Source organism: Bacillus sp. z60-11 (assembly GCF_046464135.1).
Lineage (GTDB): Bacteria > Bacillota > Bacilli > Bacillales > Bacillaceae > Bacillus > Bacillus sonorensis_A.
In genome coordinates this window covers 1-57,671 of record NZ_JBIYSN010000001.1, presented here as the reverse complement: position 1 = coordinate 57,671, position 57,671 = coordinate 1, and the positions used below count along the sequence as shown (strand labels likewise).

At 44.9% G+C, this 57,671-nt stretch carries 54 protein-coding genes, 17 tRNA genes, 2 rRNA genes, 1 pseudogene and 1 riboswitch (1 of these 75 running past the window's edge); of the genes and pseudogenes, 14 read left to right on the top strand and 60 right to left on the bottom strand.

Annotated elements, in window-relative coordinates:
- Both ACINLD_RS00370 and ACINLD_RS00365 read right to left on the bottom strand, forming a co-directional pair.
- Positions 1-263, bottom strand: partial view of a CBS domain-containing protein gene (locus tag ACINLD_RS00370; RefSeq protein WP_372709771.1) — the 5' portion only. It extends 142 nt beyond the left edge of the window; 263 of the gene's 405 nt are visible here — the first part of the coding sequence; its start codon is at positions 261-263; its stop codon lies beyond the left edge, outside the window.
- A gap of 157 nt (positions 264-420) precedes the next feature.
- Entirely contained in the window at positions 421-804 is a 384-nt protein-coding gene (locus ACINLD_RS00365; RefSeq protein WP_051290400.1) for a DUF5365 family protein, read from the bottom strand.
- Between the two features lie 107 nt (positions 805-911).
- On the opposite strand from ACINLD_RS00365, the gene ACINLD_RS00360 reads away from it, so the two are divergent.
- Entirely contained in the window at positions 912-1,823 is a 912-nt protein-coding gene (locus ACINLD_RS00360; protein WP_077737141.1) for an RluA family pseudouridine synthase, read from the top strand.
- A 12-nt stretch (positions 1,824-1,835) separates the two neighbouring features.
- Here the strand turns inward: ACINLD_RS00360 and ACINLD_RS00355 are convergent, their stop codons facing one another.
- From ACINLD_RS00355 to ACINLD_RS00345, 3 genes are all read right to left on the bottom strand, one after another.
- On the bottom strand, positions 1,836-2,432 hold the full coding sequence (locus ACINLD_RS00355; protein WP_077737142.1) for a class D sortase: 597 nt from the start codon (positions 2,430-2,432) through the stop codon (positions 1,836-1,838).
- Positions 2,429-5,962, bottom strand: coding sequence for a 5'-nucleotidase C-terminal domain-containing protein (locus ACINLD_RS00350; protein WP_409445042.1), 3,534 nt, complete (start codon positions 5,960-5,962; stop codon positions 2,429-2,431). The genes ACINLD_RS00355 and ACINLD_RS00350 overlap by 4 nt, the downstream gene beginning before the upstream one ends.
- Before the next feature lie 113 nt (positions 5,963-6,075).
- Positions 6,076-8,091, bottom strand: coding sequence for a PAS domain-containing protein (locus ACINLD_RS00345; RefSeq protein ID WP_026586161.1), 2,016 nt, complete (start codon positions 8,089-8,091; stop codon positions 6,076-6,078).
- Positions 8,092-8,724: 633 nt separating this feature from the next.
- On the opposite strand from ACINLD_RS00345, the gene ACINLD_RS00340 reads away from it, so the two are divergent.
- Positions 8,725-9,384 (top strand): spore coat protein, encoded by a 660-nt coding sequence (locus ACINLD_RS00340; RefSeq protein WP_077737144.1) that lies wholly within the window; start codon positions 8,725-8,727, stop codon positions 9,382-9,384.
- A 1,004-nt stretch (positions 9,385-10,388) separates the two neighbouring features.
- Here ACINLD_RS00340 and ACINLD_RS00335 read toward each other — a convergent pair.
- Positions 10,389-10,970 carry a YhcN/YlaJ family sporulation lipoprotein gene (locus ACINLD_RS00335; protein WP_026586160.1) on the bottom strand — a complete coding sequence of 194 codons (582 nt, stop codon included), beginning with the start codon at positions 10,968-10,970 and terminating at the stop codon, positions 10,389-10,391.
- Positions 10,971-11,112: 142 nt separating this feature from the next.
- On the opposite strand from ACINLD_RS00335, the gene ACINLD_RS00330 reads away from it, so the two are divergent.
- On the top strand, positions 11,113-12,903 hold the full coding sequence (locus tag ACINLD_RS00330) for a S9 family peptidase (protein WP_409445045.1): 1,791 nt from the start codon (positions 11,113-11,115) through the stop codon (positions 12,901-12,903).
- Positions 12,904-12,957: 54 nt separating this feature from the next.
- Entirely contained in the window at positions 12,958-13,317 is a 360-nt protein-coding gene (locus tag ACINLD_RS00325; RefSeq protein WP_026586158.1) for a hypothetical protein, read from the top strand.
- Positions 13,318-13,356: 39 nt separating this feature from the next.
- Here the strand turns inward: ACINLD_RS00325 and ACINLD_RS00320 are convergent, their stop codons facing one another.
- Positions 13,357-14,742, bottom strand: a complete 1,386-nt coding sequence (locus ACINLD_RS00320; protein ID WP_035427961.1) for an L-cystine transporter — start codon at positions 14,740-14,742, stop codon at positions 13,357-13,359.
- Positions 14,743-15,109: 367 nt separating this feature from the next.
- Here ACINLD_RS00320 and cspB point away from each other — a divergent pair, with 367 nt between their 5' ends.
- Positions 15,110-15,310, top strand: a complete 201-nt coding sequence (gene cspB / locus ACINLD_RS00315) for a cold shock-like protein CspB (protein ID WP_003155376.1) — start codon at positions 15,110-15,112, stop codon at positions 15,308-15,310.
- 115 nt (positions 15,311-15,425) lie between these two features.
- Here the strand turns inward: cspB and ACINLD_RS00310 are convergent, their stop codons facing one another.
- From ACINLD_RS00310 to queG, 17 genes are all read right to left on the bottom strand, one after another.
- A complete protein-coding gene (locus ACINLD_RS00310) occupies positions 15,426-16,367 on the bottom strand; it encodes an ABC transporter permease (RefSeq protein ID WP_409445056.1) in 942 nt (313 codons plus the stop codon).
- Positions 16,360-17,283 carry an ABC transporter ATP-binding protein gene (locus ACINLD_RS00305; RefSeq protein WP_409445058.1) on the bottom strand — a complete coding sequence of 308 codons (924 nt, stop codon included), beginning with the start codon at positions 17,281-17,283 and terminating at the stop codon, positions 16,360-16,362. The genes ACINLD_RS00310 and ACINLD_RS00305 overlap by 8 nt, the downstream gene beginning before the upstream one ends.
- 33 nt (positions 17,284-17,316) lie before the next feature.
- Entirely contained in the window at positions 17,317-18,021 is a 705-nt protein-coding gene (locus ACINLD_RS00300) for an ABC transporter ATP-binding protein (protein WP_077737146.1), read from the bottom strand.
- Positions 18,011-18,391, bottom strand: coding sequence for a GntR family transcriptional regulator (locus tag ACINLD_RS00295; RefSeq protein WP_026586153.1), 381 nt, complete (start codon positions 18,389-18,391; stop codon positions 18,011-18,013). Before ACINLD_RS00295 ends, ACINLD_RS00300 begins: the two co-directional genes overlap by 11 nt.
- A 3-nt stretch (positions 18,392-18,394) precedes the next feature.
- The gene (locus tag ACINLD_RS00290; protein WP_026586152.1) at positions 18,395-19,162 is read right to left on the bottom strand and encodes a hypothetical protein; all 768 of its coding nucleotides are present in this window, start codon (positions 19,160-19,162) and stop codon (positions 18,395-18,397) included.
- A 129-nt stretch (positions 19,163-19,291) separates the two neighbouring features.
- Positions 19,292-19,636, bottom strand: coding sequence for a hypothetical protein (locus tag ACINLD_RS00285; RefSeq protein WP_026586151.1), 345 nt, complete (start codon positions 19,634-19,636; stop codon positions 19,292-19,294).
- Between the two features lie 13 nt (positions 19,637-19,649).
- Positions 19,650-20,180, bottom strand: coding sequence for an NAD(P)H-dependent oxidoreductase (locus ACINLD_RS00280; protein ID WP_026586150.1), 531 nt, complete (start codon positions 20,178-20,180; stop codon positions 19,650-19,652).
- Between the two features lie 18 nt (positions 20,181-20,198).
- Complete coding sequence (locus ACINLD_RS00275; RefSeq protein WP_051290399.1) at positions 20,199-21,764, bottom strand: DHA2 family efflux MFS transporter permease subunit; 1,566 nt, start codon at positions 21,762-21,764, stop codon at positions 20,199-20,201.
- Between the two features lie 65 nt (positions 21,765-21,829).
- A complete protein-coding gene (locus ACINLD_RS00270) occupies positions 21,830-22,462 on the bottom strand; it encodes an HlyD family secretion protein (protein ID WP_026586148.1) in 633 nt (210 codons plus the stop codon).
- Between the two features lie 302 nt (positions 22,463-22,764).
- A complete protein-coding gene (yhbH, locus tag ACINLD_RS00265) occupies positions 22,765-23,934 on the bottom strand; it encodes a sporulation protein YhbH (protein WP_026586147.1) in 1,170 nt (389 codons plus the stop codon).
- A gap of 150 nt (positions 23,935-24,084) precedes the next feature.
- Positions 24,085-25,980, bottom strand: a complete 1,896-nt coding sequence (gene prkA, locus ACINLD_RS00260; protein ID WP_026586146.1) for a serine/threonine protein kinase PrkA — start codon at positions 25,978-25,980, stop codon at positions 24,085-24,087.
- Positions 25,981-26,385: 405 nt separating this feature from the next.
- Positions 26,386-27,084 carry a hypothetical protein gene (locus ACINLD_RS00255; RefSeq protein ID WP_026586145.1) on the bottom strand — a complete coding sequence of 233 codons (699 nt, stop codon included), beginning with the start codon at positions 27,082-27,084 and terminating at the stop codon, positions 26,386-26,388.
- A 13-nt stretch (positions 27,085-27,097) separates the two neighbouring features.
- Complete coding sequence (locus ACINLD_RS00250; protein ID WP_077737147.1) at positions 27,098-27,808, bottom strand: polymer-forming cytoskeletal protein; 711 nt, start codon at positions 27,806-27,808, stop codon at positions 27,098-27,100.
- Positions 27,809-27,822: 14 nt separating this feature from the next.
- Positions 27,823-28,437 carry a YhbD family protein gene (locus ACINLD_RS00245; RefSeq protein WP_077737149.1) on the bottom strand — a complete coding sequence of 205 codons (615 nt, stop codon included), beginning with the start codon at positions 28,435-28,437 and terminating at the stop codon, positions 27,823-27,825.
- 85 nt (positions 28,438-28,522) lie between these two features.
- Positions 28,523-29,005 (bottom strand): tRNA (uridine(34)/cytosine(34)/5-carboxymethylaminomethyluridine(34)-2'-O)-methyltransferase TrmL, encoded by a 483-nt coding sequence (gene trmL, locus ACINLD_RS00240; protein ID WP_142246136.1) that lies wholly within the window; start codon positions 29,003-29,005, stop codon positions 28,523-28,525.
- Positions 29,006-29,044: 39 nt separating this feature from the next.
- Positions 29,045-29,950 carry an amidase domain-containing protein gene (locus ACINLD_RS00235; RefSeq protein ID WP_026586141.1) on the bottom strand — a complete coding sequence of 302 codons (906 nt, stop codon included), beginning with the start codon at positions 29,948-29,950 and terminating at the stop codon, positions 29,045-29,047.
- Between the two features lie 61 nt (positions 29,951-30,011).
- Positions 30,012-31,160: a tRNA epoxyqueuosine(34) reductase QueG gene (gene queG / locus ACINLD_RS00230; RefSeq protein WP_026586140.1), complete on the bottom strand. Its 1,149-nt coding sequence runs from the start codon at positions 31,158-31,160 to the stop codon at positions 30,012-30,014.
- Positions 31,161-31,242: 82 nt separating this feature from the next.
- On the opposite strand from queG, the gene ACINLD_RS00225 reads away from it, so the two are divergent.
- A complete protein-coding gene (locus tag ACINLD_RS00225) occupies positions 31,243-31,872 on the top strand; it encodes a hypothetical protein (protein WP_026586139.1) in 630 nt (209 codons plus the stop codon).
- Between the two features lie 102 nt (positions 31,873-31,974).
- Here the strand turns inward: ACINLD_RS00225 and ACINLD_RS00220 are convergent.
- From ACINLD_RS00220 to ACINLD_RS00190, 7 genes are all read right to left on the bottom strand, one after another.
- Positions 31,975-32,048: transfer RNA gene (locus ACINLD_RS00220), tRNA-Gly, on the bottom strand.
- A gap of 135 nt (positions 32,049-32,183) precedes the next feature.
- Positions 32,184-32,453, bottom strand: coding sequence for a 30S ribosomal protein S14 (rpsN, locus tag ACINLD_RS00215; protein ID WP_026586138.1), 270 nt, complete (start codon positions 32,451-32,453; stop codon positions 32,184-32,186).
- A gap of 103 nt (positions 32,454-32,556) precedes the next feature.
- Entirely contained in the window at positions 32,557-32,841 is a 285-nt protein-coding gene (locus ACINLD_RS00210) for a hypothetical protein (RefSeq protein ID WP_026586137.1), read from the bottom strand.
- Complete coding sequence (locus ACINLD_RS00205) at positions 32,838-33,746, bottom strand: PqqD family protein (RefSeq protein WP_026586136.1); 909 nt, start codon at positions 33,744-33,746, stop codon at positions 32,838-32,840. The genes ACINLD_RS00210 and ACINLD_RS00205 overlap by 4 nt, the downstream gene beginning before the upstream one ends.
- On the bottom strand, positions 33,736-35,205 hold the full coding sequence (locus ACINLD_RS00200; RefSeq protein ID WP_026586135.1) for a hypothetical protein: 1,470 nt from the start codon (positions 35,203-35,205) through the stop codon (positions 33,736-33,738). The genes ACINLD_RS00205 and ACINLD_RS00200 overlap by 11 nt, the downstream gene beginning before the upstream one ends.
- On the bottom strand, positions 35,171-35,917 hold the full coding sequence (locus ACINLD_RS00195; RefSeq protein WP_409445062.1) for an ABC transporter ATP-binding protein: 747 nt from the start codon (positions 35,915-35,917) through the stop codon (positions 35,171-35,173). The genes ACINLD_RS00200 and ACINLD_RS00195 overlap by 35 nt, the downstream gene beginning before the upstream one ends.
- A 108-nt stretch (positions 35,918-36,025) precedes the next feature.
- Entirely contained in the window at positions 36,026-36,235 is a 210-nt protein-coding gene (locus tag ACINLD_RS00190; RefSeq protein WP_026586133.1) for a hypothetical protein, read from the bottom strand.
- 549 nt (positions 36,236-36,784) lie between these two features.
- Between ACINLD_RS00190 and ACINLD_RS00185 the strand changes: the two genes are divergently transcribed.
- A complete protein-coding gene (locus tag ACINLD_RS00185; protein ID WP_026586132.1) occupies positions 36,785-36,991 on the top strand; it encodes a helix-turn-helix transcriptional regulator in 207 nt (68 codons plus the stop codon).
- Positions 36,988-37,443 carry a hypothetical protein gene (locus tag ACINLD_RS00180; RefSeq protein ID WP_026586131.1) on the top strand — a complete coding sequence of 152 codons (456 nt, stop codon included), beginning with the start codon at positions 36,988-36,990 and terminating at the stop codon, positions 37,441-37,443. Before ACINLD_RS00185 ends, ACINLD_RS00180 begins: the two co-directional genes overlap by 4 nt.
- Before the next feature lie 45 nt (positions 37,444-37,488).
- Here ACINLD_RS00180 and ssuD read toward each other — a convergent pair whose 3' ends face one another.
- The 5 genes from ssuD to thiC all read right to left on the bottom strand — a co-directional run bounded on the left by ssuD (position 37,489) and on the right by thiC (position 43,215).
- The gene (gene ssuD / locus ACINLD_RS00175) at positions 37,489-38,607 is read right to left on the bottom strand and encodes an FMNH2-dependent alkanesulfonate monooxygenase (RefSeq protein WP_409445064.1); all 1,119 of its coding nucleotides are present in this window, start codon (positions 38,605-38,607) and stop codon (positions 37,489-37,491) included.
- A 13-nt stretch (positions 38,608-38,620) separates the two neighbouring features.
- On the bottom strand, positions 38,621-39,397 hold the full coding sequence (locus ACINLD_RS00170) for an ABC transporter permease (RefSeq protein ID WP_152520986.1): 777 nt from the start codon (positions 39,395-39,397) through the stop codon (positions 38,621-38,623).
- Between the two features lie 53 nt (positions 39,398-39,450).
- Positions 39,451-40,452, bottom strand: a complete 1,002-nt coding sequence (locus ACINLD_RS00165; RefSeq protein ID WP_409445066.1) for an aliphatic sulfonate ABC transporter substrate-binding protein — start codon at positions 40,450-40,452, stop codon at positions 39,451-39,453.
- 18 nt (positions 40,453-40,470) lie between these two features.
- Positions 40,471-41,238 (bottom strand): ABC transporter ATP-binding protein, encoded by a 768-nt coding sequence (locus tag ACINLD_RS00160; protein ID WP_026586127.1) that lies wholly within the window; start codon positions 41,236-41,238, stop codon positions 40,471-40,473.
- Positions 41,239-41,439: 201 nt separating this feature from the next.
- On the bottom strand, positions 41,440-43,215 hold the full coding sequence (gene thiC, locus ACINLD_RS00155) for a phosphomethylpyrimidine synthase ThiC (protein WP_026586126.1): 1,776 nt from the start codon (positions 43,213-43,215) through the stop codon (positions 41,440-41,442).
- 140 nt (positions 43,216-43,355) lie between these two features.
- Positions 43,356-43,465: riboswitch (TPP riboswitch) on the bottom strand.
- 215 nt (positions 43,466-43,680) lie between these two features.
- On the opposite strand from thiC, the gene ACINLD_RS00150 reads away from it, so the two are divergent.
- Entirely contained in the window at positions 43,681-44,457 is a 777-nt protein-coding gene (locus tag ACINLD_RS00150; protein ID WP_409445068.1) for a sporulation protein, read from the top strand.
- Between the two features lie 40 nt (positions 44,458-44,497).
- Here the strand turns inward: ACINLD_RS00150 and aroD are convergent, their stop codons facing one another.
- The gene (aroD, locus tag ACINLD_RS00145; protein WP_026586124.1) at positions 44,498-45,265 is read right to left on the bottom strand and encodes a type I 3-dehydroquinate dehydratase; all 768 of its coding nucleotides are present in this window, start codon (positions 45,263-45,265) and stop codon (positions 44,498-44,500) included.
- Positions 45,266-45,413: 148 nt separating this feature from the next.
- Between aroD and ACINLD_RS00140 the strand changes: the two genes are divergently transcribed.
- Positions 45,414-45,782, top strand: a complete 369-nt coding sequence (locus ACINLD_RS00140; RefSeq protein WP_409445070.1) for a four-helix bundle copper-binding protein — start codon at positions 45,414-45,416, stop codon at positions 45,780-45,782.
- 110 nt (positions 45,783-45,892) lie between these two features.
- Here the strand turns inward: ACINLD_RS00140 and ACINLD_RS00135 are convergent, their stop codons facing one another.
- The 5 genes from ACINLD_RS00135 to ACINLD_RS00115 form a co-directional block, all read right to left on the bottom strand.
- Entirely contained in the window at positions 45,893-46,987 is a 1,095-nt protein-coding gene (locus tag ACINLD_RS00135) for an aspartate phosphatase (RefSeq protein ID WP_077737156.1), read from the bottom strand.
- Between the two features lie 353 nt (positions 46,988-47,340).
- Positions 47,341-47,772 (bottom strand): DUF805 domain-containing protein, encoded by a 432-nt coding sequence (locus ACINLD_RS00130; RefSeq protein ID WP_026586121.1) that lies wholly within the window; start codon positions 47,770-47,772, stop codon positions 47,341-47,343.
- A gap of 300 nt (positions 47,773-48,072) precedes the next feature.
- Entirely contained in the window at positions 48,073-49,674 is a 1,602-nt protein-coding gene (locus ACINLD_RS00125) for an ABC transporter permease (protein WP_409445072.1), read from the bottom strand.
- Positions 49,674-50,582: an ABC transporter ATP-binding protein gene (locus ACINLD_RS00120; protein WP_077737161.1), complete on the bottom strand. Its 909-nt coding sequence runs from the start codon at positions 50,580-50,582 to the stop codon at positions 49,674-49,676. Before ACINLD_RS00120 ends, ACINLD_RS00125 begins: the two co-directional genes overlap by 1 nt.
- Positions 50,582-51,160, bottom strand: a complete 579-nt coding sequence (locus ACINLD_RS00115) for a TetR/AcrR family transcriptional regulator (protein ID WP_268884453.1) — start codon at positions 51,158-51,160, stop codon at positions 50,582-50,584. The genes ACINLD_RS00120 and ACINLD_RS00115 overlap by 1 nt, the downstream gene beginning before the upstream one ends.
- 477 nt (positions 51,161-51,637) lie before the next feature.
- Here ACINLD_RS00115 and ACINLD_RS00110 point away from each other — a divergent pair, with 477 nt between their 5' ends.
- The 4 genes and pseudogenes from ACINLD_RS00110 to ACINLD_RS00095 all read left to right on the top strand — a co-directional run bounded on the left by ACINLD_RS00110 (position 51,638) and on the right by ACINLD_RS00095 (position 55,563).
- Complete coding sequence (locus ACINLD_RS00110) at positions 51,638-52,411, top strand: hypothetical protein (RefSeq protein WP_256860467.1); 774 nt, start codon at positions 51,638-51,640, stop codon at positions 52,409-52,411.
- A 556-nt stretch (positions 52,412-52,967) separates the two neighbouring features.
- A pseudogene (locus ACINLD_RS00105) lies at positions 52,968-54,106 on the top strand (T7SS effector LXG polymorphic toxin); the annotation flags it as partial.
- 421 nt (positions 54,107-54,527) lie between these two features.
- Positions 54,528-54,944 carry a hypothetical protein gene (locus ACINLD_RS00100; protein ID WP_077737162.1) on the top strand — a complete coding sequence of 139 codons (417 nt, stop codon included), beginning with the start codon at positions 54,528-54,530 and terminating at the stop codon, positions 54,942-54,944.
- Between the two features lie 259 nt (positions 54,945-55,203).
- A complete protein-coding gene (locus ACINLD_RS00095; protein WP_026586114.1) occupies positions 55,204-55,563 on the top strand; it encodes a hypothetical protein in 360 nt (119 codons plus the stop codon).
- Between the two features lie 137 nt (positions 55,564-55,700).
- Here ACINLD_RS00095 and ACINLD_RS00090 read toward each other — a convergent pair.
- From ACINLD_RS00090 to ACINLD_RS00005, 18 genes are all read right to left on the bottom strand, one after another.
- Positions 55,701-55,782, bottom strand: a tRNA-Leu gene (locus ACINLD_RS00090).
- A 13-nt stretch (positions 55,783-55,795) separates the two neighbouring features.
- A tRNA-Leu gene (locus ACINLD_RS00085) sits at positions 55,796-55,884 on the bottom strand.
- A gap of 12 nt (positions 55,885-55,896) precedes the next feature.
- Positions 55,897-55,967, bottom strand: a tRNA-Cys gene (locus ACINLD_RS00080).
- 15 nt (positions 55,968-55,982) lie between these two features.
- Positions 55,983-56,057 (bottom strand) — tRNA-Gly (locus ACINLD_RS00075).
- 53 nt (positions 56,058-56,110) lie between these two features.
- A tRNA-Gln gene (locus tag ACINLD_RS00070) sits at positions 56,111-56,182 on the bottom strand.
- Between the two features lie 8 nt (positions 56,183-56,190).
- Positions 56,191-56,263: transfer RNA gene (locus ACINLD_RS00065), tRNA-His, on the bottom strand.
- Between the two features lie 20 nt (positions 56,264-56,283).
- Positions 56,284-56,357 (bottom strand) — tRNA-Trp (locus ACINLD_RS00060).
- Between the two features lie 7 nt (positions 56,358-56,364).
- Positions 56,365-56,449, bottom strand: a tRNA-Tyr gene (locus tag ACINLD_RS00055).
- 7 nt (positions 56,450-56,456) lie between these two features.
- Positions 56,457-56,529: transfer RNA gene (locus ACINLD_RS00050), tRNA-Thr, on the bottom strand.
- A 3-nt stretch (positions 56,530-56,532) separates the two neighbouring features.
- Positions 56,533-56,608 (bottom strand) — tRNA-Phe (locus ACINLD_RS00045).
- A 9-nt stretch (positions 56,609-56,617) separates the two neighbouring features.
- Positions 56,618-56,694: transfer RNA gene (locus ACINLD_RS00040), tRNA-Asp, on the bottom strand.
- A gap of 22 nt (positions 56,695-56,716) precedes the next feature.
- Positions 56,717-56,793: transfer RNA gene (locus tag ACINLD_RS00035), tRNA-Met, on the bottom strand.
- A 21-nt stretch (positions 56,794-56,814) separates the two neighbouring features.
- Positions 56,815-56,890 (bottom strand) — tRNA-Val (locus ACINLD_RS00030).
- Between the two features lie 115 nt (positions 56,891-57,005).
- A tRNA-Glu gene (locus ACINLD_RS00025) sits at positions 57,006-57,080 on the bottom strand.
- Between the two features lie 15 nt (positions 57,081-57,095).
- A tRNA-Ser gene (locus tag ACINLD_RS00020) sits at positions 57,096-57,187 on the bottom strand.
- A 7-nt stretch (positions 57,188-57,194) separates the two neighbouring features.
- A tRNA-Asn gene (locus tag ACINLD_RS00015) sits at positions 57,195-57,269 on the bottom strand.
- Between the two features lie 8 nt (positions 57,270-57,277).
- Positions 57,278-57,393, bottom strand: a 5S ribosomal RNA gene (gene rrf / locus ACINLD_RS00010).
- Positions 57,394-57,504: 111 nt separating this feature from the next.
- Positions 57,505-57,671, bottom strand: a 23S ribosomal RNA gene (locus ACINLD_RS00005); the annotation flags it as partial.

Here is a 57,671-nt window from a genome sequence, read left to right as displayed (position 1 = left end):
CTCTGAGCCATAAGTTGTGACGCTTCCTGCAGGCTCATGTTCGGATTTCCCGTTACAATGTTTGATGTCATGACCGCTGAAACCGGCGTCTGTCCATCTTGCCCTGCCGCCGTCGTTCTAAGTGTGATATCGCGGTCTGTGATCATTCCCTTTAATACACCTTGATCAACGACAGGGATCGCTCCAACATTGTGGCGGCTCATAAGCTCTGCTGCTTCCTGAACCGACTGATTGGATGAAATCGTAGCTACTTGTCTTGACATGGCATTGCTGATTGTGCTCAAAAGTTTGCCCCCTTTCGATAGATAGTATGTGCAATCAGCCAAATGCTAAAAAGGAAGTTGACACCATACATTGTGTTTTTCGCTTTTTTCCTTTATAGTCATCTCATGAAAAAAGAGCTATCCAAAGGATGAGCTCTTACATCAGGATTTGAATGCCCTGCTTGTCAGTTTCTGTATTCAATATATTAAAGTCGGATGAGCTGAGGGGAAAATACAGACCGCAGTCATTCAGCTTTTTGCAGTTTTTATCGAATAGATCACGGTCTTTGAGCACCCATTGCCTTTTTGATTTCGTGAGCAGTGTGTGAATCAGCTGCAGGCTCGTAATGATCTGAAAAGCATCATCCAGCGTCCCTTTGTAATCATATTCTTTAAAATCAAGTGTTCCCTGCTCTTTCAGGTCTTTCATTTTTTGTTCGCTGAAATACATCGGAAACACTTGATACAGCTCATTTGCAAGCTCCTCAATGAAGATTTCCTGTTCTTCGGTAGCAGCTTTTACAATACGCACATTGATCAGTCCCTTGTTCAAGTCTCTTCAAACAGAATAGCACACAAAAACACGGGGCTGTGAAGGTAAGTGTTTCCTAATGTCTTCAGCGCTTTTTATAGAAAGGAGCAGTAAAAATGAACCAAAAAAACAGCTTGACGTTTCGCGTCGCCAAGCAAGATGACAATGAACATTTATTTACATTTTTAAAACGGGAAACAAAAGCTTCTAAGCCCGTCTTGCAATATTGGGCCGCACAGCAAAAAATAAAGGTCAATCAGAAAGATACGTCTCAAAACATCCGGCTGAAAACCGGCGACAGAATTATGATCGATCTTCATGAACAGGAAGAAAGCGGCATCATCCCCGAATACGGCGAGCTTTCCGTTTTGTTCGAGGATGACCACATGCTCATCGTCAATAAGCCTCCCGGAATCGCAACCCATCCGAACGAAGAGGGACAGACCGGCACGCTCAGCAATCTTGTCGCGTTTTATTTTCAAGCAAGCGGTGACGAACGAAAAATCCGGCACGTTCACCGCCTGGACAAGGATACAAGCGGTGCTGTCGTTTTTGCAAAACACCGTCTCGCCCACGCCCGTTTAGACGAACAGCTGCAAAGAAAAGAATTGGTAAGAACATATCTCGCCATTGCCGAGGGAAGGATTAAAAAGAGGCAAGGGACCATTTCAAGCCCGATCGGCAGAGACAGGTACCATCCGGTCAGAAGAAGAGTCTCCCCGACCGGACAGGCGGCGGTCACTCATTATACCGTCAAAGGATATCACAATGCAGCCAATCTTACATTGTGCGAGCTCCAGCTTGAAACGGGCAGAACCCATCAAATCCGCGTCCACCTTTCAAGCCTCGGCCATCCTTTGGCAGGTGATACGATATACGGCGGTTCGCCGGCTCTTTTCAGCAGACAGGCGCTTCACGCCAAGGAAATCAAGGTGACCCATCCGGTCACAAATGAACGATTAACCATTGCTGCACCTCTGCCTGACGACTTAAAACAAGAAGCAAAACGATTGTTTGGAATCATATAGAAATAGCGCTTATCATTGAAGCGGCTTCGCATAAATAATATAGCGCTTGGGCGCATCCCCGATGTAAGAAAACGGGTAGCATGTCGTCAGCAGCAATTCTTCTTTTTCGTGCTGCAGGGTGATAATCGATGTATCTTCTTTGTCAACGATTTTCATGTTTGTAATCCGGTAATCAAAGCTGCCGTACGGCAGCTCAATATTCAGTCTATCGCCTATTTCGAGCTCGCCTGTTCGCCGAAAAACCGTATCCCTGTGTCCCGAAAGGACAATTTGCCCGTTTTGCTTCGGATAGTAGCTGTCCTTATAATGGCCGACTCCTTTTTCCAAATCATCCGGGCTCGTTCCTTCGACAATCGGCAGCTCGGCTTTCAGCCGGGGAATATTTAAAATGCCCACTGCCTCGCCCGTTGCGGTTTGCAAGGAATCCGGCCCCGTCTCCGCTGAAGAGCTTGCATCGGAATCCCTCGGCTTTCCCGCTGCAACCGCTTCTTTTGCTTCTGATAGAGAAATACCTGTCTGTCTGTTCATATCAAATATCTTCCATCCGCCATAGCCGACAATCATCAGGCCGGCAGCGATCAGAAAGAGCGAAAAAAACTTGATTTTCATCGTTTTGCCAATCTCCTTTTCCATCCATAAAGAATCATGCCAATCAAAATGAGCAGGAAACCGTACAGCAATGTGTTGTAAAGGCTTGTTGCCGTTTGCGGCAGTAAATGTTCCTCTCCCGTTTTTTCAAGCGCTGGCCGAAACGGTCCGCCTGTTTTTGATCCGTCACGATCCGGCTTATCAGCATGATCGCGAGCGCTTCCCCCATCTCCCGGAACCGCAGGCTGTCCGCCGCCGGCCGAATCCTCACCGCTTCCCGGCGTTTCTCCGTTATCAGGGTCCGCTCCATTTCCAGGCGTTTCTCCGGGATGTGAGGCGTCTTCGACCATTTTGATCCGCCCTTCTTCTTCATAGGCGATCGGCTCCTTAAAGCTTTTGACAAATGCAACGGTGGCTTCGATATCTTCCGGCCCTGTCACCGGATTTTTTCCCAGCTTGGAAATCGGCAGATATTTGCTTCCGGAAGCAGAGGCCATAAAATCGTTGACCGTCACTGTATAAGTCCGGTCTTTTTCAATTGGCGAGCCATCCTCAAGAAAAATGTCGACCGCTTTGTTCGTTGCAGGATCCCATGTATATGTAAAACCGCTGATGCTGTAGTCCGGACCGTATTGCGGTGAAATCTGTGCATCGATGATGTCATACAAGTCCCGGCCCTTGATTTCAAGCCGAACGAGAACATTTCCGAACGGCTGGATATTGAATAAATCGCCCCATGTAATCGGCCCTTTTTTTAAATCTTGGCGGATGCCGCCGCCATTCATCAAAGCGAAATCGGAGTTCATCGCACGTCTCATCCCGTCGGCGATTAAGTTCCCGAGCGGTGTGTCGCCGTCATTCGAGTATCCGCCGGCCATATCATGCGCCGCTACACCGACTTTTTCACTGATGATCGGCTCAACCATTCGTTCGTATTTTTCTAAAATCTGACCCACGGCGGGATCGGGGCTCAAGCTTTCCTGGCTGACATATTCGATATCGGCCTTCTTTTTGACAATATCTTTTGTCTTCCGATCGATTTCAAGATCGATGACACCGATCGCTTTTCCGTATTCATATGCTTGCACAATTAAAATATCATTGACTTCGCCGTTGACGACTTCATGGTTGTGACCGGCGAAAATGATATCCACCTCAGGATCTGCCTGTTTGGCCAGTTGCGCTGATTCTCCTGTGATGGTTGTACCGCTCTGGGCAGCTGTCATATGGGCGAGCACAGCGATTGAGCGGATACCTTTCGCTTTCAGTTCTGCAGCGGTTTGATTGACCGCCTTTACCTCATCGGTGAATTCAATCGTCTTAATGCCATCCGGCATGACCATATCGGCGGCAGATCTGGTCACAACTCCGATAAAAGCGACCGGAATCCCTTCCACTTCAGCAATCTCATACGGGGGCAAAAAATTCTCTCCGCTGCCTTTCATTTTACAGTTGGCACAGACAAGCGGAAAATCCTGGCCGTCATAGCCTTTCGTCCCTTTGCCCTCAGGATGTTCACCGCCGTTTAACATCCGCAAAAGCTCATTCGTCCCTTCATCAAATTCATGATTTCCGACAGTCCCTATATCAAAGCCGATTTCCTCCATGATCTCAACGGTCGGCTCATCCTGAAGCAGGGAAGACACCGGAGAGCTTCCGCCGATCATATCTCCCGCATGAACGAGCAGCGTGTTTTTCTTTTCCGCTTTTTTTTGTTTAAGAAGAGCAGCCGTATAATCCATTCGCCCAAAGGTTCCGTCAAGGAGGCCGTCGCCATTGATATCGAGCTGATACTGCTGGTCGATTTTGCCGTGTAGATCATTCATGCTTAACAGGCGCAGGGAAAGGTTTCCGCTTTGCTCTTTTGTCCGATAGCCGGCCGCTTCAGCTTCCTCTGAAGAAGCAAAGAAAATTCGTCTCTCCACAGGAACGTCGCGCCATTTGTCAGGTGTGACGAATGTTTTCTCTGCGGAGTCTCCGACATACCTCGTCAGCCCTTTTCCCTGCTCTCTTGCACGGAATTCAAACGGTAATTCTAAAAGGGGATCATCAAGGTTCCATATGCCGAGGTGCTCCGCTTTTGCCTGCTTGACAGCGCTTTGAAACAATTCGTAATCTTTTTCATTGCCGATTGGCCAAATAAAATAGGTCGAAGCCAGCCCTTTTTTGACCATTTCTAAATTCGTGTTTAATCCGTCGGCTGTGATGACTTGGGCAAGCAGCCGACCGTAGTCGTCTTTCGCTTCTTTGCCTACTTTAATCGTCACTTTGTCACCCGGTGACAAAAGCGACTTCAAATATTCTTTTGCCACGGTTCCGTGTCTCAGCTGATTTTCATCCAAGTCGTTTTTCGGCGTATGATATGTTTCAGGGGTGTCTATATTGACATAGCGGACCTTTGTCGACCCCAATACCGGCTCTTTTAAATGGATGGTATCACCGTCGATCACGCGGTCCACAACGCTTTCATATTCCCCTTCAGAGACGGGAGGAGGATGGCCGGCATCGTCAAGCCTTTTGATGTCTTCCGGTTTTCTCGGCAAGAGCTGCAGCGTATCATAACGGCTTAAAATGCCGGTTATGTCATACCATTGCCCTTGTTCGAGTTGTTTGACCGCATTTGTTTCTTCCATCACCCGCAGTGTGAGCGGATGATAGTGTTCATCAATCATCGTCATGTTGTAGCCGCCGCCGGCAGGCGTTTCAGGTTTTGACTCTATATATCCTTTCAGTTTGACGAGGCGCCCTTCGTTTTCATCTGCTTTTGCATCATTCTGCAATTCTTCAATCGTCAGCTGAATAGGCTCGGGAAGCGCCGCTCCTTCACCTGTTACCACGAGGCCTGACGGTTCGGGAATGATCTCCGTCAAGCCTCGATAGGCTGTGATTTTCCCCGTAACCGAGACGATCATCCCTTCTTTCAGTTCGGGAAAATCGCTTTGTGATGCAGAAAAAATATTGATTCCAGCTGTTTCATCCTGGATGAAGGTTGACAGCTTTCCGCCGCCGATCGCAGCCTGATCAGCGGTGACGACCCCGCTGATTGTAACGGTTTCATTCATTCGCTTGCGGGCGTCCGCTATCGTTTTTACAACGGGCTGGGTTGGAGGCTGGTCAACATCTGCAAGCTGAATGGATTGAACGGACTTTAAACCCGGGGAGTTAAAGTATGAAGAAAGTTCACCTTCTATCGTTAGTTTTTTTCCAAGGAGATTTGGATTGGTTTTCAGCCCGAATTGGTTTCTGAAAGATGCGGGAATTTGCACGGGGAGTATATTGGCCGGCGATGTTTCTTCTTTTCGGTCGGCGATCGCCAAATTGTAATCATTCGCAAAATTCCCTGTGAAATTGTATTTTCCTTTAGAGACCGTGTGGCCGACGACATAGCCTTCAACACGTGCATGCCCTTCATTATGTTTGATGGCATCTTCAACCGATATCGGTGCCTCCGCCCCATGAGCTGTGCCGGCAAATGGTGCCAAAAAAGACGAAACCAGAAAAATCGCAATGACAACACAGGATATCAAACGGCCTTTCAGAAAATGAACCATTAATTCGCCTCCTTATTTTGCTTTTCATCAAATGTATCTAATATTTATAAAGCTGACATCAAGTTTTTGTAAAAATTTCAAAAAAGAATGAGAATCGAGGTGGCCTCAGGTTCTCATTCTTTAATCGGAAGCTTCAATTTCACTTTTGTCCCTTTGCCTTCTTCACTTTCAAAACGGATGCTTCCTCCGTGATTTTCAATGATTTTAAAGGTGACCATTAGACCGAGTCCCGTTCCTTTTTCTTTCGTCGTGTAAAATGGCTCTCCCAGCTTTTCGAGAACTTCTTTGGAAATCCCCTTGCCCTGATCTTCAAAAATGATGAATACGCTGTCTTTCTCCCGGTAGGAACGGATGGAAATGACACCTTGGACATCTTCCATTGCTTCGATCGCATTCTTTAAGATGTTTAGAAATACTTGTTTCAGTTCGTTTGTGACCGCGAGAATCTCAGGAAGATCACCGCTCAGTTCCTTCTCGATCCGCACGCTGTTCAAGACCGCCTGGGACTCTAAAATCATGCAGACATCTTCGACGATCGTATTGACCTGCACCGGATCATATGTAGCAGATTTCGTTTTCGCCAAGACGAGAAACTCGTTGATGATCGATTCAAGTCTGATAAATTCGGACATCATGACTTCCGCATAATCTTTTTGATATTTTTTGCTCTGGATCATCAGCTGGAGAAACCCTTTCAGGGATGTAAGCGGATTGCGGATTTCATGGGCTATCCCTGCTGCCAGCTGTCCCACGGCTGAAAGCATCTCCGATTTCATCAGCATTTTTTCAGACTGCTTCTGATTTGTGATATCCTCCGAAATCACCATCACTTGCTGAACGTCGCCCTCGTGGTCTTCAACAGGAACGAGCGAGACTTGCTCCCACCTGTCTTTTCCGTTATTATCACGGCAGTGCAGTTCACCTGACCATGGATTTTTTTCTAAAACCTGCTCCCAGAAGCCGGCCAGATCGGAGCAATCAAAATGTTCATGATACAGGTTAAACACATTTTTGCCGCTGATTTCTGCCTGCTCTTTTCCGATCAGCTGACAGAACCGTTTATTTGCATATTGCACAGTTCCCTCAACAGAAGCCATTAATATGTTCGCAGGACTTTGGTCGATCGCCTGTGAGCTGATATGGAGAGCCTCGTTCGTCATTTTCAGCTCCGTGATATTGGCAAATGTAATGACAACCCCCTCCACTCTGTTTACCGCCTTACGATAAGGTATGATTTTGACAGCATACCATTCGCCGGCAGATGTGTTCCATTCTTTTTGAATCGTCCTGTTTTCTTCAAGCGCCGCCTTCACACCTTCTGCATATGCTTCGTATTTGAGCCGGTTTCCCAAAACTTTCGCGGAACTCCCGATATCCCGCTTGTCCAGCTCAAACATATGAGCCGCTTTCGGAGTGAACAATTTCAATTGAAGGTGCTGATCGAGAAAAACCGCGGCCGTATCTGTATGGATCAGCAGATTGTCCATCTCTTTTTTGATGGTGTTCAGCTCGCGGATTTTATTTTCATACGCCTTGTTGACCTTCATTAATTTCCTGTTTTTATTTTGTAAGTTCTGATTTGCGGCTATCAATGCCTCATTGGACGCTTCAAGCTCTTTTATCGTTCGCTGAAGCTGCTGATCGCATTCTGATGTTTGTCCGCTGTCTCCTGCGCGTCTCTCCTCGTGTGCTTTTTCGATTAAAAGTACGTACAGCTTGTGGTATTGACGAAAGTAACTTTTTAATGTCAGATGAACAAAGGAAAGCTTTCCGCTTAAATAAATCGGAACGTTTTTGAGTGCCGTCTCCCTCTTTTCTTTTTTCACCCGCTTCAAAGCCGCATTGATCTGCTGTGCCAAACTGGCGGGAAACGCTTGGTCGATGCTTCCTTTTGGACATGTTAAATATGTTTGCGCGCGATTTGAAGATGCTACAATTTCTCCCCTGTCGTTTAGAATCGTACAAGGACATGCATACTGGTCGATTAGTGACAGGTAAATATCATCCATTCTGTAGAAATCACTCAGTTCGTTGATTTTTTTATATGCTTCCAATTGCACCTTTGGATACAAAGCTTCATCATCACTTAAGCCTGACATTTTTCCAACCGTCTCGCTTGAGCCCAGCATAAACATCCTCCTTTTCTAAGTGCAAAATAAAAAAGGGAAATCTTTTTTTTTGCATTTTCATGGTGATAATAAAAACCTTGGCAGCTGAAATCATTTACGGAGGGAGAATCCTTTACAGAACACGCAGGGGCAATAAAAGAGCCTTTTTGGAATGAAGTTTCCCAGCAAAACAATCGTTAAAAAAGCCGGACGCTGTTTCCTTTTGGTCCAAGTTCCGTCCCTTTCTTTAAAGACCTTGAGCTACAGCTTTTTCCGCCATACATCCGGCAGCCGTTTTCGACTTTCAATACGACATTGTTTTTTCGGGCTGTGCCGTGATTTGCTTTAACAAGCAGCGTCTTACTCATACAAGTGATTCCAAAACCGGCCTGAAGTCGGGCAAGAACTTAAGTTTTATGCCAAGTGAATTTGATTACCGCCACATCAACCTTTGAATGACTCATGTTCCCGGATTTTTAATCGCCAGCAATGTCTTATGGAAAAGACCCTATAATATTTTCTTCTGACATATCCTATTCGACGGTTAGAATAAAATCCCTTTAAATCCAATTTGTCGAATATGCTTTTTTGAATAAAAACATTGTCAAAAACAAAAGATAACGTTTGAACTAAGTTTAAGGAGGATACCAAAGAATGGAACAACCAAACCAACAGCAGCAAATGCAAATCAATCAGGGCAATGAAGGAATGCAGCACATGAATCACGGAGGCCACGAGGTTTTTGATATGCACGAAGTGCTGTCAGGAATGATCGGTACTCTGGAGCAGTACATGATGTTCAGACAGCAAGTGAAGGATCCCGAGCTGCTCGATATTTTAGATAGACAGCATCAATTTATTACGTCGCAGTACAATCTGACAGTAGAGTGCTTCCGGACGGGGCAAAAACCGAGCCAGGAAACGGCGACTTATATGATGAAGCAGGATCGCCAGTTTGTTTACGGCTTGAAGAACACCCAGCCTAAAACGCCGAAGCAGTCTCCTCAACAAATCGATGACGCCTGCATCAGCAGCTTTATGCTCAGCTTAATGAAGACATGTTGTTCCTCTCTTGCCATGGCAGCTCCCGAGGTGACGAACCCTGTCTGCAGAAGGGTGCTTGCGGACCAAATTCCTCACTATATCGAGATGGCTTATGAAATCTTTCTTTACCAAAACAAACACGGCTATTACCAGGTGCCTCAACTTGCTTCTCAGGATATGCAAAAAATGCTTTCGGCTTACGCGCCTGCTCAAGGTCAGATGCAGATGCCTCCAAACAACGGCCAAACGCAGCAGAGACCGATTCATTAATCACAAAAACGGCATTGATATAATGATTCAATGCCGTTTTTCCGTATTTTTGTGTAAAGTCGTTTTCGAACTCGCTTAACTCCTGATCCACAGCAGCCTTAAACCCGCTTTCAAAATTGTTTCGCTCCGCTGTTTTCTCCATGATTTTGAGAATGATTCCCTCCCCTTTTCGGGCCACAAGTTCTTCAATAATATAAAAGCTCTGCAAATAAATATCCGTCTCATCATCATCGCGCGCTTGTTGCCACTGCCGATCCGACTTTAATTTTCTAAAAGGAACGACTGTCGCCAGGTTCCGGGCATAAGCCTCATCATGGGCTGCGGCCCATTCTGCGACCCCTTCGTGGAACCAGAGGGGAAATTGTTTAGGGCTTGCGTTCAGTTCCCGAAGCTTTTCGTGGAATGTAAAATGGGTATATTCGTGAATCAGCACCCGCTTATAAAGAAAGACGGCGAACCCCTTTCCATTCAAAAGCTGCTTTTTTTCCTCCGGGAGCAGCCCGATCATCCGCAAGTTTTCTGAATAAAACCCGGTAATATCCTTTAACTGTGAAAATGACTCCATTTCTTCTCTGCTTGAAAAAAAGATCAGGTCCACTTTGTCTGAACGGAGATTGCCAAAAAGTGTTCTGCTCACGGCTTCTGCATCATCAAGCGTCTCTTTTGTAAGATGCAAAATCGATTTTTCCGCCTCTGAATGATAAATGCTGACATTTCTATGGACGGTCATCTGCAACGATGCTTTCAGTTTTTCTTTCTCTTCAGAAACAAGCGCTCCCTTCTGGAAGCCTTGATTTGAGATGATAAACATGATGAATAACAGAGCGGATAGAGCCCCCGCTGCGATGAAAACAAAGGCTGCTTTCAACTCTCCCGTCACCGTTTCTCCCTCCATCCGCAAAAAAGGTTCTCTTTATAACACTATGCCGTGATGGATGAAAAGTAACCCGGGATGAAAACAGCCGACAAAAAAAGCCGCACATTAACGTTGCGGCCTTTCGTTTTTATCTTTGCTGAGGAAAAATTCTGTTGATCGTCTCGCCAAACTCGTCAAAAATGCCTTCAATCGGTTCACCGTTGTTGATCCTGTCTCCATAATTTCTCATGCGGTCAACAAAATCCGGATTGGCTGAAACAAATACATTGTCGATGCTTTTGTCTGTTTCTTTCACTTTCTTGGAGATTTTCTCCTTCAAATCGCCGGTGACGTCGCCTTTCGGATTGCCTTTCAAGACAACTGCCACATAAGCGTTGTTGTCTGTCACAATCACATTGGCGCTGCTGACTTCTTTCAGTTTTGCTACTTTATCTGCTACATCATCGGCAGATTCCATGTTATTTCCATTATTATTGTTCCGATTGTCCCGGTTGAGATCGCGGTTGTCCGTGACATTCATCCGGTTATTTCGATCATTGACATCATTTACGTTTGTTCCATCATTCAGATTATCTCTGTTGGTCACATTTTGAAGCGCATTATCTTGATTGCGGCGGGCATTTTCGCCTTGGTTCGCCATTCCGCATCCCGCAGCAAACAACAGCGGAAGAAGAAAAGCGATGATTGCGCCCTTTTTCAGGTTGAACATTTTAATTGCCTCCTTTTTTGATTTATGTTTAGGTTTATCTTTTCCATCTGATTTATTCGTCCTAGGACGTATTTTTTATACCCATATTTTGTTATGATCAAAGAGTATCGATCTATACTAAACTGAGGAAGGTGTTTGAAAAATGCAAGGTGCCAAAGAATTATTTCATGTTTTTCGAATTGCAGACTTTGCCGTTCACCCAGAGGAGACGCAGCTTATCTTTGACACAAACATCAATGGAAAATCAAACTTGTGGGCGATGGATCTTCCCCACGCATATCCATATCAGCTTTCATTTTTGAATCAGAACACACAAGGTATCGCCTACAGCAAAGACGCATCTGTCATTGTTGCTGGGTTTGACAATGATGGAGACGAACGAAGCGGGCTTTACAAGCTATCGGCAAAAGGCGGTGAGCCCGTGCCGCTAAACGGAAACAAAACGGACCGCCATTTTGAACCGATACCGGCAAACCACGCAGTGTACTACACGTCAACGAAAGATAACCCTACATTTTTAAATACATACAAATGCGACCTTTTGACAGGCAAGGAAGAGCTTGTTTTTGAAGGAAAAGGCGGGCCATCCATGCTTAGCGATGTCAGCCCCGGTGAAAAGGCGGTCAGCATCCTTGTCTCCTATGTCAACAGCCATTGCGTCTGTATGGTCCAGACTGAAAAGGGAGATATCACAACGATTGTTCCCGACAAAGAGAAGCCCCACATGGTCTATTCATCCTTTTTCACATCAGATGACGAGCTGTACGTCACTCTCAACTACGATTCCGAATTTTCATATCTTGCGTCATACACCATTTCGTCCGATACATTCACCCCGGTTCTTTCAATTGACAAAACGGAGCTGACATCGATTCACCCCGATCCGAACGGGAAATATCTCTACCTCATTGGAAAAAAAGGTGTGAAAGATGTGCTGTATGAATATGAGACAGCGACCGGAGAAGCAAGAGAGATCGCGTCTCCATGCACATCCATCGCCAAAGTATGCTGTGTGAAATCGGGATCGCTCTACTTGTTGGGATCTACCCCGACCCGGCCGGCGAACATTTATGTGAAAAGCCGGAACGAAGCAAACTGGCGGCAATTGACTAAGCACATTGTTCCGGGTTTTAGTGAAGACGAGCTGTCATATCCGGAAGTCGTCACATATCCGTCGTTTGACGGCTTGCCGATCGAGGCGATGCTGTTTAAGCCGGCGGCAAGAGAAGCAAACGGCTGGACGATCATTTGGCCGCACGGCGGACCGCAGCACGCGGAACAATTCATGTTCTATGATATTTTTCAGATCGCAGCGAAAATGGGATATCAAGTATTTATGCCGAATTTCCGCGGGTCTGCAAATTATGGCTATTCATTTTACAAAATGGTGGAACAGGATTGGGGAGGCGGGCCGCGGCTCGATATGGTGAACGGCATCGACTGGCTCATCGAAAAAAACCTTGCCGACCCTGACAAACTGTATTTAATGGGCGGCAGCTATGGCGGTTATATGGCTCTTTTACTGCATGGAAGGCATCCTGAATATTTTCGCGCCGTCGTTGATATATGCGGAGTCAGCAACCTGTTTTCCTTCGCCAAATCCGTTCCTGATTTCTGGAAGCCTTTTATGGAAAAATGGGTCGGCGATCCGGAACATGATGATGAAAAGATGAAAGCCGACTCCCCGATCACTTATTTGCAAACGATGACGCGGCCGATGCTGATTGTTCAAGGAGCAAACGATCCGCGCGTCGTCAAAGAGGAGTCAGACCAGGTCGTCGACCAGCTGAAAGCCTGGGGAAGGGACATTGAATATATCGTCATGGAAAATGAAGGACACGGTTTTTCCAAAAAAGAAAACAAAATCAAGGTGCTCACCGCGATTTTCAGCTTTTTTGAAAAACACCGGCAAACTCAGACGTCCAAAGCATGAAGTATAAAACATGGGAATCCCGGGGATGGTAAACGTAAAAAGGAGGTTGATCCTTTGTTCAGACGAAGAGCAGGAATCCATCCCGCTGTATTGGTTTTGGGATCTGCTGCATTAACCGCGGCATTCTCCCCTGAAATCCGCAAAAGAGTCACAAACATGTTTTCCAATTGGATGGGCGGACAACAGCGTGGAAGCGATCAAAAGAACGCGATGTTGAATCCGGCTGACTTGATCAAACAAGCATTCAATCCGGGAGGACAATCACAGACGCAGCAGAGCGACAGCCAGTCAGGCCAAACAGAGAGTCAGAATCACCAGCAGGCTTACGGCCATATGACGTCAGCTCCGGTCAATGTCATGAGTGACGAACCGGCAGGTCAGACCATGTACAATACAGATCAGACGTATTCATGAAAAAAACCCGCACAGCGCCATAAACTGTGCGGGTTTTTGCTACATTTCAGCTTCAATAATATTTGTTCGGTCATGGTACGTATCGGTTTCAAGCTCTTTTGTCACCTTGCTTGTCACAAGACCGGAAGTCATGCTGCCGCTGACATTGAGAGCCGTCCGGCCCATGTCGATCAGCGGTTCTACTGAAATCAACAGTCCTGCAAGGGCAACCGGCATATTTAAAGCCGATAGGACGAGAAGCGCCGCAAATGTCGCCCCGCCTCCGACGCCGGCCACACCGAACGAGCTGACAGCAACGACGGCGATCAATGTGAAAAGAAATGACGGATCAAGCGGATTTTGACCGATCGTCGGCGCGATCATAACCGCAAGCATGGCCGGATAAATACCGGCGCAGCCGTTTTGACCGATCGATAAACCGAAGGAACCGGCAAAGTTGGCGATTCCTTCTGGAATGCCCAGGCTTCTTTGCGTTTTGATGTTCAATGGCAAAGCACCGGCACTGGATCTAGACGTGAAGGCAAAGACAAGCACCGGAAATGCCTTTTTCACGTATGTGACCGGGTTTAATCCGCTGATTGTAATCAGCAGCAAATGAATAATGAACATCACAATCAGCGCCGCATATGACGCAATCACAAATTTGCCGAGTTTAGCGATACTGTCGAGGTCGCTTGTCGCAATCGTTTTTGTCATAATCGCTAAGACACCGTAAGGCGTCAGTCTTAAAATGAGCGTCACAACACGCATCACAATCGCATATATCGCATCAACGATTTTTTTGAAAAGTTCGGCCTGTTCAGGCTGTTTTCTCTTCACGCCAAGATATGCGATACCGAGAAAGGCCGCAAAAATGACAACAGCGATTGTTGATGTCGGTCTTGCTCCGGTAAAATCTAAAAACGGATTTCCCGGAAGGAGCTCAACAATTTGCTGGGGCAGTGTTTTGGCCTCCATGGCTTGGGATTTCTGCTCAAGCTCGGCACCTCTTGTCGCTTCAGCCGCCCCTTGGTCAACATGGACGGCCTGAAGGTCGAAGGAAAGCGCGGACGCAATACCTACAGCGGCAGCGACAGCCGTCGTCGCAATCAAAATTCCGATGATCAGCCCGCTGATTTTTCCGATATTATTGGTCAGTTTAAGCTTTGTAAACGCCCCTAAAATCGAAATGAAAACAAGCGGCATGACGATCATCTGCAAAAACTTGACATAACCGCCGCCCGCAATATTGAACCAGTCAGACGTTTGTGTAATCGTTTCTGAAGACGAACCATATATAAAATGCAAAGCGAATCCATAAACAATTCCGAGTCCAAGAGCGGAAAATACCCGCTTAGAAAACGAAACATGCTTTTTTTGCATCATATAAAGGAGCGCCATCAGAAAAAGCATGACGAGAATATTAATAATCACAAAGAATGTCATAATAGCAAAAAGCACCCCCAGAATTTTTTTACATTAAAAAACTATAGTACAACAAACCTGATTGGTCAAGTAGGAATTACTCAACCAACCGGAAATGGGCCCGTTTTTATTGAAACGTGAATTCTCATATAAAATTCTCCATTTAAAGACCATGTCATGCCGAGTGTTTCAAATTCTCAAGCTAAATTCACTTTTTCAAAAAAATTTTTGAGAATCAGTTGTAATTTCGCTTAAACACTGGTAAAGTAAAGGTAATTATTTTTGTTCGAACTATCTTTAAGAAGAAAGTTTTGTAAGAGTTTTCGTCTTGGAAGTTTTTAGAGCAAGAATAGTGAATTTAAGCGTTATCGCTTTAGGAGGAAATTTCATGCTAGAAGGTAAAGTAAAATGGTTTAACTCTGAAAAAGGTTTCGGATTCATCGAAGTAGAAGGACAAGACGATGTATTCGTTCATTTCTCTGCTATTCAAGGCGAAGGCTTCAAAACTTTGGAAGAAGGCCAATCTGTTTCTTTCGAAATCGTTGAAGGAAACCGCGGACCACAAGCTGCTAACGTAACAAAAGCATAATAAAGAGCACGGCTCTTTATTCAAGACTGCTGACATTGTCAGCAGTCTTTTTATTTCTCACAAAAAAAGCACAACGCCTAAAAAATCGCGTTATGCTCCTTGAAGCAACACCGGTTTATGAGGCGATGTCTCTTTTCGTAAACACGCCAAAAGCCAGCACTTGAAAAATGATGTAATACACCGCCAGCACCGTCACCGAGAAGCCGAGCGTCATGCCGGAAACAAGCGGCTCCCCGGCAAAGTATTGGCTTAGGTCTGTGTTTGCAAATAAGATGTATTTCACCCAGTCGAATTTCAGCGAGAGAAGATTGGTTGCCGTACCGCCAACGGCCAAAAGGAAAATGGAAATACCTACTGCAAGCGAACTGTTTCTAAAAACCGCTGAAATCATAAAGGCCATCGTCGCCATCATCAACAGCGAGATTGATTTCATCAGGTAGCCCACGCCCAGATGCAACAACAGGTTCTTTTCTTCAACACTTCCGTCGACATACGCCAAGTGAACCTGGCTGCCGTCACCCGCTCCGAATAAAGCAAGACCTGTTATCCCTGCGCTTGCATACAAAATGACAAGCAGTGCCAAGCCAAAAAGCAGGACCGTTATATATTTCGCCAGCAAAATTTTAAAGCGGCTGATCGGCCGAATCACCAGGAGCTTCACCGTCCCCCAGCTGAACTCGTTGGCGACGATTCCAGCCGCCACCGTAATCACAAACAGACCGGTCAGGGAGATCACATCTCCGGCATCATTGATAAACGACATCGCCGAATACTTTCCGTCTTCCGGCATATCGTGCTTGATCCGATACTCATTAATCGCGATCGACCTTTCATAGTTTTTTTCAAGTGTCGGATTGTTGACCCCTTTCAGCTGTTCCTTCATATTCGCATTTTCCTGCGCCAGTTCCTTTTTCCAGTCTGTGTTTGGATCTGCCACTCCGCTCGTTTTCGCGAGAATGCCCAATCCGATGACCGATAACAGCAATATCCCGATCATGACGTATGTTCCTTTTCGGCTGAAAATCTTGATCCATTCATTCACGATAAGCTTAAACATGCTGAGCCTCCCCTTTTTCCGAGGTAATTTCCAAGAATCGGTCTTCCAATGATTTGTTGATCGCCTTCACTTCATATAAACGGATGCCGCTGTCGGTCAAGTGTTTGATGAAATCAGGGACTTCATCTTTGGACAGGCTGAGTTCGATCCCGTGTTCGACTTTTTCAATGCGGCTGTCTTTAAACCCGCCAGCTTCGCGGTAAAGGGCGTCTCTGTCATCAGCCTGGATGAAATAACGCTTTTTCTCATCAGCCGCAGGACCCTTCACAGATTGAATGTTGCGGAGCTTTCCGTTTTGAATGATGGCAATCCTGTCACACATCAGTTCCATCTCCGACAGCAGATGGCTTGATACGATGACGGCCAGACCTCTTTCTTTCGTCAGCCTTCTTAAATAGTCACGGATTTCCCTGATGCCGGCCGGATCAAGTCCGTTTGTCGGCTCATCGAGAATCAGGAGCTTTGGATCGTGCAAAAGGCTTTGTGCGAGTCCGAGCCGCTGCCTCATCCCCAAAGAATACGTTTTGACCTTATCATTAATTCGATGTTTCAAGCCGACGAGCTCAACGATTTCATCAATTTTCTTTTTCGTCACCCCTTTTGTCATCCGCGCGTATTGCTGAAGGTTTTGATAGCCCGTTAAAAACTTGTAAAGCTCGGGATTTTCGACGATCGCCCCGATATGTGCAGCCGCCTTTTCAAAATTGTCTTTTACACTGACACCGCACACCGCGATCTCGCCGGCGGAGATCTTCATATGGCCGACAATCATCCTGATCGTTGTCGTTTTACCGGCGCCGTTCGGTCCGAGAAAGCCGAAAATCTCGCCGGCGTGCACATCAAAGCTCAAACCGTCGATAATTTTCCTGCCTCTGATCGTTTTTGAGACGTTTTTTAATTGCAAAAGTGTTTCCACTGTGTTTTCCCCCCGTCTTTTTCATATGCAAACCTAGTGCGCCTTTTCTAAAATGAGCTCCTTAAACCATGTTAAAAGCGACATCCCTGATTCTTCCCGAAGCTCTTCGACATCCTTTTTCTCTTCAATCCGCCCATTTAAGACAACGATCACCTCATCCAAAATCTGTTCGATTTCCTTAATCTCATGCGTAGCGATGATGACCGTTTGCTTTTCCAGGTCAAGATATGTGAGAAGGCTCTTCACAATCGACTCTCTGACTAACGGATCAAGCCCTGACAGAGGTTCGTCAAGCAGCACGACCGAAGCATCGCGCGCCAATGTCAACACGAGCTTCAGTCTGCCGCGGTTCCCTTTGGAAAGCCTGCTGATCTTTTTATCAGGGTCAAGTTTCATTTCTTTTAAAAGTTCAAAGGCCTTATCAGCTTGAAAATCGGCGAACTGGCTTGCGTAAAAATGGATCATATCCTTTACTCGGAAAGGATCATAAAACATGTCAAGCTCGGTTAAATAGGCGATATGTTTCGTCATATTCCGGGCTGCCGGCTGCCCGTCGATATACACGGCACCCGAATTCGGAAACGAAAGCCCGGTGATCAGTTTCAAAAGCGTTGATTTACCGCTGCCGTTCGGTCCGGCCAAGCCGTAAATTTTCCCGGGTGTAAGCGATAGATTGGCGTCTTTGAGCGCATAATCTCTGCCGTACTTTTTCGTGACATTTTTCAGCTCAATGTTCATTTGGATCCCCTTTCTGAAGATAATGGTTCAGTTCTGACAACATGTCTTGTTTAGACAAGCCGAGCTCTTCCATGCTCTCCACAAATTGACCGATGACCTCCAACCTCATCTCACGCTTTAAATCATCGATGACTTCCGTATTTTCCACAACAAAGGTTCCCTGCCCCCTTCTGCTCTCCACGACACCCATCCTCTCCATCTCATTGTAGGTTCTTTGAATCGTATTCGGATTGACCTGAGTCTGAACGGCCAGCTCGCGAACGGAAGGCAGCTTTTCTCCCGGTTTGATCTCTCCGCGGACCATTTGTTTAAACAGCTGTTCGGCGATTTGCCTGTAGATCGGCTTAGAGGCAGAAAAATCATTGGCCATTCTCTACACCTCGACTCTTCTATCAAGTAATTTGCCCGCAAAGTAGAAAAGACTAAGAGCTAAAACTGTGTAATACACCAGGAGAACACCCGGTAGATCAATTTGAGAAAATGTAACCGTCCAGCGCGAGTCTTGATAGTGCAAATTGAAATTCGCTTTTATAGGAATCGTCCAAAACCCCTGTACGAACTGGAAAAGACCGCTTTTTGCTATCATCCACTCCAACCATCCATAAGCATTGTAGATCAACACCGGAACAAGCCAGCGAACTTTCTTGATGGCCGGAAATTTTCTAAGCGATTCATAGATCGTCCACAGGAACATCACCCACGCTGACAAAAACAATGAGCTTAAAAAGACGACAATGTTGACCAAAAGCAAATCCGAAACGGAAAACAAACGGTCAGCAAGAGATTGCAGGACGCCTCTGACAATCAATCCGAAGATCACGAGAATCACCTGCGAAATCAATTGGTAAACGGCGGCTGCCGCCAGCTTTGACAGCAATAGAACCGCTCCATTGTTCGGATTGTAAAGCCATAGCTGTGTTTTCCCCTCCAAACGAAGCTGAGTGATCATCATAAGCGGACAAAACAGACTATGAAACAATAAAATGGTTGCAAATGCCCCAAACAGCGCCATCGGTTCGTCTATATAACGGGCAAACACAAAGCTTGCAATAATCGCACAAATCAGAATGAATATCCAAGTCACAGACCAGAATCGTGAGATGCGCAAATCTTTTTTTAATAAACCGCTGAAAGATTTCAAAAGCAATAGCCTCCTCTAACCATCATGTGTACTACATGAATAGTACACTAATACAAAATGAAAAACAACCAAAAAAGCAAAATTCCGCATAAAAAAAAGCAAATCCGCTGTTATCCAGCGAATTTGCCGTTAATCTTGATCCCTTTTCTGCATGGATTTCAAAGCATTGCGATAATCCATGTCATTCATATCGTTTTTCGGAGCCCTAGTTTGTTCCGCCCTTGGTTTTTGCAATTTTTGCAGGATCTCACGGTATGTTTGATCATTCATGACATCCCGATCATCTTCTTCGGAAGTGCTTGGCGGCATCTCCTGCTCCCGATCTTCCTCAACCGGGGATGCGTCCAATGCGGCGGTGCGCTCCTCTCCAATCTTCTGAGGCTCTTCTTTTCCGGAGGATACGGAGCGCACATTAAACACCACAAGACCGATAATAACGATGACTGCAGCTATAATGGTCAATATAATGGTCATGGTAAACCGCTCCTTACTGTCCTGAGGCAACGCGTTCAGTCACTTGTGCGACTCGTCTGCCCAGCGCCCGGCCCAGCTCAAGCCCTTCTTCTGCAATCAATTCATCGCTGTCGACAGGGCATGTAATACCCGCGCCGTAATAAGATCCGTACAAAGCATTTTCAGGCACATTTCCCGGCAAGCCGACAATCATCATGCCTTGATGAAGCATCGGTGTGATGAGGTTGAGCATCGTCGCTTCAAGTCCGCCGTGAGTCGTCGCTGTTGTACAGAAAACCGCGCCGATTTTGTTGATCAGCTTTCCTTCCGCCCAGAGATAACCAAGCTTATCAATCCATGCTTTTAAACCGGAACTGATCGTGCCGAAATGTCCCGGACACCCCCAGATGATGGCATCCATGTCTTCGAGCTTTCTGACATCAGCCTGGCTGACATGATCGATCAGCACTTCCGCCGCTTCATGTTCCCCGGCGCCTTCTGCAATGGCTTCAGCTAATTTTTTTGTATGATCGCCTTCACTGTCATACACAACATAGATTTTCATATGAGAACCTCCTCATCCTTAAGATTCTTTTGCTTCCTTCGGAGCCGGCAGCAGTGTCAGCTCTTCTTTATTCCGTTTCTTGCGGTCCTTGTCTTTTCTGACATCCCGCAGGAACAGGCTGAGTACAAGACCGACGACACAGAAACCCGCTGCCCACATAAATGCATCGTTGATACCCATGACATTGGAATTGAGCTGGGCCTGTCCGGTCAAGTATTTCACAACATATTGTTGTGCCTGTTCGAGCGATATATGCATCGATTGCGCTGTGGACTGAATCGTCGATTGCAGCGTATGCATGAATGACGGATCAGCCGTATTGGTTTGATCAGCGAGCGCAGCATAGTGGAATGTCGTGCGCGTTGTATAAATTGTCGTGATCAAGCTGGTTCCGATCGAACCGCTGATTTGCCGAAGCGTATTCGACATAGCCGTTCCATGGCTGTTCAGATGCTTCGGAAGCTGGTTCATACCGGCTGTCATAATCGGCATCATCAGCATTGACATTCCGAAGGCGCGAATCGCATAAATCACGACGATATGGATATAAGGCGTATCAATGGTAAGGGTCGTAAATTCATAAGTCGTCACGACGGTAATCAATAAACCGACGATCGCAAGCGGTCTCGGACCGACTTTGTCAAACAGGATACCTGATACAGGTGACATTAAAAGCATAACGATCGCGCCTGGAAGCATTAATAATCCCGACTGCAGTGCGGTAAATCCGACAAGGTTCTGCAAATAAATCGGAATCAGGAACATCCCGGCGTATAAAGCGACCGTAATGATGGCATTGATGACGCTTGACAATGAAAACATGTCATATTTAAACACCCTGAAATCAAGCATCGGCTCTTTTGCTTTCAATTGCTGGATGATAAAGGCGATAATGCCGATCACACCGATGACAACTGTAGAAAGAACAACCGGATCATCCCAGCCGTCGGTTCCCGCTTCACTGACTCCGTACAGCAATGAGGCAAAACCGATGATTGAAAGAAGCGCACCGGCGATATCAAGCTTGATTTTTTTCGGCTCTGTCATATTTTTAAATAAGAAGAAGCCGAGAATGATGACGATAAGTCCAATCGGTACGAGAACGTCAAACATCACCCGCCAGCTGTAGTTTTCAATAACCCAGCCGGATAAAGTCGGGCCGACAGCCGGGGCAAACATCATCGCCAGCCCGAAGATGCCCATCCCTTTCCCGCGGCTTTCCGGAGGGAAAATGAAGAGAATCGTCGTCATGACCAGCGGCTGCAGAATGCCTCCGCCAGCTGCCTGAATGAGGCGGCCGATCAGCATCGTTGAAAAGTTTGGCGCCAATCCGCAAATGAGCGTCCCGACCGTAAACAAGAACATCGCGCTTAAAAATAAGCTGCGGCCGCCAAAGCGCATAATCAAGAAGGCTGACAAAGGAATCAAAACACCGTTGACCAGCATATATCCGGTTGTCAGCCATTGAATCGTTGTGGCGCTCACATTAAATTCGGTCATTAAGTGCGGCATCGCCACATTCAGCAGCGTCTGGTTTAAAATGGCCAGAAACAAACCGGCCATTAAGATAACAAGCAGTGACATGTTTCCTTGTTTGTTTTGAGAAGCCACTTATGACATCCTCCTTTCGTTCGTTTTTTTCCCCCTGGCTATTTGGAAATTTTCACAGATGCGTTCATTCCCGGCAGAACTTTATCAGACGGGTTTTTGATGGAAATTTTCACAGGCACTTTCTGCGTTACTTTTGTGTAGTTTCCGCTTGAATTGCTTTGGGAAAGCAGATCGAATGTTGAATTTGTCGCATAGCCGATTTCTTCCACATTTCCTTCAAATGTCGTGTCTGAATCACCGTCAACGACGATATCCACTTTGTCGCCTTTTTCAATATCTTTCAGGTCGTTTTCTTTAATGTTTGCTGTAATGTACAGGTGGTTCATGTCGATCGTTTTAGCAAGCGTTTGTCCGGCTTGTACGCTCTGGCCTTCTTTTGCTTCATTTTTGACAATCGTTCCGTCCATAATGGACTTCACATCAACTGTTTGTTCACCTTTGATTTTTGCTGTTTTTTCATCTTTGGAAACCTCTGTTCCTTCTTTGATGTCCCAATCCGTCAGCTTACCTGATGCGGGCGCTGTAATATCAGCCATATCCCCTGTGACATGGGCTTCATCTGTTTTCACATAGCTGATGCTGTCATAATAGAAATACGCGCCTCCTGCAATGATGGCAAGCACGATGATGAGTCCGATAATATTCGTGGCAATTAAACGTCCTTTGCTCATGTTTGATTTCTCCTTCCGAATTCTTATATTTTCGGCGAAACCGGCAAGCGGCCCGCACACAGTTTGCTTTGTTCCTCTTTCCCGCCCAGCCTGAAAATGCGGACGTGTACTATACTTGGTTGTTCATAACTGAGCAAGGAAAAACGGAATTCTGAAAAGCGATTACACCTTTACAAAACAACAAAATTAATAGTTAACAAGATTAAATATTAGTTAAAGTAAACAAAAATGTCAACAGCCTTGCATCAAAAATTTTTAATTAAATATTTTCCACATCAAAAAACCTCCGGAACCGGAGGCGTTTACGTATATTGATGCCGTTCTTCATTGCTGAAAAAGCTTTTCAGCGCCTGAAATACATCGGCTTTTTGCTTGAGAACATAATATTTGAATTTTTCATTTTTAATATTTTTATAGGCTGACATTAAAGTTGAATGCCTGTTGTACTGATTGACTTCCCCGTAGCAGAATAGATTGGCCTTCTCCATAATGTCGCCGACGAGCTTAACACATCTCGGATTGTCAGATGTTAAATTATCGCCGTCGGAAAAATGGAACGGATAAATATTGTAGCGAGTCGGATGGTATTTGTCGGCGATCAGCTCGAGCGCTTTTCGGTATACGGATGAACAGATCGTCCCGCCGCTTTCCCCTTTTGAAAAAAAATCTTCTTCAGATACGACCTTCGCTTCTGTATGGTGGGCGATAAATTCGATCTCAACCGTTTCATACTTTGTCCGTAAAAAGCGTGTCATCCAAAAGAAGAAGCTTCGCGCCATATATTTTTCCCAGACGCCCATACTGCCGCTCGTATCCATCATCGCCAATACAACAGCCTTTGATTCCGGTTTGACGGAATCGTTCCACGTCTTAAATTTCAAGTCTTCAGGAAAAATCGGATAAAACGACGGTTTTCCGGTCATTGCGTTTCGCTTAAACGCGGAGAGCATCGTTCTTTTTTTATCGATGTTGCCGATCAGACCCGTTTTGCGAATGTCATTGAACTCGATATCCTGGACGACGATGTCGTCGCGTTCTTTCTGCTCCAAATTCGGCAGCTCCATTTCGCTGAAAAGCGCTTCTTCCAGGTCCATGAGGGAAACCTCAGCTTCATAATAATCCTCGCCGGCCTGATCACCCGCTCCCTGGCCTTTTCCGGCGCCGCTTCGTCTGTCTGAGCCGTCCCTTGCGACGATGTCACCGACCTGGCTGTCTCCGTCTCCCTGTCCAGCGTGCTTGTTTTTATCATAATTATAGCGGATTTTGTATTCATCCAATGAACGAATCGGTATTTTCACGACATCTTTGCCGTTTGACATGATGATGCTTTCTTCTGTGATAAGATCAGGCAAATTGTTTTTTATCGCATCCTGCACCTTTTTCTGATGGCGCTGTTGGTCATCATACCCTTTTCGATGGAGGGACCAGTTTTCCTGAGAAATAATAAAATGGCCGTTGTCTTTATGGGACATGAATTCCCCTCCTTATTGATAAATCCCTGCTTGATGAAACCAGCCTTAAAAAATGTTTATTTTTATCTTATGCGGATGGCGGACGACTTTTGACAAACAATTGTGAAAATGGGACAGAAGAACCCGCCCTTCTTCCGGACGGGTCTTGATCTACCGGTTTAATAAGCTTCCTACATATTTTAATAGCTCGTTTGCGCTTGTTGAATTATAGCCGTGTTCATCGATGAGACGGGCGACGACTTCGTTGATTTTTTTCAGCTGCTGTTCATCAGGCGTTTTGGTTGATGTCGTGATTTTGACCACGTCTTTTAAATCGGCAAACAGCTTTTTCTGAATGGCTTCTCTGAGCCGTTCGTGCGAATTGTAGTCGAAACGCTTCCCTTTTCTCGCATAAGCCGAGATCCGGATAAGAATTTCTTCACGGAATGCTTTCTTGGCGTTTTCAGAAATGCCGATCTGCTCCTCTATCGACCTCATCAGCTTTTCGTCAGGATTCATTTCTTCGCCTGTCAGCGGATCGCGCAGTTTGATTTTATTGCAGTACGCCTCGACATTGTCGAGGTAATTGTCCATTAATGTTTTGGCTGATTCTTCGTAAGAATAGACGAAGGCTTTTTGAACTTCTTTTTTCGCCATCTCATCATATTCTTTTCTCGCGGCGGAGATAAAGTTCAAATAGCGTTCACGATCTTCGGCGGAAATCGAAGGATGCTGATCAAGCCCTTCTTTTAAAGAGCGAAGGACATCGAGCGCATTGATCGACTCCATGTTTTTGCGAATGATCGTCGAGGAGATTCTGTTGATGACATAACGCGGATCAATCCCGCTCATCCCCTCATCAGTGTATTCCTTTTTCAAATCCTCGACATCGACCGAATTGAAACCTTCAACACTTTCCCCGTCATAAAGCCTCATCTTTTTGACAAGATCAATATCGGAGCGCTTCGGCTCCTTCAGTCTGGTGAGAATCGAAAACATTGCGGCGACTTTCAGCGTGTGCGGGGCGATATGGACATCTGACACATCGCTTTCAGCAATCATCTTCTCGTAGATTCGCTCCTCTTCCGACACTTTCAAATTATATGGAATCGGCATGACGATAATCCGCGAATGGAGCGCTTCATTTTTCTTATTGGAAATAAATGAGCGGTATTCGGTTTCATTCGTATGGGCTACGATCAGTTCATCCGCCGAGATGAGGGCGAACCGTCCCGCCTTAAAATTGCCTTCCTGTGTGAGGGACAAGAGATGCCAGAGGAACTTCTCATCACACTTCAGCATCTCCTGAAACTCCATCATGCCTCTGTTGGCCTTGTTTAATTCGCCGTCAAACCGGTATGCCCGCGGATCGGATTCCGATCCGTATTCAGCAATTGTTGAAAAGTCAATGCTCCCCGTCAGATCGGCAATATCCTGTGATTTCGGATCGGATGGACTGAACGTGCCAATCCCTGTCCGTTTATCCTCGGAAAAAAAGATTCTCTCAACCTTCACTTCTTCAATTCTTCCGCCATACTCTTGTTCGAGCCGCATCATATTCAGCGGGGACAGGTTGCCTTGAATACGGATCCCGTATTCTTTATAAAAATCCTCGCGCAGATGTTGAGGGATTAGATGAAGCGGGTCTTCATGCATCGGACATCCTTTAATCGCGTAGACTGCGCCTTCATCGGTCAAGGAGTAAGCTTCAAGTCCTCTTTTCAGCATTGTGACAAGCGTTGACTTTCCGCCGCTGACAGGCCCCATCAAAAGCAAAATTCTTTTTCTGACATCAAGGCGTTTGGCGGCCGGATGAAAATATTCTTCCACAAGGCGCTCCAAAGGCTCTTCAAGCCCAAACAGCTCCTTGTCAAAAAAGCTGTATACCTTTTTTCCGTCCTTTTCTTCAATACCGCTGTCTTTTATCATATTGTAAACGCGGGAATGAGCAGATTGTGCGACAGCCGGATTTTCTTTCACGATTTCCAAATAATCAGCGAAGGTTCCTTCCCATTTCAGACGCTGTTCTTCCTCTCTATACTGTTCAATCTTTTTTAATATATCCATAAGAACCTCCTATATGATGATTAATGCAAGGTGCCAAGTGACTCACTGTTACATTCACTGTATGCGGAGATGTCCTTTTGCATGCTTTTCATCTTCAAATTGAAAGTACTTCCTCGAATTGACAAGTGCGGTGCAAACCAGTCATAATAAAGGCAGATAAGCTCGGCGCGCACAAGACAAATCCGCGGGACCGGCTAAAACGCAACACGTGCTTGATCGACAGCAAGGGAAAAAGGATGGAAAGGGGGATTTTGTTGAAGACATTGATCATGATGGGGGTCATCCTCACATTTCTCGTGTCTATTTTCACCGCCGGGTATGAAAGTAAGCCCGGAAAGAAAAATTAGTAAATGAAAAGGATGGCGAATTCACGCCATCCTTTTTCTATAACATAACACTGTTCCATTAACTTTGTTTATTATCCTTTACTTCCGATTTGGGTGAAACCTGATAATCGCTTTTGTATTCAACGGTTTCGATTTCACAGCCAGGGCCGATATGGACGCGGTTTCCCCTGACGATCCGAGCGGCCGTATTTTCAAGATAGATGTCGTCTCCTTCTATTACTCCGGCGTTCAGAAAACCGCCGTTCCGCTTAAATATCCCGCGTTTATTGACGACTTTTATATTCGTCCCGCCGATATCTCCAATGCTGCTGCTTCCAAACCTTAATCCGATGTCAATTACACCGGCGTTCAAGAGACCCTTCAATTCAACACTCCCCTGTAAAGTAAACTGCTCCGCTTCACAGTCGCCTTTCACAATCAGCGTGCCTTTGACATCACATCTGTCACAAGCCATCTGTCCGCCGACGGTAAGGACGCCCTTCACAGTTGCTTCACTGATTTCGGCGTCGCCTTCAACATCAGCCGTACCGTAGATTTTCGCCTCTTTTGCTTCCAGGGCGCCGGCGACCTCAGCCTCTCCATGGACGCCGAATTTTTCGATTTTTGCCCCTCCAGACACAGTGCTTGTGCCGTATGTGCGAAATTTGGAGCAGACAAGATCCCCGCCGATCGTTCCTTCTCCTCTGATGACGACATGCTGATAATCACCGCCCGCTGCACAGCCGGATCCGCTAATTTTCAAGCTGTTTTTTTCCATTTTTATACCTCCGCTATATTTTCTGGCTCTCTCCGACTTTTGCCGATTTTGCCTGTTTGAGGTCTTCCCTGTATTCGATCAGACCGATCTCGCAATTGTCACCGATGATCACGGTATTTCCCCGAACGATTTTCGCCGTCGTGTTGGCAAGTTCAATATGATCGCCTTCAATCAGTTCGGCAGACAATCTCGGCGGAGAAATCAGCGGTGTCAAAAATGACAGCAGTTTTGACTGGTGGGCTGTACAGATGATGCGGCGGCCGCCGATTTCTTTGACTTTGCTTTCCCCTCCGTGAACCTTGATCTCAATTTGTTCGGCATTTAACAGTCCGTCGATTGTAAAGCAGCCTTCGGCTGAAAAATGTTCGACCTCACAGTCCTTGCCGATTGACGCTTTTCCCATGACGATCAGTTCGTCTCCTTTGATATGTCCGCCTAAGCCCGCATATCCGGCGATTTCAACTTTTTCCGCACTGATGTCCTGTTCGACCTTTGCCGAGCCGTCAATGCGCACCGACGACGCCGTTATGCCGCCGTTCAGTTTGGCATGACCGCTGATTTTGACCGTATCGGCTTTTACATTTCCGTTGACGGTCCCGGTGCCGTTGCAGATCAGCCGCTTGCAGTCAATATCACCGTTAACGGTTCCTTTTCCATTTAATTCAACCGATTGAAACGTTCCTCCGCCAGAGCTTCCAAAACCGTTTATGATCAAATTTTCCATTTTCCGCTCCTCCATTACACTAATTTTGTCTTTAATTCTTCGCCCGCAGCTGCCAGATCGATGTCAGCAGCGATTTTCGCAGCCTGTTCAAACACGATGTCGCCTCCGGTGATGAAACATGCAGCAACGCCGAGCTTCCGCAGGACGATCAGTCTGCCCTGATGTTTCGAAGCTTTCGACAAAAGAACATCCAAAACCATTTTTCCTTCCTCAAGGCTGATCTCCCCTGATTGAAGCAAACCTTCCAATACATACACCGCAAGCGCTTCTTTCAGCTCAAAGACTTCAGTTCGTTTATCGGTATTTTCCGTAAAAAATGACATGACCGCATCTGTCACCAGCCCTTTTTCAAGCAATTCACTCTTGGTGACACTTAATTGATCAAGCTTTGGTGAAAACATTTCCGCCAATTCATCAAGCGAAAGGTTTTCTTTCATGCTTTGAATTTTTTCGATTCTCTTCAGAATGTCCTCTTTAGGAAAAAACGTTTCTTGTCCGGTAAACGTCGATTTTCGAATAAACCATTCTTCAGGTATTAAATTTTTCCGTTTCCACCTGTAAAGCTGTCCGTATGATATCGACGTCAAATCAAGCAGTTCTTTTTTTGAAATTAAATCCTCCTGCGCCATTGTCTTCACTCCTTCCGAAACATTGTAACATAACACTGTTACATTATAAAGTAAAAAAAGTGCCCCTTTTCAAAGGGGCATCATCTTATGTTAAATGTCTGTAATTCTGCTGGCGAAGCGCCTCATAGACGAGAATCGCCGCTGTATTTGACAAATTCAGCGATCTGACATGCTCTGTCATCGGCAGACGCAGGCAGCGCTCCATGTTTTGTTCGATTAAATCCTTTGGAAGCCCGTTCGTTTCCCTGCCGAATACGAAAAAATAATCTTCATTTTGGTCTGAATAGTCAAATGATGTGTGCGGTTTACGGCCGAACTTCGTAATATAGAAAAATTGCCCTTCGGGATGGGCTGCAAATAATTCCTCCAATGAGTCATGGTAGACGACATTGACGAATTCCCAGTAATCAAGGCCTGCGCGCTTCAGCATTTTGTCATCGGTTGAAAAGCCGAGCGGCCTGATTAAATGAAGCGTTGTATCTGTTGCTGCACAAGTTCGTGCGATATTCCCCGTATTGGCAGGGATTTCCGGTTGATATAATACGACATGCAATGCCAAAATGTTCACCTCTGTTTTTCTCTAATCCGCTGTTTATTATACCACTCTTTACGCTTTTGGCGTATCATCTGCAATGTGAAAAAACGCGTACCGAATCGATGCGGTATATGCGGGCGAATCTTCGTAAGACCAGTACCTCATCCGGCAGTCATGGGTCTGGGCGTTGACAAGCGGCATATTGCTTTTATCCTTTGCCGTGACAATCACCGAATGATCAAACCTTCCGTCACCGTTAAAATCGTAGAAAATCACATCGCCTTCCGTAAGCTCTGCGGCATTTTTCACTTGAACGGAGCGGAGGCCGGCTTTAGAGCGGCTTAAAAACGACCTGAGCGAATTGGCGACGGTCCAGCTGTAGCTCCAGGAATGATTTTGCATCCACCAGCCTGTGCCCCTGTTCGGATAGCCGCGCATCGGCGCACCCCCAGCTCTGAGGCATTGAGAAATAAAATTAGTGCAATTGTCTTCAAAATTTTTATACGCCGGATTTCGTTTGTTCCAAAATGTTTCCGCATACCGGACCGCCGCCAGCCGGTCATATCGGAACGCCCGCCCCAATAATTCGTCCGGCTCTGCACCGGAGCTCCTTTCGCCATCAGGGATAGGCTCAACAGCCGGGCGCGGGACTCCGCAGTCTTTGACCACCATTTGCTCATCCAACAGAGCGCTCCGGTTTTCAACTTGTTCTTCCATATACATATCATCCCCATCTTTGCACAAGTATGCAGTTTGGGTTTGATAGTTTACATGGGCTGCGCCGTCTTCATCAAGCCAATGGTCTTTTATAGCTGCCCGTGTATTCGCTTTAACGATTTGCACCCCGCGCTTTTCGAAAAGCTTCCGCTTGCGTTCGAGAACGTCAAAATCGCCTGTCTCCCGCAAGCTCTCCTCTTCCTTGCCGTTGATGAGATAATTCAGCCTGGCCGTCAGCAATTGTTCGATTGTTTGCTTCAAGGGCTGCACCCCCACATGTTTGTTAAACATTTCTCTTCACAAACATATGTCAGGACAGCCCTTAATTAGTCGCACTCGTTTCCTTTAATAACCCGATGCCTTTTTCGATTTCCGCTTTCGCTTCTTCATCCTGTTCGCGGTTCAGCGCTTTTTCCAGCTCTTCTTTGACATCCACTCCGCCGATTTTTCCGACCGCCCAGGCGGCTGTTCCCCTGATGACCGGGCGCGGATCATTGTGCATGAGGGAGATCAATTCAGGCAGTGCGTCCGTTTCTTTAAAGTGCGCCAGCGCGATGATCGCATTTCGCTGAATCGGCTTTTTCCCTCTCCACGATCCTGCGACATGGCCGAATTTCTCTTTAAATTCGCGATTTGAGATCGTCAAAAGCGGCTTTAAAAGCGGCTTGGCGATCTCAGGATCAGGCTCCATCTCCGGATGAAGGTGAAAATCGACGCCTTTATTTTTCGGACATACCATCTGGCATGTGTCACAGCCGTAGATCCTGTTGCCGATTTTCGTGCGGAACTCATCGGGCAGAAAACCTTTCGTCTGCGTCTGGAAAGAAATGCAGCGCTGCGAGTTGAGCTGCCCGGGATTGACGAGCGCACCAGTCGGGCATGCCTCAATGCACTTGTTGCATGAACCGCATTGGTCTTCTATTCTCTCATCCGGTTCAAACGGGATGTTCGTAATCATTTCCGCCAAATAGACATAGGAGCCGAATTCAGGTGTAATGATCATGCAGTTTTTTCCGCTCCAGCCGATACCGGCGCGCTCGGCGACGGCACGGTCGGACAGCTCTCCCGTATCAACCATTGATTTTGTTCTCACATCGCTGCGCTGCGATTTCAAAAACGCTTCCAGCTGATCGAGCTTTTCCCGCAATACATGGTGGTAGTCTTTTCCCCAGGAAGCTCTGCAAAAGATGCCTCTGCGTTCCCCTTTCGTGCTCCTTGGCGCGTTTTTCATTTTTGAAGGGTATGCAAGCGCAATCGCGATGATCGATTTCGCCTTTGGCAGCAATAGATCGGGATTGGTCCGTTTGTCGAGATCGGGCTCTTCAAAGCCTGATTCATAGCCGAGCGCACGGTTTTCGATTAAACGCTCTTTTAAAGTCGCAAATGTATCGGCGCTTGCAAAACGGATTTTGTCGATTCCGATTTGCTGTGCGAATTGAATGACATCCTGCTTCAGCTTTTTGACATCCATGGGCAGAGCCTCCTTTCTTTGTTTTGGTATTCGCTCACTGTATAATATAAGTGTAACATGATCAGTGGGAGTTGAATTTGAATTGAAGCTAAATGTGCAAATAGATTCCGGCGTTTTAAAGCGCGTTCCTTCATTTAAGGTCGGCGCTGTTTTATATAAAGGAATCCAGATCGCGGACTCTCCGCAAATGTTAAAGGGCCGCCTGCGCCTTTTTCAGGAAGCACTGTTTTTTGATTACGCTGACAGGAGCCTCGAAGATGAACCGGTCAATCAGGAATGGCGGGATACACTGGCCAACCTGAACCCGTCATTTACCGGACGGCAGACAAGCCACACACGGATGCTCACGGATATCCAGCAAAATCGCTATCTTGAACCGGCCGATTCAGCCACCGATTTGAGCCGCTTTTTCTCCTTGAAATATGCGATGCCCGTCCATATTCATGACGCCCGCAATCTAAAGGGGCCGATTCACATCGCCCTCGGCGACAGCAAAACCCTCATAACGGTTTCAGCCGGGGATGAGACTTTCGGGTCGCTTTCGCAATATATCCATCATCACCCTGTCAGCGCGGATACAAAAGACGCCTTGCAGCTCGTCTTCTTCAGACCCTCGGTTTCAAAGAATGAGGCGCACCGGCTCCTAGAAGCTTTGACAAAAATGTTTGAACAAATTCACGGCGGAGAACACGTCTCAGCGGTCTCTCCGTAAAAGCTTGCTTTCTTAGAGGGCAAGTCTTTTTTGTCATACATGAAAAAACGCAATGCTTCGTTTAATCTAAGAAACGAAACACTGCGTTATAAACAGTATGTATGGAGCGGGTGATGGGAATCGAACCCACGACATCAGCTTGGAAGGCTGAGGTTTTACCACTAAACTACACCCGCATCAGATCTTCAATAAACAGATCATCGTTTTGACTTTTATAATGTTACATGTTTATTAAATTTTCGTCAAGGGGATATTAAAAATTTGTCGAAAAAAAACGCCGAAAACAATCGGCGGTTTTTTTCCTCTTATTTTTACCAGCTTGACTTTTTCACACCTGGAAGGTGTCCCTTATAGGCCAATTCTCGAAACGCAATCCTCGACATGTTGAACTTCCTCATATATCCTCTCGGCCTGCCGGTGATCTCACAGCGGTTATGCAGCCTTGACGGGGCAGAATCGCGAGGAAGTTTGGCGAGCGCCCTGTAATCGCCTTTTGCTTTTAGCTCTTTCCTGATGGCCGCATATTGCTCAACCAGCTTTTGCCGCTTTTTTTCCTTAGCAATCTTTGATTTTTTAGCCACTTTTGCACCCACCTTTCGTAAATCGTAATTATTTCGATTTAAATTTATCATATCTCCCATTCGGATGCAAACAAAAAAGCCTGCTCAAGCAGGCAAGCTTTTTTTAAGATCCTTTCTTTTTTTGCTGATGCAGAAAAGAAACCGCGGCGGTGATGACGAAGATGCCGATAAACAGTCCAATCATAATAAAAAAGAAGTTCGGTTTCACCTGAAATGAAAAAGAAGAATCATTTTCCATGACAAACGACAAGCTGTTAAACAAAATGTCGTTACTCGTTTGATTTGAAAACAGATGATAAAACAACAGCGCAACAGACAACATCGGAAACGCCAGGAAACTTGAGAAACTGGCAAATATCAATCCCTGTTTCAAAACGTTTGCATTCATGATGATTTCCCCCCAATTCCTCTGATCAATAGCTGTTTCATGATCGACTTCCCGTCCCCCATAAATGGAAGCAGATACATCATATGCAAAGCATACGTTGAAAAGAACAGAAGCACGCCGACAGAAACTATGTTTTCCTGAAGGAAAAAGATTGTAAACAGCACCCCGGCCAAGCCTAAAAGCCCCGGGGCAAGCGGTCCCAGCGCCGTAATCCAGATCATCTTTCCATCATACGGGTTTGTCACCGGCCTGATAAACTTAACGGACATCATATCCGCGGCCAGATACCCTCCCGCCTGCTGCTTTCCGGCGAGCTTCCGGTGTGCGACGCCGTGCGCCACTTCATGAAGCGCAGTTCCTGTAATCAGCCCGAAATAAATGACAGAAAAGTAAACGGCGATGCCGATGATCGAACCATCGGGAACCGCAACAAATGCCGCACACGAGAGCAACAGAAAGATCAGCCAGAACACGATGATCTTCTTGGAGATGATTTGCAGAAACTTGATGTACAAAAACAGAAATGAAGCAGACCGGCTGGAAAACCTCTCTCTGTAGCGAATATGGTACTGGCTGAAAAATTGACAGACAAACCCTTGAAAAGACGGGCGCTCCCCGTATTTCCAATTGATTAAATAGCGGCGGTTCAGCCCCGAGAGAAGCTCGTGCAAATCTTTCAACAAGACATCCTCGCCGATCTGAAACACACCCGAAAGAGCGGCTGCTATCTCCTCTTCATCTTTTTTTCCGTCGACTTCCTTCAGCATTTGATAAGCTGTCGGGTTAATGGGAAAATCCGCACCGAGGTCATGATCGGAAATATGCTTTTGCTCAAGCGTCACATGCTCCGGAAAATAGGGGATTTTTTTCACTCTGAACAACGATTTCAACATGTCAATGATCATAATGGTACCTCCATTTGAACCCTCCGTATAAAAGCAGGATCAGCACCAGCTCCAGACACGGGATGAGAAACAGCAAGCCTTGCCCGGAGATTTTATCAATGGCATAATTCCCGATGAAAAACAGCGGAATTAAACAGAGAAGCAGCATCCCAAACGAAAAGATTCCCATATAAGGATTATGTCGATCAAGCGGAAAGATAATGCCCGCCAAGTAAAACATGGCAATCGAGTTTAAAAGGACGCCAAGCGTCTGCAAAAAGACCGGAAAGCTCTCCGGAAACGTCCATGTCAGCAAGGAAAACAAGCAAAGCTGCAGCAGGCCGAGCACGCATAACCCGAGATATTTCGACCATAAAACCGCCGCCATCTTCAAATGAAGCGACTTGTAGACCGCGAGCATCTTCATATCATTGCCAAAGGAATTAAATGCGATGATACCGGTAACACCCCCGAGAACCGCATAACTCTCCCCTGTAAAACCAAATTGAAATCTGTATTTTAAAAAGCATAAAGCCAAAAGCAAAAAAATGAAATTGAGCATATTTTCTTCATTTCTGGCTTGGGTTTTGATTTCTTTCACCATCAGACTCAACGGTTTTGATGACGGGATTTTAATAAATGAAAACAGCTTGGATGATTTTTTTTCAGTGAGGATCGGTACAAAATTCAGCGACAGAAAAGAACCCGCTACAGCGGCTGCCAAGATCATCACGATCGGAATGAACGCTGCATCTATCGCCTGACCGTTCAACAATAGAAACAAGGGCGCAGCAAAATAGGTCAGGTTATAATCAAAGGATGCATAAGCATTCTGAATGTTTGCCAGATCAAATTGAGTCATGGCGTAAAACACAGCCAATACGACGAGTACAAACAGTGAAAAGAACTTCTGAAGCGGAAAACCGAATTTGAGAATGATGATGTAAACCAAGTGATAGACAAGGTTGAGCAGTGAAAAGAAAAAGATGATCTGCACGAACAGCACCGCAAAAAATGAAAACGCAAACCAGAAGCCGACACCGCTCGCCATAAAATTCGGTATCAGCAAAACCAACATGAAAAATAAGACAAGAAATGAAACCGCTCCGGCAAACGGAATATAGTAGCCGAGGCTTCTTTCGAAAGCCGTCAGCGGAAACCAGCTGAGCTGCATCGAAAAGCTGTGCTGCTCCGGCGTCCTCACCTTAAACAAAATGAAGAACACAAAGGTGAAAATCGAGGCGTTCATATACATCGAGATCACAAACAACCCGAGAGATCGAACATCGCCATTTAAAAATGAACTCAAAAACATGCCGGTAAAGCTATACCCGATGATGGCACCCATACTGATGGCCAAAAGCAAAAACAGCGCGGCCATTCCTTTTTTCGTCCCGGTATTTAAGAGTTTGCCCATTTCCTTCTGCCACATTTTCAGCATCATTTTAGAAATTTCGAATGATTTGATCAAAATGCGCACCCCTATCACTCAGCATCGAAGCTTTTAAAAACACTTCTTCCAGTGAATCGCTGTTATATTTACGCTTTAATTGTTCGACTTTTCCTTCGTCCATTTTGACTCCTTTTGAAAGAATTGCGATTTTATCGCATAATTCTTCGGCAGAAAGCATGTCATGCGTCGAAAGGAGAATCGATCCTTGTGTGTCTGCAAAGCGCTTCATCAATTTCTTTGTATTGATGACCGCTTCAATATCAAGTCCCCGAAACGGTTCATCCATGATGACAAATTCGCTCTCCAGCATAAACGCTGCGATCAGCTGCGTCTTTTTTTTCATTCCGTGTGAATACGTTTCGATCGGTTCCTTCAATGCTGCTTCCATATCAAAAAGCTCAATTAATTGTTTCCGCTTCTCTTTTGATGTACAATTATACATTGAAGAAACAAAATCCAAATATTCCGCGGCTGAAAGGGCATCCGGCAAAAGGAGTTCATCGGGAACATACGCGAGTTTTTGCTTGAATTCCGCCGATGTGTTCGACAGGTCATCCAGCTGAATGGTTCCTTCACTTGGCGTAATGATCCCTAAAACGGCATTAATGATCGTCGTCTTCCCTGAACCGTTCGGACCAGCGATCGCGACAATTTGATTTTTTTCAATTTTTATATGAAACCCGCTAACGGCAGTCACATTGTTTTTATATGTTTTAGACAGATGATCTATTATAAACATAATGCCTCCAGGGTAATATAAATGGTAGGGAGGACTTAACCGCCCCCCACAGACGGATAAGTCCCGGTAAAGTTATGTCTTTTGATGTGAACAGATACGTAAGTATAGCTACCTACATTCAATTTTGACCTGCAAACCGCTGACCCATTTGACGGATCCCGTGAAGCTGCCGTGGCCGTTAGCGAGACACCATACCGCCGCGCCGAGCACAACAGTTGCACCAAGAGCCAATAGGACCGCAATAAACACTAGGAACCAAGCCTGGTCTTCAATCGCCGGATTGACAGAATAATCAACCTGCGGAGCTGCGTATGTCATTTTTCCCCCTCCTTTCTATCAAGTAACCAAAGCGTAACATACCCAAATTCATACTGAAATCTATGAATTTTCCTATTTCACAAACACTACCTTCCAACTATTTATTTAAACACGCCCCTCTTTTCCCAACCATTGTCCTATTCATATCCTCTGTAATCAGACTTCTTCCCGCATATGACTCTAGTATGTCTGCCACATGGTCAATTTCTCTCAATTTTCAACCTTTTTCGCTTTTCTTTCCTTTGTTCAATCAAACAGGCTGTTTTCTAGCATAGTAGGAAATAAGGAGCAGAAAATAAGGCGCATCCCCATCCGCAATCCAAACAATAAAATAACCATAAAGACCCTATTTCCCAAGCCTTAGATGGTTCTATTTTATCTATTCCATTTTTGTTAATTTTATGTATAAATTTAAATATTACGGTTGCACATCTTCCAAACCTAGATCAAAAGATGTTGATTACATTGTAAAATTGATTTAACATTATGTCTAGTCTATTTAACAATATGTCAAATATACTATATAAACGAAGAATTGCAGGTGGTAAGATGAACAACAGAGTCAGAGAGCTGAGGGCCAGATACGGATATTCACAAGAAGGGCTGGCAAAAGCTGTCGGGGTCACGAGACAAACCGTAGCGGCGATTGAAAAAGGCAATTACATACCATCGCTCCTATTGGCATTGAAAATTTGCGAGGAGTTTCAATTAAAAATGGAAGATGTCTTTTGGTTAGAGGAGGGAAAAACTGAATGAATATGAAAACGAGGACCCTTTTTCACATTGTGCTTTTCGGACTGGCATGCTGGACGTTTATCACGTTTTTTAAAGCAGCTGAACAAATTGCCAGAAGCCTGAAAACAAGCGATTCTGAACTGTATTTTGTTTTTAACCCGATTCCCATCCTTCTGTTTGCTGCGGTCCTTGCGGTCTACTCTTATTTGGAGAAAAAAGGCTCCCGCAAACAAAACCTTCTATCCATCCCGGACGAATTTAAGGAACAGGATGAAAGGGAGCAGATGATCACCGCCAAAGCGTGCCGCACTTCTTATATCGTCCTGTATTTCGCAATGCCTGTCGCAGCGCTCGCGATGATTTTTTATCCGTTTATTCAAGCCGATATCCCGTACTTTCCGATCATCGTCATCTTCGTGTTGATCGTCATTCAGCACTTGTCATATATGCTGTCATTTCAAAAACATAAATAATATCAAAAACTCCAGCAGCCTGGAGTTTTTTTGGTGCACGAATTTTCATTGTGTCTGTGACGGAAAGCGGTCATTTCCTATGGCTTCGCCGACAGCTGCTTTTCCACGCTTCACCCGAAATGGCAGCAAAGGAAAAACAAGCTCTGCAAAATGGTATGCTTCTTCAAGATGTGGATATCCCGAAAAAATGAACGTCTCAATGCCAAGATCGGCATATTCTTTTATCTTGCTGGCTACCGTTTTGGGGTCACCGACAAGCGCCGTCCCGGCTCCGCCTCTGACAAGGCCGATTCCCGCCCAGAGATTAGGGCTGATTTCGAGATTGTTTTTGCTGCCGCGATGGAGCTCAACCATTCTCCGCTGTCCTGTTGAATCCATGCGGCTCATTACCTTTTGAGCAGTATGAATTGTTTCCTCATCCAAGCGGCTGATCAGTTTGTCTGCCGCTTGCCAAGCCTCTTTTTCGCTTTCTCTTACAATGACATGCAGCCGAATACCAAAACGAACGGTCCGACCTTCTTTTTTAGCCAGCTCCGTAACGGATCGAATTTTTTCTTTTACGAGAAATGGCGGCTCGCCCCATGTTAAATAAACATCCGCATGCTTTGCCGCAGTCTCCTGTCCCGCTTTAGACGACCCGCCAAAATAGATTGGCGGATGCGGATTTTGAACCGGTTCAAACAACAAATGCCCATTTTCCGACCGAAGGTGCTTCCCATTGTAGTTCACGACCATCCCTTTTAAGAAGGAACGCCATATTTCCAAAAATTCATTTGCCGCTTCATACCGTTCATCATGACTGATAAAAAGGCCGTCTCCCGCCAGCTCATACGGATCTCCGCCGGCAACTACGTTGACAAGAAGCCGCCCTTCTGAAAGGCGGTCAAGTGTGGAGGACATCCGTGCAGCGACAGAAGGCTGCATTAAACCAGGCCTGAGGGCAACTAAAAATTTCAAGTCGTTCGTGACAGCGGCTAAAGCGGCCGCTGTTATCCACGGATCTTCGCACGATTTCCCTGTCGGCAGGAGAACACCCGTATACCCTAGTCTGTCCGCCGCTTGGGCCACCTGCTTAAAATAAGTGTAGTCAGCAGCTCTGCCGCCCGCTTTTGTACCGAGATAATGTCCGTCACCATGTGTAGGAATAAACCATAAAATGTCCAAACCAATCTCTCCTTTACTTATGATTTCCTTGATAGCTGCTTCTCCATTTCAAGGCTTTTCTTTCCAATACTTTGACAAGAGAATCCGTTAATTTACCGACAGCTGCGAAAATCAAAATTCCGACAAACACTCGGTCAGTCTGCGAAAATTGTCTGGCATCCATGATCATATATCCGACTCCTGCGCTTGACCCCATAAGCTCGGCAACAACAAGGCCAAGCCAAGATACACCGAGAGACAAGCGTATTCCTAAAAGGATATTTGGAAGTGAAGCGGGGAGAATCAGCTTTGTCACCTGTTTAAACCAATGAAACTCCAGAACCCTTGCGACATCGAACAGCTTTAAATCCACTCCCCTGATCCCTGAAAATGTATTGATATAAACCGGAAAAAAAGCGCCCAAAGCAATCAGCAAAACCTTTGATATCTCATCAAATCCAAACCATAAAATAAACAATGGCGTAACCGCCAGATGAGGGACGGTTCTGAGCATTTGCAGAGACGGATCCAGAAAATCTTCCGCTGCCTTTGAGAAACCAATCGTAAGCCCCAGCACAAGACCGAGTCCGGCCCCCAGAAAAAACCCGAGAGCTGCCCGTTGAATACTGATGCCGATATGGGTAAAAAACTCTCCGGCAGCGATGAGGTCTCCGAATGTCAGCAATATATCAAGAGGCGCGGGGAGCACGGTTTTTGATATCAAGCCAAGTGTACCAGCCAACTGCCACAATAAGATGATGATAACTGGCAGTACAAAACCTTTTCCCTTTGTAAAGACAGCTGTATTCAGCTTGTGTTTAGCTGCTTTTGATTTTAATACCGCAGCATTCGGCGAAACTGTCTTCAATCTTGTTTCCCTCCTTCACTAGTCGCCTTTTGCGCTTCTTCAATGAATGAGTTGTCAACCACTTTTCTTACGTCAATCTTTTTGTTGATCGCTTTTAATCTATATTGAAAATCGGCTGTCTCCTGCTGTGTTTTGACGATGTTTTCACTGATGGGTTCATTTAATGGTTCAGTGTTTTTCAATACGTTTTCAACGACTTCTTTGTCGATGTTTTTAATTTTCGAATAGGTTTCAACCGCTTCTTTTTTATGGCTCTTCTGCCACTTCACCGCTTTGTCGTACACCTCCAGAAAGCGGACCACTTCTTCCGGATGCCGATCGGCAAATTCGCTCCGCACAAGCGTAAATCCGGGAGAATAACGGTTGATTGTTTCCCCGTCAACCAAAATGTCGGCATCGCTTTTGATCGTTTTTAGCGAAAGGAACGGTTCCCAAATCGACCATGCATCAACAGCTCCACTCTCAAAAGCGGGCATCGCTTCATCCGGCTGAAGCTGAATGACGTTGACATCAGAAGGCTTCAAGCCCGCCTTGTCAAAGGCTTGATACAGAAAATCAAAACCGCTGCTTCCTTTGGCAACCGCCACCTTCTTTCCTTTCAAGTCTTTAATATTTTTTATACCGCTCCCTTTTTTAACGAGGATGCCGTTTGCCTTTAAACCATCCTGTGAAAGGGCGATTTCCTTAAAGTTAATCCCTGCCGCCTGTCCTGCGATCACCGGCGAATTCCCCACCTGGGAAAAATCAATTTTGGCAGCGGCGATCCCTTCAAACTGAGGCGGACCGCTTTGAAACTCCGTCCATTTGACTTTAATTCCTTCTTCGGCAAACTCCTTTTCAAACCAGCCTTTTTCTTTTGCTAACAGCAAAGGGCTTAAACTTTGCTGTACACCGATGCGAATTTCTTTCAAATTGTTTCCGCTCTCGTTTGATTCTGTTGCTGAGCAGCCCGTGAGCAGCATAAATAAGCCCACCATATATACCTTCATTTGTTTCACCAGATCCCATCCTTTCTGTCAAATCCCCGAGCCTTCTTGAAAACTGTACTCTTCCGTTTTTTCAAATTCTTTGAGTACTTTTTGTCTGATGGACTGAAAAACGGGTGATGTTCTATTACGAGGAAAAGGCAAATCAACCGGAATCAGCTTGTGGATTCTTCCCGGCCTTGCGGTGAAGACCGCTATCCGGTTGGCTAAATACACGGACTCGTCAATATCATGGGTCACCAGGATCATCGTCATTTTTTTCTCTCGCCATATCTCTGTCAGCACATCCTGCAAATGCTTTCTCGTAAATGCGTCCAAAGCGCCAAAAGGTTCATCGAGCAAAAGAACCTCCGGCTCCCTCAGCAATGCTCTGGCAATGGCAACCCTTTGTGCCATCCCGCCGGAAAGCTCGCGCGGATACAGTTTCTCAGCACCTTTTAGCCGTACGGTTTCAATCCATTCATCGACTTTTTTTCTAACGGATGTTTCTTTTAGGCTTAAATCTGCGGCAATATTTTGCTCAACCGTCATCCACGGAAAAAGTCGATGTTCTTGAAATATAAAGCCTTGACGAATCCCCGGGGACGTTATTTCCCTGCCATTCATGCTGATTCTGCCATCATAATCCCGGTCCAGGCCGGCAATGATTTTCAGCAGTGTACTTTTGCCGCAGCCGCTTGGTCCGATAACGGTAAGAAATTCTCCGCTATCGACTGCAAGCTTAACACCTTGAAGCGCGTTGGCTTTCCGGCCGCCGCTTGCAAACATTTTTTCGTTTACACGAATTGATAAAGACATCATATTCCCCGCTTTCTTTGCAGAATAAAATAAAAAGCTCTTATCCCAAACGAGATAAGAGCCTTCGGTTGACCGATCAGCGCTGATAGAACTTTCCTAAATATTACATAATATACTAATTCATATTATTCCGACCTGTCAACCCTATTTTATAAAAAAACAGATGAAAGGTTCCCCCTTCATCTGTCCATGACCTTGTATTTAGCTGTAAATTTGACCGCCGGCCTTTTTAAATTCCTTCGCCTTCTCTTCAAGTCCTTTTTCAATCGCCGCTTCTTCATCAAGGTTGTTTTCCTTGGCGTAGTCGCGAATATCCTGGGAGATCCTCATGCTGCAAAACTTCGGCCCGCACATCGAGCAAAAATGCGCCGTCTTTGCCCCTTCAGCGGGGAGCGTCTCATCGTGAAACGCAAGCGCTCTTTCCGGATCAAGTGAGAGGTTGAACTGATCGCGCCAGCGAAATTCAAAGCGCGCTTTCGACAACGCATCATCGCGAATCTGTGCGCCGGGATGCCCTTTGGCGAGATCAGCCGCATGGGCCGCGATTTTATATGTAATGACCCCTTCGCGGACGTCATCTTTATTCGGAAGCCCGAGATGTTCTTTCGGCGTGACATAGCAAAGCATCGCCGTTCCATACCAGCCGATCATCGCCGCTCCGATCGCCGATGTAATATGATCATACCCCGGGGCGATATCTGTCGTCAGCGGCCCGAGTGTATAAAATGGCGCCTCCTTGCATATCTCCATCTGCTTATCGACGTTTTCTTTAATTTTGTGCATCGGTACATGCCCCGGCCCTTCGATCATTACCTGAACGTCATGCTTCCAGGCGATTTCCGTCAGCTCGCCAAGCGTTTCCAATTCGGCAAATTGCGCTTCATCATTGGCATCCGCAATCGAACCCGGTCGAAGGCCGTCTCCAAGTGAAAACGCGATATCATACGCTTTCATAATTTCGCATATCTCTTCAAAATGTGTGTAAAGAAAGCTTTCTTCATGATGGGCGAGACACCACTGCGCCATGATCGCCCCGCCGCGGGAAACGATTCCTGTGACACGCTTTGCCGTCAGCGGCACATAGTGGAGCCGGACACCGGCATGAATCGTAAAATAATCGACGCCCTGCTCAGCTTGTTCAATCAATGTGTCGCGGTAAACATCCCACGTCAAATCTTCAGCGACGCCGTTTACTTTTTCAAGCGCCTGATAGATCGGCACTGTTCCGACGGGCACAGGGCAGTTGCGGATAATCCATTCCCTTGTCGTGTGAATATCCTTTCCTGTGGACAGATCCATCATGGTATCGGCCCCCCAGCGGATCGCCCACGTCATTTTTTCCACTTCTTCTTCAATCGAGGATGTGACGGCGGAATTGCCGATATTTGCATTGATTTTCACATGGAAATTCCGGCCGATGATCATCGGCTCGCTTTCCGGATGATTGATGTTTGCCGGGATGATCGCCCGGCCGCTCGCCACTTCGTCGCGGACAAACTCGGGAGATACATGCTCGCGAATGGCGATAAACTCCATTTCAGGAGTGATGATCCCCTTTCTCGCATAATGAAGCTGAGTGACATTTTGTCCTTTTTTGGCGCGCAGCGGTTTTCTTTTCAGCCCCGGATAGCTGTGATTCGCCTGCTTCCCGCTTTTATAGCCGTTATCCTCAGGCTTCACTTCCCGTCCCTCATATTCCTCAGTATCGCCGCGCTCTTTGATCCAGGCTGAGCGCAAAGGCTTAAGCCCTTTTAGAATATCAACTTCCGCATGTTCATCCGTATAAGGACCGCTCGTGTCATATACGCGCACAGGCTGATTTTCTTCTTCTCCAAATGATCCCGTCGTAGAACTCAAGGCGATTTCTCTCATCGGCACCTGAATGTCAGGCCGGGACCCTGCGACATAGACCTTTCGGCTTCCAGAAAAGCTTGACATCAACTTAATGTTTTTTTGCTGCACTGACTCTTGTTTCATGTGTACATTCCTTCCCCTCTTTAAAAAAGATCTTAGACGAAACTCCAGAACAGCACCAGCACAAAAAAACCAGGCACATTGATGAACCTGGTTTTACAGTCAGTAAAATCCGCAGATGAACGTCTGATCTCCCGACATCTGCAAACACCTTTTTACTTCCCCACGCTGGTACGAACCAGATCAGGTCCAAAGGGTTAAGAAACCCGGTCGTTTCTCTCTCAGCCCATACAGGGCACCCCTAGTAAAGCTATTCATTTCTTCATTATGGTAGCATATCCAGTGATTGATGGAAAGGTGAAGTTTGAACCGATTTAAGCCTATGAAAGTTTCCGCTTTTTTTAAGAGACTCCCGTTTTTTAGCTTCGAAAAGACAAAGGACCTATTGATTTCAAAATAAAATGAATCTTTCGCCCTGTGTAAAACGTATTCATTTCTTGTACGACAATAATAGGAGGAATGGTAAACATGTCTTTTTTGAAAAAGCTTGCAGCAAGCGCCGGGATCGGTTCAGCGAAAGTGAATACGATTCTGGACAAGAGCGCATATCGCCCGGGAGAACGGGTGAGCGGAACCGTTCATGTTAAAGGCGGCAATGTTGAACAGCACATCAGGTATATCGATTTATTGCTCGAGACGGAATATCTCGTCGTCAAGAAAGACGAAAAACATTGGAAAAACGCTACCATTGAATCCCACCGCGTGACAGATGCCTTTACAATCAAAACCGGTGAAGAACGGGAATTTTCTTTCTCATTCATTCTTCCGCTTGACACGCCGATTACGATAAAAGGAGCTAAAGTGTTCTTATTGACCGACCTGGACATACAAGGCGGGATTGACAAATCGGATGATGATCATCTCTTCGTTAAACCACATCCGTGGGTTCACAGTATTTTAGAAACGGTTGAAAGCCTCGGATTCCGCCTTCATGAGGCGGACTGTGAGCAAGCATCATATTTCAGAAAGCGTTTGCCTTTCGTCCAGGAATTCGAATTTGTCCCGGTCACACCGCACTATCGTCAGCTGCTGGATGAAGTGGAGCTCGTTTTTCTTGTGCAGGAGGACGGGGTGGATGTGATCATCGAAGTGGACCGCCGCGCAAGAGGAATGCGGGGCTGGCTGGAAGAAATGTATAACGGCGGTGAAGAGGTATGTCGCCTCCATTTTGACGAATCAGAGCTCAAGGATAAAGGAGAGCTTGCAGAGGCGCTGAAGGACATCATTGAACAATGCGCCAAATAGATTGAAGGAGCCGGCTCAAACAAGCCGGCTCCTTTTGCAGTCATGACAAATTGTCGTGCAAAACGCCAATGATCCGCCTCAGATCGGCGGCGGCGAGTTGCCCCGGTGCAGAGGCCTTCTTGGCTGCCCCGAATGTCATCGCCGAGCCAAACACCTCTCCGGCCAGACGGCTGATGACACCTTTTCCAGCCATTGACATCGTGATTATGGGCCGCTTCGCGTAGTGCTCATTCATCAAATAAGTCGCTTCAAGCAATTTCAGCACATCAGCCGGTGTTTCAGGCATCACAGCAATTTTTGGCAGATCCGCGCCCAGCTCTTGCGCTTTCTTCAAGCGGGAAATCATTTCTTCAACGGACGGTGTTTTCTCAAAATCATGGTTGGAAATGATGACAGACACATCTTTCGCCTGTGCGGCTTCCACCAGCGCTTTCACGTCGCGTTCCTCATAAAACAGCTCGATATCGATCACATCGGCAAGCCCTGTGTTGACAACCGCCTGATTTAAAGAAACATAATATTCCCGGCCGACTTCCTTTTCCCCGCCTTCCCTTGCACTGCGGAAAGTAAAGATGAGCGGCATGTCGTGCAAAAGAGCGCGGATTTCCGCCAAAGCCTCCGCGATCTTCTCAACGTCTTCAACACCTTCAAAAAAATCCGCCCGCCACTCGGCAACATCCGCATCAAGCGTCTTGATGTGTGCCGCTTCTTCTTTCAATTGCGCAAGCGTTTTTCCGACGAGAGGCACACAGATTTTCGGCGCTCCTTCTCCAAAGGTAACCCCTTTGACCTTCACCAGTTTCTTCACTTGTTTCAGCTCCTCTATGTCCGGGAAATCTCAATGACTTAACGGTACCGAATATTCATCACAAGCGCAAGAAAAATCTTAAGAATGTCAGACGCATAGGCAACCACATATGAATAGGAATATTATGAAGAAAGAAGGGGGAAATGATATGTATGGTCATCCTGTTCCTTATGATACAAATATGAGGAACATCCAAAATCGCCATGTGTTAAAAACCGTTCACCACTGTGAAGCTGTTTGTGAATTCACCGCAAATTACATTCTCACAAGGGAAGATGCAAACCGTCGAAAAGAGCAACTGAGAATGCTTAGAGATTGTGCGGATATATGCACGCTGACCGCTAAATATATGGCACGGCACAGCCGCTTTGCCAAATCGCCGGCCTCGGTGTGCGCCAAAATTTGCGAAGCCTGCGGAAATCATTGTCTACGGCATCCTGACCAGCAATCGCAAAAGTGCGGCCAAACATGCCTGCAATGCGCCCGGGAATGCCGTGAATTCGCGATGTCTTCTTGATGATACTCAATACCCAAAAAGGTTCATACAAATAAAAAAGACGGCTGAACAGCCGTCCTCTGTTTTACAGGTTTTAAGAGCCTGCTCCCCTAGATGAACGTTTTTTCATTTTAAAGAACCTCCTTTCCTGTTAGTTTACTTGATTTTATCGCTTTCTCCAAGAAGTATGTGGAATTTTTGTAATGATTTAACGAACTGTACACTTTTGCCACATCTTCTGCAAGTGCTTCAATATCCACATAAGCCTTTCTCTTTTCCAGCCTGCCAATCAGTTCCTTGACTTGCTCAGCCCCTTCAAGGGGGACAGTGTAGCAGATATTGAGAACAGAGAACTTGAGGGAGAAGTTGATATTATTTGTTTTCTGCGCAAAATCAGCGCCTAATATGACCCACTTTATGGCTTTGTCCAATTCCCCGATCTTATAAGTCGATCGGGCCGACTCATAAATACACTGCATATACATAATCGGGGCGTTTTTTTTAAGATCATTTGTTTTAAAGGACAGGTCAAAATATTCAAGCGCTTCTTCATGCTGATCCTCTTGAATTTTTAAAAAACCTAAATCATAATAAACAGCGGCTAACAAATGGTTGTCACCCATCTTCATCAGCCTGTCAGCACAGCTTTTGAGCATGTTTTCCGCTCTCATCAGCCGGCCGTCGTCTATGTAATTCAAAGCCAGCAGAACAGTGCAGTTTATGGATTGTGTCTTATATTCCCCGTATGCCTGATAAATGCTTTTCGCCATTTGGAGGTGATGAAAAGAGAGCAGGGTTGTTTTCGTAAAATAATAAAGGTTCCCAAGCTTATAATGAAACTCGGCCTTTTCGATCTCATCCTCAACCTTGTCCAGCTGTCTTTCCGCGACCCTGAAAAATGTGAGGGCTTGAGAGTAGTTATTTTTCGCACTCTCATACATTCCTTTGAACAGAAAATAATAATACCTTAACATATTATCGGTTTTAGCCTTATCCTCGGCATTGGGAGGAAGTGAGGGTTCTCCCGCCACATCTTCCATTAGCACTCTAAATCTATAGTCGAGCAAATTAAAATAAAGCAATACATCTTGATCTTCTTCCATAACGCCAAACAGACTCTCTATCCTGTCCCTAAGCTCTATCGCCTTGGAGACTTCCCTCTTTTTAATATGGACGTACCATGTATTGATCAGGTTGGCTACATCCACCGAGGCCACCGCATTCATTGACAAACCTCCCATATCTCATCCTGCCTCTACCGTTTATGATCATATTTTACAGAAAGTTGTCAATTTTTGCAAAGGGGTTGTGCGAATATTTTACCTGCTCAGCTCATGCAATTGGAGCAATTTTCACATTCTGCCTTCGCTCCTTTTCTTCTGAGCTCATGACTCCATAATCCTCCTTAGTATCCACAACTGTCTTTTCTGGAGATCGGTCGGCTTGCAGGCCTCCGTATGCTGAAAGTAAACAAACCATCCGGAAATGAACGAACTGGTTTCAAAAGTTACTGGGAGTGTACATGATGTTCTCTCATTAAAAAACACCCCAACCGTTGGATCGTTGGGGTGCCATTCATCTAACTTACTTTTGGATTTACTCCATATTGATTATCGTTTTTTTCACTATCTTGACAGTAAAAGATCAGCAAAATAATAGCACCGACAAGCGGAATAAAGCCAATGAATATCCACCAGCCGCTTTTCCCGATATCATGCAGCCTGCGGACACCGACAGCAAGAGACGGCACCAAAACGGCCAATTGATACAGAATGATCAGGATGTATCCTAGCATTCCGCCGCCATATCCAGCGACATATCCCACTTGATAGCCGTCAAACCCTGCTGCTGTCGTAATTCCAGCGGTTAAAATTCCTACTATTATGATTGAGAGTATAAATAAAGTAAAACAAATAAGGGCATTGAATAAACAAAACATCCAATATTCCTTTCGCCTTGCTCTCCCTTCAAAATCTGCATAGTTCTTTAAACATTTCCAATACCATTGCATAACATTTCCTCCACTATCAACTTTATTGAATAATGCAAAACATATGCATTATATCATAAAAAATCCATTTGTTGTTTGTAATCCTATGATTTTGGATCGATATCATTGGCCGGCAAGTAGGGCCATTATTCTCGCCACTTCTGATTTCATGTAGTTTATCTATCTGATATTTGCGTCTAAATTTTTTTAACCCAGCCTCTCGAAAGTTGCTCTCTTTTGTTATGCTTTAGTCCGTTTCTTCTTTCTCTAAAATAGCAATAAAAAGCACCCCCACTAAGACAAATTGGAGGTGCTTTCACATTAAATTTCAACATCCCGTTTATTAAAGCCAACAAAACCTATTACTGTGAACACAATCGCAAAAATACTTAATAAAAACAGCGGCGTGAAAGAGAAATCCTCAACAGGTATTTGCGGAACGTAGCCAAATGGAGAAATATTGCCAACCCAGTCCGGAAATTGGAATAATCCTCCTAAATACAGTACGATAAAAGAATAAAAAACATAAAGCCAAATGAGATTCGTTAACTTAGGGTAAAACCCGATCAGCAATACTGCTAAACTAATCATGACAAGCATGGCTGGATAATAGGAGAATGCTGCTCCAAAGATCATCTCAAAAGATAATCCGCCTTCAACCACAGCCGTCCCCGCAGACCATAGCCCGAGTGCAGCAAGCGAGATCATGACAAACCCATTGACAATTGAAATGATGAAGTAACTCCCTAATAGTTTTGTCCGTGAAACAGTTCTGCCTATCAGATGCACGACCCGTTCTTTTTTCTCCTCACCGCGCAGCTTATTCACTGCCATAATCGGAGGAACAGTTGCCAGCAATGAAATGACGATCATCAACATCGGTATGAATTGTTCTAACAACGTGCCCCCTTCATGTGTCTGGAGCAGCTGCTTTATCGTTTCGTTATCGGAAAAAAATGATTCGAGATCACCTAAAACAGAGCCGTATGATGCACCTAATACATACATACCGATTGCCCATGATATGATTCCAACTCGCTGCAGTCTTAAAGCAAGGCTGATTGGACTTTGCAAAAAACGAGATGCATATTTTTTACCAGGCTTGGATGGTAAAAATCCCTGATCCAAGTCACGAATGGCATTCAAATAATTCGCAACGATATATAGAGCCAATGAAGCAGCGATCATTAAAACAGTCGGCCACCAATTATTCGTATCGTAAACTTCTGCTTTTGTTACCCATGCCAGCGGTGAAATCCATGACAGCGTCTGATTGCTAACGTCTGTAATCGCCCGAAACAGATAAGCAATCAAAAGCACAGCAATCGAGTAACCAATCGTACCACGCGAACTATCCGACAATTGCGCAAAGACAGCTGTTACTCCAGCGAAAAATAAACCAGTAGCGCCTAATGCCGTACCGTACAATAACGAACCTTCCAAATCCATACTTTCAATCCCTAGTGCATAAAGCCCACATCCAATAATCAATGCCAATCCGATACATGTCACCGTAACGACGAGTAATGATGCATTCAAATACGAAAGACGCCCGATTGGCAGTGAACGCATGATTTCCAAGCGGCCATCCTCTTCATCCGCCCGTGTGTGACGCGTGACAAGCAGGATGCTCATCAGTCCTACCACCGCAGCCGTCATGAGTAACATTTGATGTGCCGTCATGACGCCGAGCGTATAGTTATTTAAATCAGCTGGGCCTGTCATGGCCGTCATCGCAGGGTTAGCCATCGTCTGTGCCATCCCATCTCTTTCCTGCTCAGAGCCGTACAAATCCTTAAAAGCGGTTGGCACAATCAATGTAAAAAAAGTAAGGGAAATGATCCAAATTGGGATCCTGATCCGATCAAGCCGGAAAATAAAACGGGAAAGGTTAACCGTTTTAGCAACTAAATTGTTCGCCATCACCGTTCACCTCCCACTCCCGCATTCTTCGCTCCTTCATAATGACGCATGAATAAGTCCTCTAACGTCGGTGGAGCACTTTCCAGCCTAACGATTCCAAATTGACTAATATGCTTCATCACATCATCCATTTTTTCACTATCAACCTGAAATGACGTGACAAGTTCACGTTCTTCGATTTCATGAATTCCTTGCAGTTCATGTAAACCCGTAATTGGCTGTTTGGTTTCAACGAGCATTTGTGTTCGTGTTAAGTGGCGCAATTCGCTTAAAGTGCCGGACTCAATAATTTTTCCTTGTCGTATGATACTGACTCGATCACACAGCTTTTCTACCTCTGATAAGATATGACTCGACAGCAATACACTTTTTCCTTGCCTTTTTAAATCCATCACACATTCCTGAAAAGCCTTTTCCATTAACGGGTCCAGTCCAGATGTCGGTTCATCCAGAATATAAAGGTCCGCCTCCGATGAAAAAGCAGCAACTAAGGCAACCTTTTGCCGATTTCCTTTAGAATATGTTCTGCATTTTTTGGATGGATCCAAATCAAATTTTTTTATCAGCTCTTCGCGTCTTGATTTGTTCGTTGTGCCATTTAATTTCACAAATAAATCAATGACCTCGCCTCCAGTTAAGTTAGGCCACAGATTGACATCACCAGGAACATAAGCGATACGCTTATGTATTTCTACTGCATCATGCCAGGCATCCTTGTCAAAAATTTCAACGTCTCCGCTTGTTGCCTTTAGTATTCCTAATAACACTCGAATCGTTGTCGATTTACCTGCACCGTTTGGACCGATAAAGCCCACTACCTCACCTTTATTCACCTCAAAGTTGACTCCGTCCAAAGCAGTGAACTTGCCAAACTTTTTCGTTAAATTGGACACTTTTAGTAAGCTCATCACTCTTCCCCCTCTTTATAGAAACAACGCTTCAGTATCTTTGAATAGCTGTTCCATTCGTTGATATGCTCCATTCCGACGTTTTTAAAAGACTTGATTTTCTTGATTTGAGCTTCTGCAAAACCAACCATTGTCCAATTCAGGATATGAAGTGCTTTTTCAGGATCGACATCTTCTCGAAATTTTGACCAATCTATATTTTCATAGATTCTATTTAAGCCATTATCCAGAATATTACCCATTAGCTGCTCAATATCAGGTTTAACTTCTGCTGCTTGTTCTTCACCTATCGATTTTAAGAAATCAAACACTAAAGGGTATGTTTGTTGTATCTTTAATTTAATCAATCCGACTTGACTGAGTCGTTTAAAAAGGTCACGTTCATTCAAATCTATTTCATCATAGATTCCATCAATTATTTTTAGGGCGTGATCAATCAAATAAAGATACAGATCTTTTTTATTATTGAAATAATTGAATAACGATCCCTTAGATATTTGTGCTTCCTTGACGATTTCATTTGTTGATGCTTTTTCATAGCCACTTTGTACAAATTGTGTCAATGCCGCGTTGACAATGCGTTCTTGTTTTTCAGGCTTTAAACTGTTAAATTTTGTGTTAATCGCACTTCACTCCTTTCACAGAAAATGACCATATCGGTCATTTTTAATATAGCATGAATGACCAATGTGGTCAAATAAAATCCGAACTCGCACTCTTCATAACATATGGGACCGCAGCCTTCCTCGCTTTCCATCAGGCCAAGAAGAGCTTCATGACAACATTGATCATTACCCCACGAATCTTTAAACGTCCTATCTCGGCAGACTTATCTTTAAAAAAGAGCCCTTCTTATAAGAGTTGGGCTTACTTCAGCATGTGCCTCCTCAAAAAATGAAAATGCTAATCCGTTACACCCAGTGTAATTTCACATCTAAAGTATTGCTTATAAAGTAGAGAAATGTTACTTTTGAACTTTTTTTATTTTAATCACCAAACAATAATAATTTTCAAGTACAATGTGATGGAATATAAATGGAAAGGATGTAATTATAATGAACAATTGGGGTTACAAGGGTTTTAAGGTGTTTGTTGTATTGTTGACATTAGTATTGGCTTTACCTGTTTTTTCAATAGCCGCATCAGCTACAGAACTAACTGATAATGAGAAATTACATAACGAAACTGCTGTATCAACTAAAGGAATTTCTGTACCCAACCAAAAGCTGAAAAGCGAAGAATTTGAAAATGTAAATGTGAATATGGATGATGTAAAGAGGTTAGAAGCTTATCTTAAATTAAACGCAGATGGAACTCTTACCTTAGATCCATCGTATACTAAACTAGGTATTTCCCACTCTGTAACAAACGAAGTTCATGAGTGGATTAAATACTTAAACGGTTTAGTAAAACAAAATGAAGCTGTCATTAACTCCGATTTTAGTGTTAAAATTTTAGCCAAAGACGGTAGTGTACTGACGCTTGATAATGGAAACAATGATAAAATGAAAGTGGCGAAAAAAGGTTGCGGCCGATCTGGTCATAAAGTGTACTGGTGGGGGTATAATCTTTATTTTGACTGTAATGAAACAAGAACACTTTATCAATCATTTAAAGCAGGGGGTGGAGCAACTACTGGTCTTGCTGCAATATCAAGGTTTATACCCGTACCGCCTACACAATTAGCAAGTGCAATTGCCGGAGTAATTGGAGGCGGACTTGTAGGTTTTGGTCAAATGATTCAAGACGAACATGAAGGGCATGGTGTCAGAATACGTTTTACTGGACTTGGATATGCAGCTGTTCCAACTGGGGTTTTTCCACAATAAAAATGAAAGAAGGGAAACTATGACTTTCTTTGTTTTAATGGCAGGGCTATTTCTTTTGATTTACATGAAAGAACCATTCAGCAAAAAAATGTATGGTTATGTTTACTTGTTTTTTTATTTAATGGTTTTAGCCCTATATATAATTAATACTACATTTGTCAATTTGATATCTAGTAAACTCTTATTAATCGTTGCAGTAATTGTCATTTCACCATTGTTCATTAGTTTCCTAAAATCCTCAACCGAATCTCGTTAGAAAAAAGACAGAAGGAGCAGGCATAGCGCCTGCCCTTTGTTATTACTATAATAAATATTAAAATTTTTTTCGTATTTTTGATCGTTAATTCAATCTGCATCCAAACCACGCATCATTTGAAACCGTTTGGTTGCATTCTGTCCCCCCCTTCCCCTCAGTTATCAAATGATATTGATAAGGAATAATAACCTAAACCAAATGATTCATTTTGATGGATGCACAGGATTTATTCACCATTATTCTACTATAAAGTGGTAAACTCTATACTGATTGTAACCATTAGTATTAGAGGAGAATGCCATGAAGACCTTGGATGTTCAAGCGTTGCACCATGCAATTGACCAGACGCTCGAACAATTAAAAAAGCAATCAGATGAATTGCCAATGTCAAAAAAAGTGTGGATGGAATCACGTCCCTTGACGATGCTTTAAAAGGAAAAGGCGGCGATGCCATTCGTAACTTTTATGAAGAATGTCATACCCCTTTCTTGAAGTTCTATGAATCTTTTATTGACGAATACCAGTCAGCACTGAAAAAAATCAAAAATGCATCGGAATCCCTTGAACCGAATCACAACGGATATATTTCGCAAGCCTTTCTTGAACACGAATTGGAACAGGGCTTGAATGCAGCTGACCGAACAACTAAACACTTGGTATCCAAAGCAAATGCCACGATGGCAAAAGTCAGCCATATTGTCGATCTGCCGGATTTGAACGACAACGATTTTCATGAACAAAATCGAAAAGCAATGAAAGAAATCAATCAGACGATTGAAAAGCTGCACACCTTTGACAGGGAGCAGACAAACGCCCTCAAAACGGCAGAAAACGACCTTGAGACGATGCAAAAGTACATCTCAAGGCTCGAAAAGATGTATACCGGACCAAAAATTGAAATAACCAGCTATCAAAAAGGCGCGATTTTAAAGCCGGATGAGATGGATACCCTGAGTGGAAATCAAGAAACAGCGATGGGTGTTATGTTGAAAAAAGTCGGAGACAAAGAAGACACTGAAATGAATACTCTCGCCGACCCTGACCGAACAAAAAAATTAGCGACACAAAAAGTTTCTAAGAAAGTGTATAGTGAAGAGGAGTTAGAAAAGCTAGAAAAGAAATATACTGTTTATAATGACACAGTGTACCGAGCTTATATAGATGGTAATATAATCGTCAAGTTAGAACCTACTTACACCCTTCCTGAAGATGTTGAAAAAAGCGAATGGGAAAAATATCTAGAGACTGGTTTGGAATTTGCAGGAGTTTATGATGCAGTAAGAGCCGGATTTGGGTACGACCTTGCAACAGGTGAAATCGTTTCAGTCAAAGATCGTTTTTTAGCTGGATTTTATGTCACACCTTTTGGAAAAGCATTTAAATACGGAAAACGCGGTTACAAATTATTCAAAGGTGAGGAATCAGCAAAGAAAATTGCCAAGGTTGAGAAAGGTGCGAAATCAACTGAGGAAATTTCTAAGGTTCAAAAAGGCGAGAAAACGGCTGAGAAAGCTTCAAAAGTTGAAAAAAGCACAAAGAGTACTAAGTATGTTAATAACATTAAAGGGTTAGCAGATGATATAGGAAATAAATTAAATGGTTCTGTTTCAAATGCTAAAGGAAAAGGATACAAAGTAAACATACCAAATGGCAATAAAACAATTACTGTAAGGATCATGGATAAAGGGTCTGGAGGGAGAGATAAACCTTACTTTAGAGTCAGTGTTAATGGAAAAGGTTCTATCACTCTTGACGGTAAAATTTCTAATGACAGAGCTCTTACTCATATTGATATTACAGATAACTCTCTCAAACAAATAGAAGATATGATAAAAACTTATAAAGGAAAGTGATCATAGCATGGAAACAAGATTAGTAACTTTGCTGAACGAAATGTGGGCAGCAGTTATTGAAAAGTATGAATTTGATATGTTGAAAAATTCGATTAGTTTTGAGCTCAAGACAATAGACAATGGTCTTGAAACAAAACATAAAATGATCTTTAAGGGAGTATCTGCTTGGTATTTCATTGAAGATAGCGGTGAAGATAGATTCAACACAATTGATGAAACAGAAGACCAAGATTATTTAGAGTTAACTTCAATAGACTTTTATAAAAATGGGATTGGACAAATTAAGCCTTCGTCAATAGAAGAAGATTGGGTAAATCAATATTACTCCAATGCTAATTTTGCATTAGAGATATGGGATGCCTTATTATTAGTTGAAGCAAAAAGTATTATCATCAATGGTAATAAATACGAAGTGAATAATTAACCATTTACAATTTTGGACTTTTAAAAACTACGGTCCTCTTTTTAGAGGGCCGTGTTTTGCAATTGGCTATGCGGATAACCCGGATCGATAATAAGTGCACATTTCAAAATTCAAATATGCCGCCCATTCACTCCTCCAGACACCTGCTTCACTTCCAAGTTTACTCCTTTTTCGGGCAGTCCATAACGCAAGCGACTTCTATCTTGATTCATAAAGTTGATTTTAGGGAGGGATTTTCCCTAAAGGAGGATTGATTGAATTGTTACATACAAAATTTTATGATGGATTTGAGGGTGAACCTGAAATTGTCTTATCTGATGGAGAAAACAAAGTCGTGATTTGGAATGGATACTTTGAGACTTTATTAAATTCTTTATTAGATACCAACATTAAAAAAGAAGGAATAATCAAAGAGTACTTTTATCAAGAAGGATGGTATAATGACTCACCTTGGGTAATTGAAGATGTACAATTAACAATAAACCAAATGAAAAGTTTTGATGTAAGCAAACTAGATACTTCAGACGGTTTTAAAAAAGAATTAGTTGAATTAGTTAAAGAAACTATACAATTTCTCGAAAACGCCAAAAATAAAACTGTTGTTATTGAATACGATTAAAAGGCCCTTTCGAGGGCCTCTTTTTGTTATTTCAATAATGCCTCTTCTTTAATAATGCAAAACGCTCATAAACGTTGATATATCAACATTTATGAGCGTTTCGAAAAATCTTATCGGCTCTTAAAAAGAGCAAAGGATACCGGTGGTCGGGGTCGAACCGACACTCCCGAAGGAACACGATTTTGAGTCGTGCGCGTCTGCCAATTCCGCCACACCGGCATGTGTGAGCAAATGGTGCCGAGGGCCGGACTTGAACCGGCACGGTAGTCACCTACCGCAGGATTTTAAGTCCTGTGTGTCTGCCAATTCCACCACCCCGGCACGAGGCAAATAAGGCGACACCCGGATTCGAACCGGGGATAAAGGTTTTGCAGACCTCTGCCTTACCACTTGGCTATGCCGCCATCATTTTAAGAAATTGGAGCGGAAGACGGGATTCGAACCCGCGACCCCCACCTTGGCAAGGTGGTGTTCTACCACTGAACTACTTCCGCATTTTCATGATGAACTTATTTTATCATATTCAGCTTTTTAAAGAAAGATAAAACTGGGCTAGCTGGATTCGAACCAGCGCATGACGGAGTCAAAGTCCGTTGCCTTACCGCTTGGCTATAGCCCAATATTAAGGGCGATTGATGGGAATCGAACCCACGAGTGCCAGAGCCACAATCTGGTGCGTTAACCACTTCGCCACAACCGCCATAAATTGTGAAGTAAAATTGGCAGGGGCAGTAGGAATCGAACCCACACCGGAGGTTTTGGAGACCTCTGTTCTACCGTTAAACTATGCCCCTAAAATCATGGTGGAGGGGGACGGATTCGAACCGCCGAACCCTGAGGGAGCGGATTTACAGTCCGCCGCGTTTAGCCACTTCGCTACCCCTCCACAACAGTGCCGGCCAGAGGACTTGAACCCCCAACCTACTGATTACAAGTCAGTTGCTCTACCAATTGAGCTAGACCGGCAAATGGTGGCTCGGGACGGAATCGAACCGCCGACACACGGATTTTCAGTCCGTTGCTCTACCAACTGAGCTACCGAGCCTTATTTAAATGGCGGTCCGGACGGGACTCGAACCCGCGACCTCCTGCGTGACAGGCAGGCATTCTAACCAACTGAACTACCGGACCATTTTGGCAATGAATTTTAATTTGGTTGCGGGGGCAGGATTTGAACCTGCGACCTTCGGGTTATGAGCCCGACGAGCTACCGAACTGCTCCACCCCGCGATAATATGATTTTCATAGATATGGTGGAGGATGACGGGATCGAACCGCCGACCCTCTGCTTGTAAGGCAGATGCTCTCCCAGCTGAGCTAATCCTCCGAAGCACAGGACGTGCAAATGCATGCGTTGCAACAGGACGTTGCTCCCTTAGCATGCCTTCCTTTGAAAAGTTCCGGCACTCGCTTTCTGCTTTTCAACATGCTGTCCAAAGAAATGGTGACCCGTACGGGATTCGAACCCGTGTTACCGCCGTGAAAGGGCGGTGTCTTAACCACTTGACCAACGGGCCAGATGTTTTTAAAAGTGGCGGAGAGCAAGGGATTCGAACCCTTGAGACGGCGTTGGCCGCCTACACGATTTCCAATCGTGCTCCTTCGACCACTCGGACAGCTCTCCAATAAAATGGCTCCGCAGGCAGGATTCGAACCTGCGACCGATCGGTTAACAGCCGATAGCTCTACCACTGAGCTACTGCGGAATGAGTCTGCCTGGCGACGTCCTACTCTCGCGGGGGGAAGCCCCCGACTACCATCGGCGCTGAAGAGCTTAACTTCCGTGTTCGGCATGGGAACGGGTGTGACCTCTTCGCCATCATCACCAGACAATTTAGTGACAAAGATCATTATACTATGTATTTGGAAAAATGCAAGAGCATTTTTCGAGAAATTATTCTCTCAAAACTAGATAACGGTTCAAGACGATTCACAAAAGTTTTGGTTAAGCCCTCGATCGATTAGTATCTGTCAGCTCCATGTGTCACCACACTTCCACCTCAGACCTATCAACCTGATCATCTTTCAGGGATCTTACTTCCTTAACGGAATGGGAAATCTCATCTTGAGGGGGGCTTCATGCTTAGATGCTTTCAGCACTTATCCCG

Excerpts from the sequence above, each read along its gene's own strand:
- ACINLD_RS00360 (WP_077737141.1), top strand. The coding sequence starts at position 912 with ATGAACCAAAAAAACAGCTTGACGTTTCGCGTCGCCAAGCAAGATGAC.
- ACINLD_RS00355 (WP_077737142.1), bottom strand. The coding sequence starts at position 2,432 with ATGAAAATCAAGTTTTTTTCGCTCTTTCTGATCGCTGCCGGCCTGATG.
- ACINLD_RS00350 (WP_409445042.1), bottom strand. The coding sequence starts at position 5,962 with ATGGTTCATTTTCTGAAAGGCCGTTTGATATCCTGTGTTGTCATTGCG.
- ACINLD_RS00345 (WP_026586161.1), bottom strand. The coding sequence starts at position 8,091 with ATGCTGGGCTCAAGCGAGACGGTTGGAAAAATGTCAGGCTTAAGTGAT.
- ACINLD_RS00340 (WP_077737144.1), top strand. The coding sequence starts at position 8,725 with ATGGAACAACCAAACCAACAGCAGCAAATGCAAATCAATCAGGGCAAT.
- ACINLD_RS00335 (WP_026586160.1), bottom strand. The coding sequence starts at position 10,970 with ATGTTCAACCTGAAAAAGGGCGCAATCATCGCTTTTCTTCTTCCGCTG.
- ACINLD_RS00330 (WP_409445045.1), top strand. The coding sequence starts at position 11,113 with ATGCAAGGTGCCAAAGAATTATTTCATGTTTTTCGAATTGCAGACTTT.
- ACINLD_RS00320 (WP_035427961.1), bottom strand. The coding sequence starts at position 14,742 with ATGACATTCTTTGTGATTATTAATATTCTCGTCATGCTTTTTCTGATG.
- cspB (WP_003155376.1), top strand. The coding sequence starts at position 15,110 with ATGCTAGAAGGTAAAGTAAAATGGTTTAACTCTGAAAAAGGTTTCGGA.
- ACINLD_RS00310 (WP_409445056.1), bottom strand. The coding sequence starts at position 16,367 with ATGTTTAAGCTTATCGTGAATGAATGGATCAAGATTTTCAGCCGAAAA.
- ACINLD_RS00300 (WP_077737146.1), bottom strand. The coding sequence starts at position 18,021 with ATGAACATTGAGCTGAAAAATGTCACGAAAAAGTACGGCAGAGATTAT.
- ACINLD_RS00295 (WP_026586153.1), bottom strand. The coding sequence starts at position 18,391 with ATGGCCAATGATTTTTCTGCCTCTAAGCCGATCTACAGGCAAATCGCC.
- ACINLD_RS00285 (WP_026586151.1), bottom strand. The coding sequence starts at position 19,636 with ATGACCATTATATTGACCATTATAGCTGCAGTCATCGTTATTATCGGT.
- ACINLD_RS00280 (WP_026586150.1), bottom strand. The coding sequence starts at position 20,180 with ATGAAAATCTATGTTGTGTATGACAGTGAAGGCGATCATACAAAAAAA.
- ACINLD_RS00275 (WP_051290399.1), bottom strand. The coding sequence starts at position 21,764 with ATGTCACTGCTTGTTATCTTAATGGCCGGTTTGTTTCTGGCCATTTTA.
- ACINLD_RS00270 (WP_026586148.1), bottom strand. The coding sequence starts at position 22,462 with ATGAGCAAAGGACGTTTAATTGCCACGAATATTATCGGACTCATCATC.
- yhbH (WP_026586147.1), bottom strand. The coding sequence starts at position 23,934 with ATGTCCCATAAAGACAACGGCCATTTTATTATTTCTCAGGAAAACTGG.
- prkA (WP_026586146.1), bottom strand. The coding sequence starts at position 25,980 with ATGGATATATTAAAAAAGATTGAACAGTATAGAGAGGAAGAACAGCGT.
- ACINLD_RS00255 (WP_026586145.1), bottom strand. The coding sequence starts at position 27,084 with ATGGAAAAAAACAGCTTGAAAATTAGCGGATCCGGCTGTGCAGCGGGC.
- ACINLD_RS00250 (WP_077737147.1), bottom strand. The coding sequence starts at position 27,808 with ATGGAAAATTTGATCATAAACGGTTTTGGAAGCTCTGGCGGAGGAACG.
- ACINLD_RS00245 (WP_077737149.1), bottom strand. The coding sequence starts at position 28,437 with ATGGCGCAGGAGGATTTAATTTCAAAAAAAGAACTGCTTGATTTGACG.
- queG (WP_026586140.1), bottom strand. The coding sequence starts at position 31,160 with ATGGATGTCAAAAAGCTGAAGCAGGATGTCATTCAATTCGCACAGCAA.
- ACINLD_RS00210 (WP_026586137.1), bottom strand. The coding sequence starts at position 32,841 with ATGAATGCAAACGTTTTGAAACAGGGATTGATATTTGCCAGTTTCTCA.
- ACINLD_RS00205 (WP_026586136.1), bottom strand. The coding sequence starts at position 33,746 with ATGATCATTGACATGTTGAAATCGTTGTTCAGAGTGAAAAAAATCCCC.
- ACINLD_RS00195 (WP_409445062.1), bottom strand. The coding sequence starts at position 35,917 with ATGTTTATAATAGATCATCTGTCTAAAACATATAAAAACAATGTGACT.
- ACINLD_RS00190 (WP_026586133.1), bottom strand. The coding sequence starts at position 36,235 with ATGACATACGCAGCTCCGCAGGTTGATTATTCTGTCAATCCGGCGATT.
- ACINLD_RS00185 (WP_026586132.1), top strand. The coding sequence starts at position 36,785 with ATGAACAACAGAGTCAGAGAGCTGAGGGCCAGATACGGATATTCACAA.
- ACINLD_RS00180 (WP_026586131.1), top strand. The coding sequence starts at position 36,988 with ATGAATATGAAAACGAGGACCCTTTTTCACATTGTGCTTTTCGGACTG.
- ACINLD_RS00160 (WP_026586127.1), bottom strand. The coding sequence starts at position 41,238 with ATGTCTTTATCAATTCGTGTAAACGAAAAAATGTTTGCAAGCGGCGGC.
- thiC (WP_026586126.1), bottom strand. The coding sequence starts at position 43,215 with ATGAAACAAGAGTCAGTGCAGCAAAAAAACATTAAGTTGATGTCAAGC.
- ACINLD_RS00150 (WP_409445068.1), top strand. The coding sequence starts at position 43,681 with ATGTCTTTTTTGAAAAAGCTTGCAGCAAGCGCCGGGATCGGTTCAGCG.
- ACINLD_RS00140 (WP_409445070.1), top strand. The coding sequence starts at position 45,414 with ATGTATGGTCATCCTGTTCCTTATGATACAAATATGAGGAACATCCAA.
- ACINLD_RS00135 (WP_077737156.1), bottom strand. The coding sequence starts at position 46,987 with ATGAATGCGGTGGCCTCGGTGGATGTAGCCAACCTGATCAATACATGG.
- ACINLD_RS00130 (WP_026586121.1), bottom strand. The coding sequence starts at position 47,772 with ATGCAATGGTATTGGAAATGTTTAAAGAACTATGCAGATTTTGAAGGG.
- ACINLD_RS00125 (WP_409445072.1), bottom strand. The coding sequence starts at position 49,674 with ATGGCGAACAATTTAGTTGCTAAAACGGTTAACCTTTCCCGTTTTATT.
- ACINLD_RS00120 (WP_077737161.1), bottom strand. The coding sequence starts at position 50,582 with ATGAGCTTACTAAAAGTGTCCAATTTAACGAAAAAGTTTGGCAAGTTC.
- ACINLD_RS00110 (WP_256860467.1), top strand. The coding sequence starts at position 51,638 with ATGAACAATTGGGGTTACAAGGGTTTTAAGGTGTTTGTTGTATTGTTG.
- ACINLD_RS00100 (WP_077737162.1), top strand. The coding sequence starts at position 54,528 with ATGGAAACAAGATTAGTAACTTTGCTGAACGAAATGTGGGCAGCAGTT.